A 48,207-nucleotide genomic window follows, 5' to 3' on the forward strand; every position below is an offset into this window, starting at 1 on the left:
TAATAATACAATAAAAATTTGATTAAATTATATTGCAAAATTATGATAATATCAAGACATTTTTGCAAAATAAAAAATTTTTTACATGCTCTTGGAAATTTCTTCACAAGTTTTCATGGCTTCGATTACGGAGCTGCGGAAGCCTTTTTCTTCCAAAACACGGACAGCTTCAATAGTTGTTCCTGCCGGGGAACATACCATATCTTTTAACTCACCTGGATGCTTTCCGGTTTCCAGAACCATTTTCGCACTTCCAAGAACTGCCTGGGCAGCGAACTGGTAAGCCTGAGCTCTTGGCATACCACCGGAAACGGCTGCATCAGCCATAGCTTCGATAAACATAAATACATAAGCCGGGGAGCTTCCGCTAACAGAAACGACGGTGTCCATCAGGCGCTCTGGAATGATCTCAACGCGTCCGAAACTCTCCAGAAGTGTGAGGACATAAGCAATCTCTTCTTTTGTCATATATTCATTCGGGCATGCGGCAGTCATACCTGCTCCCACAAGCGCCGGAGTATTTGGCATTGTACGGACAATTTTTACATTTTTACCAAACTGTTCCTTTAACCACGCCAAAGTTTTGCCTGGTGCGATTGTGATAATGATCTGATCTTCACGAACATCATCTTTGATTTCGGCAATTACCTCTGCATAGAACTGCGGTTTTACAGATAAAATGACAATATCAGAACTATTGATAACTTCATGGTTGTCAGCAGTTACCTGAATTTTGAACTGCTCTTTTACACGCTCGCGTCCAGCTTCCATGACATCTGCTCCGATAATATCATTTGCAGGGATGATTTGATTCTTTATAATACCGCCCATAATAGCAGACGCCATATTTCCAGTGCCGATAAAACCTAATTTCATAGTGATTCCTTCTTTCTTATTATTTGCCTTGCCCATGTTCGTTCATTTCCGGGTGGAAAATGTGTAGTTTAGCCGTATTGCTAAGATTCGTTTGGTAATCATTTTCCAGGCATCTTAGGAAAATAATAGCATTCTGGAAAAATGAAGTCAATCCGAAGTTAAAGGAATCGCTCTTGCGAGTTTGGGCAGGGATGACATTGTGAGACTCGCTCTTGTAGGAAGTGACAGAGTTGGATATAATGTACAAGAAATAATTTTTGCATTTGCATTTTTGAAATTAAGTGAAAATATATAGAAATTTGGTTAGGAAGTGACTGAATATGAAAAAAGAACTGGATTATTTTACAATAGAAGGGTGCTACGGAGGCAATCAGGACTGGTTCACGAATCTGGTTATGCATATGGGTGGCTGTGCTGCAGCGACCGCATGCGACAGCTGCATTTATTTCGGACTTCGGAATGAAAAGATGAAGCCGCTTTATCCATTCGATATAGAATGCCTTACAAAAGAAGATTATAAGGCATTCAGCCAGATCATGAAACCTTACCTCAAACCACGTGCTGGCGGTGTACGGAAGCTTAGCTGGTTCGTGGAAGGTCTTGGACGATATATTCAAGATGTAAATGAAGCGAAACACACGGATATTTACATCAGGATGGAAGAATTCTGTGGTGATCATACATGGCAGGAAGCAGCTATATTTATTAAAGAACAACTAGATCAGGACATTCCTGTACCGTACCTGCTTTTGCGCCATCAGAACGAAGCCTACAAAGACTATATCTGGCATTGGTTCCTGCTCACCGGATACGAAGAAAAAGATGGAAAAATGTACATCAAAACAGCAACTTATGGGGAAAGCGATACCTTCGAACTTGAAGACTTCTGGAACACCGGCTGCGAAGAAAAAGGAGGCCTCATACGCCTTACACCACACTACAATTAATTAGGCAACGTGTTTGCCCATCCAGCTTTCAGATATAGAATAAAAAGTAACAATAGAATATATCAGTACCAGGAAATATTGACGATACACCTAACCTACGCTACAATATTACTCAGGATTTTCGAAAATTATCGGGAACAGAATGACTGCAAATTTAGATTTGCTTTTCGGGTAATTTCCAACAATCTGAGAAAAATTAAAATAAAAATATAGAAGAAAGAGGTATACAACATGGCAAACCCAATCGTAACATTTGAAATGGAAAACGGTGACATTATGAAAGCAGAATTATATCCGGAAATTGCTCCGAACACAGTGAACAACTTTATTTCACTGGTTCAGAACGGATTCTATGACGGACTCATCTTCCACAGAGTGATTCGAGGATTCATGATCCAGGGTGGATGCCCGGATGGAACAGGCATGGGCGGTCCGGGATACACAATCAAAGGCGAGTTCTCACAGAATGGTTTTGCAAATGATTTAAGACACACAGAGGGTGTTCTTTCTATGGCAAGAGCAATGCATCCGGATTCAGCAGGTTCCCAGTTCTTCATTATGCACAAGAATTCCCCGCATCTGGACGGAGCTTACGCTGCATTTGGTAAGATTACAGAAGGAATGGATATTGTAAATAAAATTGCTGAGACAGCAACCGATTACAGTGACAGACCACTGGAAGAGCAGAAGATGAAAAAAGTTACGGTAGACACAATGGGAGTAGAATACCCGGCTCCGGAGAGAGTTTAAGATAAAAAGTAAACAGTTAAATTAGAGGAGGCACAAAGAGCCCATGGATATGATACAGACAGACAAGCTGGTATTTGAATATGACAAACGGGATGAAGATGGCAATATTATCGGCAAGTCCCGGGCAATCGATGAGGTGGATATCGATGTGAAAGAAGGGCAGTTTATTGCAATTCTTGGTCATAACGGTTCAGGAAAGTCCACATTTGCAAAACATATAAATGCGCTTCTTGTGCCAACTGATGGAACGATGTGGGTAGACGGACGTGACACAAAAGATCCGAACGAGCTGTGGAATGTAAGACAGAGTGCGGGCATGGTTTTTCAGAATCCAGACAATCAGATTATCGGAACGGTCGTGGAGGAAGATGTTGGATTTGGACCGGAGAATCTGGGCGTACCAACCGACGAAATCTGGAAACGTGTAGAAGACAGTTTGAAATCTGTTGGAATGATTTCTTACCGGCATCATTCACCCAATAAGCTTTCCGGTGGACAGAAGCAGCGTGTAGCAATTGCCGGGGTCATCGCTATGGAGCCGAAATGCATCGTTCTTGATGAGCCGACAGCTATGCTGGACCCGATGGGGAGAAAAGAAGTTTTAAAAACAGTGCAGAAGTTAAGAGAGCAGAAGAAAGTTACGGTTATACTGATCACACATTATATGGAAGAAGTGGTCGATGCAGACAAGATTTATGTTATGGATCACGGGCATGTAGTGATGGAAGGAACACCGAAAGAAATCTTCTCTCAGGTCGATACATTGAAGTACTACAGATTAGATGTTCCGCAGGTGACGATTCTTGCGGACGAGCTTAAGAAACGAGGACTTGACATTCCGGATGGAATTTTGACGAAGGAAGAACTGGTGGAGGCATTATGTCAATTAAAATAGAACATTTGAATTATGTATACAGTGAAGGTACAGCCTACGAAAAACATGCGTTAAAAGACATTTGCCTGGAGATTCCACATGGAGAATTTGTGGGGATCATCGGACATACAGGTTCCGGAAAGTCTACGCTGATCCAGCATCTGAATGGACTGATCAAAGGAACAAGCGGAGCCATCTATTATAATGGAGAGAACATTTACCAGGATGGGTACGATATGCGGGCACTCAGAAGCCAGGTGGGACTTGTGTTTCAATATCCGGAGCATCAGTTATTTGAAATAGATGTGCTGACGGATGTGTGTTTTGGACCGAAGAATCAGGGATTGTCACAGCAAGAGTGTGAGGCACGGGCGCTGGAGGCATTGAAGCTTGTAGGATTAAAAGAAAAATATTATAAATCATCACCATTTGAACTCTCAGGAGGGCAGAAGCGAAGAGTTGCAATTGCCGGGGTACTGGCAATGCGTCCGAAGGTGCTTGTACTGGACGAGCCGACTGCGGGATTAGATCCGAAGGGGCGCGACGAGATTCTGGATCAGATTGCATATCTGCACAAGGAATCGGATCTGACGGTTATTCTGGTTTCCCATAGTATGGAGGATATCGCCAGATATGCGGATCGGTTGATTGTGATGAACAGTGGTGAAGTGATGTATAACGATACCCCGAAAAATGTGTTCGCACATTATCAGGAACTGGAGAAGGTCGGACTTGCAGCACCGCAGGTGACATACATTATGCATGATCTGAAGATGAAAGGATTCCCGGTAGGTGTGACTGCTACAACTGTAGAAGAGGCAGCAGATGAGATTATGCATGCATTAGGAAGACAATAGCAAAAAAAGATAAAAGGCTTGTAAATAGATATTGGAGATATAAAAAATGATTCGAGACATTACAATAGGACAATATTATCCGGCAAAAAGTATATTGCACAGACTGGATCCAAGAGTGAAGGTTGTATCCACACTTTTATTCTTGATTTCATTATTCCTGTTTCGGAGTATTCCAGGATACATCATTGCGACCGCATTTCTTGTGATGGTAGTACGTTTGTCAAAAGTACCGTTTGGTTATATTGTGAAAGGTCTGAAGCCTATTATCATGATTTTGATGTTGACGGTATTATTTCAGTTGTTCCTGACAAGAGGCGGTGACACATTAGTTCACTGGTGGATCTTTACAATCACAGAAGAAGGACTGGTAAATGCGGTGTATATGGCGATCCGATTAATTTATCTGATTATTGGATCATCATTAATGACATTTACAACGACGCCGAATGAGCTGACAGATGCTATTGAGAAGCTGCTTGGACCGTTGAACAAAATTCATATTCCGGTTCACGAGATCGCTATGACAATGTCTATAGCACTTCGCTTTATCCCGATTCTTCTGGAGGAGACGGACAAGATTATGAAGGCACAGATTGCCAGAGGTGCAGATTTTGAAAGTGGAAATATGCTTCAAAGAGCAAAAGCTATGATTCCAATCCTTGTACCGCTTTTTGTATCTGCGTTCCGCCATGCAAATGACCTTGCCATGGCGATGGAGGCAAGATGCTACCACGGAGGAGAAGGACGTACGAAGATGAAACCGCTTCGTTATGTGAGCCGTGACCGTGTGGCCTATGCAATTGTGATTCTTTATGTGGCAGCAGTATTCGTGATTGGAAGATATGTACCGTTTCATATCTGGATTTTTTAACAGGAGGTTTTGAAGAGTGAGAAGAATTCGGATAGTAGTTGCCTATGACGGTACCAATTACTGTGGCTGGCAGATTCAGCCGAACGGTATTACAATAGAAGAAATCCTAAATAGACAGATCAGTAAACTGACCGGAGAAGATATCCGGATCATAGGTGCAAGCCGGACAGATTCCGGAGTACATGCACTTGGAAATGTAGCCGTTTTTGATACAGAATCCCGGATTCCGGGAGACCGGTTCGCATATGCACTGAATCAGAAGATGCCGGAAGATATTGTGATCGTAAGATCTGACGAAGTGCAGATAGATTGGCATCCGAGATATCAGAACGAGATATCCAAAACATATGAATATCACATTTATAACGCGAAGGTGAGAAATCCGCTGAAAAACCGGTACAGCACCTTCGTTTCTTTCGATTTAGATGTGGAAAAGATGAGACAAGGTGCGAAATACATTTTAGGGGAGCATGATTTTGCAAGCTTCTGCAATGTACGGACTAATGCGAAAGATACTGTGCGTACAGTGCATGAAATAACAATTAAAGAGATTCCGATGGATAAGTTCCAGGCTTCGAATTGGGGACAGGAAAATTCAAATTTAGAAAATGAAAAAGAAATCGTTATTCGTGTAACGGGAAACGGCTTCCTATATAATATGGTTCGTATCATTGCCGGAACGTTGATTCGTGTGGGGCGTGGATTCTATGAACCAGAGAAAATCAGAGATATTCTGGAGGCGAAGGAACATACTTCCGAGGGAATAACAGCACCGCCGAATGGACTGGTGCTTGTATCAATAGATTATCCACTGTAAACGCTTTCAACAGAAGAATATAAGAAAAATGTAAGAAAAAAATAAGAAATTTGTATTTTTTCTTTGAATTATTAAGAACTCTGTGATAAACTATCTAGGATATATAATTCTATGGAGGGATTGGACAATGGACAATTACATGTATCTGGTTCCGGTTGCGGCTGTAGTAGCTTTGTTATTTGCTGCATACCTTGCAAATAAAGTAAGCAAAATGGACGCTGGAACTGACAGAATGAAAGAGATTGCAGATGCAATCGCTGAAGGTGCTCGTGCATTCTTAGGTGCAGAGTACAAGATTCTTGTTATCTTCGTTGCAGTACTTTTCGTACTGATCGGAGTAGGAATTCAAAACTGGATTGAAGCTATTTGTTTCGTAGTTGGAGCGCTGTTCTCAACAATCGCAGGATACTGCGGAATGACAGTTGCTACAAAAGCTAACGTTAGAACAGCTAACGCTGCAAAAGAGCACGGAATGAACAAAGCTCTTTCAATTGCATTCTCAGGCGGAGCAGTTATGGGAATGTGTGTAGCAGGACTTGGTGCACTTGGTGTCAGCCTTGTTTACATTTTTACTAAGAACACAGACGTATTATTTGGATTCAGTCTTGGTGCTTCATCTATCGCGCTTTTCGCACGTGTAGGTGGAGGAATCTATACAAAGGCAGCTGACGTTGGAGCTGACCTTGTAGGTAAAGTTGAGGCTGGTATTCCAGAGGATGACCCGCGTAACCCGGCAGTTATCGCTGACAACGTTGGAGATAACGTAGGTGACGTAGCAGGAATGGGTGCTGACTTGTTCGAGTCATATGTTGGATCATTAGTATCCGCTCTGACACTTGGTGTTGGTGTGGCAGCTACAGAAGGAGTATTATTCCCACTGGCTATTTCCGGATGCGGACTGATCGCTTCTATCATTGCTACATTCTTTGTAAAAGGTGATGAGAACTCTAACCCGCAGAAAGCTCTTACAAGAGGAAGCTATGTATCTGCAGCATTAGTTATCATCGTATCTCTGGCACTTAGCTGGACATTATTTGGAAACATGAACGCAGCAATCGCAGTGATCGCTGGTCTGATTGTCGGCGTTATCATTGGTAATATTACAGAGTACTACACATCTGCAGATTACAAACCGGTTCAGGGAATCGGAGAGCAGTCTGAGACAGGTGCAGCTACAACAATCATCAGTGGACTTGCAGTTGGTATGAAATCAACAGCTATCCCGCTTCTTCTGATCTGTGTAGCTATCTTTATTTCATATCAGACATTTGGACTTTACGGAATTGCTCTTGCAGCCGTAGGTATGCTTTCAACAACAGGTATCACTGTTGCAGTTGATGCTTATGGACCGATCGCTGACAATGCCGGTGGTATTGCAGAGATGTCTGGTCTTGAGGAGTCAGTTCGTGACATCACAGACAAACTTGACTCTGTTGGTAACACAACAGCAGCTATGGGTAAAGGATTCGCTATCGGATCTGCAGCTCTTACAGCACTTGCACTGTTCGTATCATACGCACAGGCAGTTAAACTTGATTCCATCAGTATCCTTGATTACAAAGTAATCATCGGTATCTTCATCGGTGGTATGCTTACATTCCTGTTCTCCGCATTTACAATGGAGTCAGTATCTAAAGCAGCTTACAAGATGATCGAGGAAGTTAGACGTCAGTTCCGTGAGAAACCGGGCATCATGAAAGGTGAGGAGAAACCGGACTACAAGTCATGTGTAGGAATTTCTACAACAGCAGCTCTTCACGAGATGCTTCTTCCAGGAGTTATGGCAGTAGCAGCTCCATTGGTTGTAGGTATCGTTCTTGGCGTTGAGGCTCTTGGCGGACTTCTTGCAGGAGCTCTTGTAACAGGAGTTCTTATGGCAATCTTCATGTCCAACGCAGGTGGAGCATGGGATAACGCTAAGAAGTACATCGAGACAGGACATCACGGTGGAAAAGGAAGCGAGGCTCACAAAGCAGCCGTTGTTGGTGATACAGTAGGAGATCCGTTCAAGGATACTTCAGGACCGTCAATCAACATCCTGATCAAACTTATGACAGTAGTATCTCTCGTATTCGCACCATTATTCTTATCAATTGGTGGATTACTGTAATACATATTATGAGATTAAAAACGAGACATTGAAAAATGTCTCGTTTTTTTACGCAATTAACAATATCGGTCTCTCTTTTTATGAAGTTGGTTCTCTAATGGAACGATGCTGACATATTCTGCGTTGTTCTCTTCGATGCATGTTCTGGCAGCTTCGATATCATCAGGATGTATCAGAAGTGCCATTCCACAGGCGGCTTTTCCGTCCGTCGCCCGAGGGGCCGGTGCGATACGATTTGGGATATCGTGATCGCACAGAAGCTCGTGGAGCATCATCCCCTGGGTGTGATTATCAAAGAGTATGTAATAGCGGATATGTTCGTTTTTATCTTCCATTATTTGCTTAACATCTCCACAAATGCACCGATTCTTGTGCGGAGCTGTTCAGCATCTGTATCGGTGTAATCTGTTTCCAGAGAGAGAACCGGAATGTTCTTTTCTTTTAATGCTTCAGCAACTGCGCGTTTCTCTGTATCATACAGGCAGCAGAACATGAGGCTGCAGTCGATGACTCCATCTACCTGGTATTCATCTACCATGCGGAGAATGTCATCGATACGTCCGGTGTTCGGTGTGAAGCAAGCACAGTTTGTCTTCATGTAACGTCTGGACAGATTCATGAACTGTTCGTCCAGTGTCTCGCCAGATTCATCAACAAGGTTTTCGAAGTATCTTGTTCCGGTACACATCTCTTCACAGACAACAGCAGCGCCGCTTGTCTCAATGATATTGTGTAATTTCCAGTTTGGAACTGCAAGAGGTGTTCCTGTGATCAGGATACGTTTTGTTCCTTCCGGAACGACAGATACACCATCTTTGATGCGCTGCTCCAGTTCGTCAGCCAGGCGGTTACACATCTGAGCACAACGTACCGGATCATCAAAGAAGGAAATCTGAGTCATAAGCAGAGCATCACGTCCGGAGATTGGCAGACATTTTGACTTTCTGCAATCATAAACTCTCTGCATTGCTTTTCGTTTTTCGTTACAGATTTTGATTGCCTCAGCAAGCTTTTCCGGTGTTACTTTGTTACCAGTGAAATCTTCTACAATTTTTGCAAAATCAGCAATTTCATCTTTCCATTTTACAATATCTTTTTCGCGTTTCATCTGAGGAACGTCCATAATATGCATCGGAACGTCTTTTCCAAGAATCTCATAAGCTTTCTTTTTGCCATCACATGTAGTTTCCCCGATATACATGTCTGCAATACGGAAGAATGGGCAGGTACGTCCAAGTCTTGCACCAACAGAAGCTTTTACAAGCGGGCACATATTTTTCGGCAGGACTTTTTCGCCGTCCGGAACCCAGAACTGGGAACCACCACAGAGTCCGGTCACAATACCATTAGCAGCGATGACAACTTCATCTGGTACATATACGCAAAATGTTCCGAATACTTTGCGTCCTTTTTTCTGCTCCTCAATTAATTCAGCCGGGCGGATACCATGTACCTCAGCAATGACCATATCCCAGAAATCCATTGCTTTCGGTCGGTTCTCCTGTGTCATAAATACATCCCCAACTGCTGTTGGAAGAACCTGACAGAGATTGTCGTGATTATTGATATCCATTCCAAGGTCTTCCCACATTTTTACATAATCAGCCATGTTATTATTCCTCCTCTTTGACATTGACTCTTTGATTGTTAGAATCAAACATACATTACGATTAATCCTATGTAATTATTGTAAGAAATAACGAATGAGTTAGTCAATGCATACGTAAGATTGTGCAAAATAACTATAAATAATGAACTTTTATAGAAAAAATAAATAGGTTAGCTTTGGCTTACATAGCCTTGAAACACAACATTTTTTGTGTTAATATAAAAAACGGAACATATTTTTGTATTTAATATCGAAGAGAGGTAATAAACGTGACAAAAGTAGACATTATATCTGGATTCCTTGGAGCCGGAAAGACTACATTTATTAAAGAACTGATTGAAAAAGTTTTCGCAGGCGAGAAGCTTGTGCTGATTGAAAATGAATTTGGTGAGATTGGTATTGACGGTGGATTTCTTCAGGATGCAGGAATCGAGATTACTGAAATGAACTCAGGCTGCATCTGTTGTACACTGGTCGGAGATTTTAGTGTAGCACTTAAAAAAGTACTGGATGAGTATCACCCGGATCACGTAATTATTGAGCCATCAGGAGTCGGCAAACTTTCTGATGTTGCAGCAGCGATTGAAAATGTAAAAGAAGATGCAGACATTGAAATAGAAGGAAGAATTACAGTTGTAGATGGAAAGAAAGCGAAAATGTACCTGGACAACTTTGGAGAGTTTTTCGAGAACCAGGTAGAGCATGCATCGACAATCGTAATCAGCAGAACTCAGAATATGACAGACGAGAAGATAGAGGCTTGTGTACATCTTTTAAGAGAGAAGAATGACAAGGCTACAATCATTTCCACACCGTGGGATCAGCTGAGCGGAGACGCAATTCGTCACGCTCTCGAGCACGGTGCAGAGATCGAAGGATTATTCGAGCATCATCACGATCATGACGAGGAGTGCACATGCGGTCATCACCATGAGCATCATCACGATCATGACGAGGAGTGTACATGCGGCCATCACCATGAGCATCATCACGACCATGATGAGGAGTGTACATGCGGCCATCACCATGAGCATCATCACGATCATGACGAGGAGTGTGGATGCGGTCATCACCATGAGCATCATCATGACCATGATGAGGAGTGTAGTTGTGGATGCGGCCACCACCATCATCACCATGCGGATGAAGTGTTCACAAGCTGGGGCAAGGAAACTGCGCACAAGTACACAGAGGAAGAGCTGGATTACTTATTGAAAGCATTGTCTGAGACAGATGCTTATGGAACAATCCTTCGTTCCAAAGGAATTATCCAGATGACAGACGGTAACTGGAAGCAGTTTGATCTTGTTCCGCAGGAGTATGAGGTCAGAGATGGAAATGCTGATTATGCAGGACGTATGGTTGTAATTGGAACAGATCTCAAAGAAGATGAACTGGCTAAATTATTCCATGTACAATAGTAAAGATATAAAGGAGCAGCAAAAACAATGATGGAACCAACACCAGTATATATATGTACCGGATTTCTGGATAGTGGAAAGACGTTGCTTGTCAAAGATACTTTGATGGAGCAGGAATGGATCGAACCGGGACTTACACTTCTGATTCTTTGCGAAGAAGGTGAGGAAGAATATTCCAAGGAATATCTGGAAGAAAATGATATGGTGCTTTTAAAGATAGATAAATTTGAGCAGTTAAATGCAGCATTTTTTACAAACTGCGAGAAGAACTATCATCCGGCGCAGGTTGTCATTGAATACAATGGAATGTGGAAGCTGGAAGATTTGTTACAGCTTAAGTACCCACGCAAATGGCAGATTCAGGGAATTTATTCTACTGTTAATGGAACGACACTGGATATGTACCTGAAAAACATGAGAAATATGTTGATGGAGCAGCTTACCGAGTCAGAGCTTATCATTATCAACCGTTGCCCGGAAGGTGTGGATCGTTCCGGATTCAGACGTGCACTTAAGGTACAGAATCCAATGGCACAGTTGATATTTGAAGGAATGGACGGCAAGATCATTCAGCCGACAGCTGAAGACCTGCCATTTGATATTAAGGAAAATCCAATTAAAGTTGAAGATGAAGACTTTGGAATCTGGTATGTAGATGCATATGATCATCCAGACCAGTATATGGATAAAGAGATTGAGTTTGTCGCACAGGCATTTCGTCCGAAAGGAATGAAGAATGATATGTTCGTTCCTGTCAGAAAAATTATGACCTGCTGTGCAGATGATGTCCGTCTGTATGGATATCCGTGTAAGATTCCAAAAGTTACAAATATCCAGATGCAGAAATGGTATCGTGTTCGTGTAAGATATTCCTTTGAGCCGACAGAGCCATTTGCACCAGAGCAGCCGGTACTGTATCTGATGCACATTGAACCGGCCGAGGCACCGGAACAGGATTATGTATATCTTGGATAAATGTATTACACAATCTGCTTGACAAAGCATGTCAAATCAGTTAGCATAACAGCAGGTAAAGAAAATATAACCAATATGCAAAGGCAATGAAGGGAAGAAGTAGTGGTGGATACACCCGTACAGAGAGCAGCCGGCAGGTGAGAGGCGCACGAAGGAAGAGACTACGAATACATCCCAAAGCTGCACACCGAAATCCAGAACCATGCAGAATGAGGAGACGTACAATCAAAAAGAACGTAAGAGAAATGTATTCTGAGGCAGGGACGAGTAGGCTGTGACGAGAAGCACCCGTTAACGTGCTTAAGCTGTGAATGCGGCTTAATGAGGCTGGCAGGCGTAAGCTGTCAGTAAAATAAGGTGGTACCACGATATATGTCGTCCTTGTCCGGTAGCGGACAAGGACGTTTTTATATAATAGGAAATTGCATTTCCTATTATATAAAAAAAGCCTCCGGCAGGATGCGCACTCGCGCGAATAAGAACCAACATATCGTCCTTATAAAAATATGAATGAGATAAAGGAGAGAAAATCATGGGAATTTATGAAGAGTTACAGGCGAGAGGTCTGATCGCTCAGGTAACAGATGAAGAAAGAATCAGAGATTTAGTAAACAATGGAAAAGCAACATTTTATATTGGATTTGATCCGACGGCGGACAGTCTTCACGTAGGACATTTTATGGCACTGTGTCTGATGAAGCGTCTGCAGGAAGCAGGCAATAAACCAATTGCTCTGATCGGTGGGGGAACAGGATACATCGGAGATCCATCTGGAAGAACAGATATGAGAAGTATGATGACTCCAGAGCAGATCCAGCATAACTGTGATTGCTTTAAAAAGCAGATGAGCCGTTTCATCGATTTCTCAGATGGAAAAGCACTTATGGTTAATAATGCAGACTGGCTTCTTGGGCTGAACTATATAGAAGTCCTTCGCGAAATTGGTCCGCATTTTTCTGTAAACCGTATGCTGACAGCAGAGTGTTACAAGCAGAGAATGGAAAAAGGACTTAGCTTCCTCGAGTTCAACTACATGATCATGCAGGCGTATGATTTCTATGAGTTGTTCCAAAAATACGGCTGTAATCTGGAATTTGGCGGAGATGATCAGTGGAGCAATATGCTTGCAGGTACAGAGTTGATTCGGCGTAAACTTGGAAAAGATGCTTCTGCTATGACAATTACACTGCTTCTGAACTCCGAAGGAAAGAAGATGGGCAAAACACAGAGCGGTGCGGTATGGCTTGATCCAAACAAGACTTCCCCATTTGAGTTTTACCAGTATTGGAGAAATGTAGGAGATGCTGACGTTCTCAAATGTATCCGTATGCTGACATTCCTTCCGTTAGAAGAGATTGACGCAATGGATAAATGGGAAGGAGCAGAGCTTAACAAAGCGAAAGAAATCCTTGCATTTGAGCTGACAAGTCTTGTTCATGGTGAAGAAGAGGCTAAAAAAGCACAGGAGGCTGCGAAGGCATTATTTAGTACAGGTGCTGCAGCAGATATGCCTAAGACAGAACTTACAGAGGCTGATCTTACAGATGGCAACATTGATATTATGACACTGCTTGTAAAATGCGGTCTGACAGCTTCCAAATCTGAAGCACGCCGTGCAGTACAGCAAGGTGGAGTGTCTGTAGATGGAGAGAAAATCACAGATATTGCCCACACATTTGCCGGAGAAGATTTTGGCGGAGAAGGAATCGTTCTGAAAAAAGGAAAGAAAAATTTCCGCAAGGTCATTGTAAAATAAAATATAATTATATAAAATGATGTTGGGGATTTTTGCCCCAACATTATAAAGGTAAATATTATCATAAGTAGAGGGTGGAACCTATGAAGTGTCCAAGATGTGACAAACCGATTAACGATGGAGAATCTTACTGCCCACATTGTGGGTACAAACTGGAAAAAAAGAAATCAAGGACATGGATCATGATAGGCGGCGTTGTGCTGGCTGGAGTCGTGCTTGGCTCTGTTGTCGCACAGACCGGTTACCATGCGTTCGAAAAACAGGTCAGTGAGACGCAAGGTGAGCTGACTGCAGATTCGAAAGATGCACTGCCGGATCAGAAGACAATAGAGGCAAATAAGAAGAAAAACGAGACAGAACGAAAGCAGGAAGAACAGCAGGAACAGGAAGATGAAAAAGAAGATGAGATTACAATTTCTGTAGACGAAGCAACTCCTGTGGATCTTGATTCTTATGTACAGATTCAGCCTGTATCTTCCAAGGCGAGTTCAGAACTTGATGATAACACAGCCGAGAAAGCAATTGACGGTCAGGAAGTGACGTCGTGGCAGGAAGATGTAGCAGGATACGGACATGGTGAAAATCTTACACTTAAATTTGAAAAAACATATACGGTAAAGTATCTTGCACTGAAACTTGGAAGCTGGAAAGATGATGCTGCGTATGAGCAGAATAACAGACCGAAAGAACTTGATATTCAGACCGACCATTTAATTCGGAAAGTTACATTTTCAGATGAAAAAAAAGAATACTGGGTCACATTTTCAGATACATGTAAAACCTCTGAACTTAAGCTGATTATTGAGCAGGTATACAGAGGTCTCAAGACGAGCTGGAATGACACTTGTATTGCAGAAGTGCAGGTTTATGGAACTGAAGAATAAAAGGAGTGAATGAAATATGGCATTTCATGAAGTACCAATTGAAAGTCTTGAATTTAACCCATTTAAGAAGATAAGTAAACAGTGGATGCTGATTACAGCAGGAGATGAGAAGAAGTCAAACACGATGACAGCAAGCTGGGGAGGTCTTGGTATTATGTGGGGAAAGAATGTTGCAACTGCATACATCCGCCCCAACCGTTATACAAAAGAATTTGTAGATCAGACGGATCACTTTACGTTATCATTTCTCCCGGAGGAGGAGCGCAAAGCGCTGAACTACTGTGGAACAGTCAGTGGACGTGATGTGGAGGATAAGTGGGCAGCAGCCGGACTTCATCCTTATCCGGTCGACGGAACAACAGGAGTGGAAGAAGCAGAGATGATTTTTGTATGTAAGAAGTTATATCATCAGGAAATGAAACCAGAGTGCTTTGATGCACCGGAAAACGATGAGAGATGGTATCCGGAGAAAGATTACCACATAATGTACATGGCAGAAATCGAGAAAGTACTGGTGAAATAATGAAAGTTTCAACAAAAGGAAGATATGCACTTCGGATCATGATCGATCTTGCAGAGCATAACACAGGTGGATATATTCGCTTAAAAGATATTTCAAAGCGACAGGGGATTACACTGAAATATATGGAGCAGATCATGCCGATCCTCACGAAATCAGGATATGTAAAGAGCTTTCGTGGAAATAACGGTGGTTATATGCTGGCAAAAAAACCAGAAGAATATACAGCTGGAGAGATTTTACGGGCAGCAGAAGGCAGTCTGGCTCCGGTAAGCTGCATTGAAGATGAGCCAAATGCATGCGGACATTATGAACAGTGTAGGACAGTGAAGTTTTGGGAAGGTCTTTGGGATGTGATCATAGAGTACACGGATCGATTTACTCTTGCAGATCTGATGAAAAATGAAGACATTGAAAACCCAATATGCAAAGAAGGTTAAAACGTAAGACAGGAGTGTAAGATATGACACTGACACAGTTAAGATACGTGATTACAATTGCAGATACCGGGTCTATGAATGAGGCAGCAAAAGCACTTTTTATCTCGCAGCCAAGTTTGTCGCAGGCAGTCAAAGAGCTGGAGACAGAGATTGGAGTAGAGTTATTTAAGCGAAGCAACCGAGGGGTGTCGGTTACCCAGGAAGGAATCGAATTTCTGGGATATGCAAGACAAGTTGTAGAACAATATGAACTGATTGAGTCTCATTATATCGAACGTAAAAATGTAAAGAAAAAATTCGGAGTGTCTATGCAGCATTATACATTTGCAGTTAATGCATTTGTGGAAATGGTCAGACAGTTTGGCATGGATGAGTACGAGTTTGCGGTCCGTGAGACGAAAACATATGAAGTCATTGAAGATGTAAAGGAATTTCGCAGCGAGATAGGAATTATTTATATCAATGATTTTAATCAGAAGGTATTGACGAAGATGATTAAGGAGTCTGATCTGGAATTTCATCCAATTTTGGACTGTGGTGTCTATGTTTATCTTTGGAAAGGGCATCCTCTTGCAAATAAGGAAGAGATTTCCATAGAAGAACTGGAAGAATACCCGTGTCTTGCATTTGAGCAGGGGAATTATAATTCGTTCTATTTTGCAGAGGAAGTGTTAAGTACTTACGAATACAAGCGCCTGATCCGGGCGAATGACCGGGCGACCCTTTTAAATCTCATGGTAGGGTTGAATGCATACACACTTTGCTGTGGCATTATATGTGAGGGACTCAACGGTGAAGATTACTGTGCAGTGAAGCTGAAATCCAATGAGCATATGACGATTGGTTATCTGAAGCGAAAGGGTGTGGCGCTTAGTCCTTTGGGACAGAAATATCTGGAAGAAATCCGAAAATACAAAGCTATGGGCATGGACATCCGTGGCGTGGAAGATATAAAAGCGGATCAAAAGCAGAGCTAGAAGTGAAGATGAAAATATGAGAAAGATACAGGAAGCTGACTATAGGAATTACTTATAGCCAGCTTTCTCTTTTACATATTAGACAGGTAGGAATTGTCATGCTATTATATACCTATCAAACAGATAGGAAATGTGTTTGATAGAAACAATGAAAATAGCAGAGCAATCTGCAAAAAACACACCCAAAAAACAAGTGAGATTGTTGGTAAGGTGAATAGAGATTTAGTAGAAGAAAAGGAGATAGGGATTATGAGTGAAAAAATTACAAGAGAGAACAGAAAATTTAAATTTGAGACATTGCAGTTACATGTAGGACAGGAGCAGCCGGACCCGGTTACAGATGCAAGAGCAGTTCCGATTTACCAGACATCATCTTATGTATTCCGCAACAGCGATCATGCAGCAGCAAGATTTGGTCTGGCAGATGCTGGTAACATTTACGGACGTCTGACAAACCCAACGGAAGATGTATTCGAAAAGAGAATCGCAGCACTGGAAGGTGGCGTTGCAGCACTTGCAGTTGCTTCCGGAGCTGCCGCAATTTCATACACAATCGAGAACCTGGCACAGAACGGTGATCACATCGTAGCAGCTAAAAATATTTATGGTGGATCCTTCAACTTATTAGAGCACACACTTCCACAGTATGGAATCACAACAACATTTGTTGACATTTTTAATGAGGAAGAGGTTGAGGCAGCATTCCAGGAAAATACAAAAGCATTATTCATTGAGACACTTGGAAATCCGAACTCAGATGTAGTAGATGTAGAAAAATATGCAAAAATTGCACATGCACATAAAGTACCGTTGGTAGTAGACAACACATTTGCAACACCTTATCTTGTAAGACCAATCGAGTACGGTGCTGACATCGTTGTACATTCCGCAACAAAATTCATCGGTGGACACGGAACAACAATCGGTGGAGTCATTGTAGACGGAGGAAAATTTGATTGGGAAGCATCGGGAAAATTCCCTTCACTGACAGAACCAAACCCAAGTTATCATGGAATCAGCTTCACAAAAGCAGTTGGAGCCGCAGCATTTGTTACAAAGATCCGTGCAATCCTGCTTCGTGATACAGGTGCAACAATTTCACCATTCCATTCATTCCTGTTCTTACAGGGACTTGAGACACTTTCACTTCGTGTAGAGCGTCATGTACAGAATGCACTGAAAGTTGTAGAATACTTGAACAACCATCCACAGGTAGAGCATGTAAATCACCCATCTGTATCCACAGATCCAGAGCAGCAGGAACTTTACAAGAAATACTTCCCGAACGGTGGAGGATCTATCTTCACATTCGAAATCAAAGGAGATGCACAGAAAGCAAAAGACTTTATCGATAATTTGGAGCTCTTCTCACTCCTTGCAAATGTAGCCGATGTTAAATCACTTGTAATCCATCCGGCAACAACAACACATAGCCAGTGCACGGAAGAAGAACTGTTAGACCAGGGAATCAAACCAAACACTATCAGACTTTCTATCGGTACTGAAAATATTGACGACATTATCCAAGACCTTGATGAAGCATTCAAGGCAGTAAAATAACCCTATCTCACATGAATTGGGAACGTAGCTAATCAATGATTGACTACGTCCCCAATTCAATTTTACGCAGGGCAGAACTTATTAAAATTTCAAGTACATCGTACTATATGGTGGAATTTCTAATTTTCCGTCCATTTGAATTTCTGTATCACTAATCAGGTCATGGACCGTTCCATTCAATTCCTGATGCCATGCGGTATAGGGTGAGTCAGATGCATTGACAGTGACCAGTATACGTTCTTTTTCTGAGCAACGCTCGAATATGAGTTGATGATTCTGAATCACTACATTTCGGTAAGAGCCATTGCAGAGTGCATCACTGTTTTGACGGATCTGGATTAAATTTTTAATGAATTTTGTGAGTTCATTTGGTTTTGGTGTATCAAAACATGGGCGAAGTGCATAATCATTGTCTGGTGCTTTCTCGCCTTTTTCGCCCCATTCACTTCCGTAATAAAGGCATGGTATGCCTGGCATACCAAGAAGCAGACCGTATGCCAGCGGAATATGTGCCGGGTTGGTCAGGATGCTGGCGAGTCTTGTTACATCGTGGTTATCAGCAAAAGTCATAAGATGCTTTCCGCGGTAAATGCACCAATCCTCTGGTCCAAACTGGCGGTTCAGGGAATGTGCGATTTCAAAAAGATTCATGCAATTGAAGCTGGAATAAAGTCCTTTATAACATTCGTAATTCGTGCAACTGTGAAGCATTTCATCATTGACAATCTGGTTATAATCTCCGAAAAGAACTTCTCCAATCAAGGCAAAATCGGGCTTTAATTCCTGAGTGAACTGTCGCAGACGTTTCATAAATTCGCGGTCCAGGCAGTATGCAACATCAAGCCTGAGTCCATCGATGTCAAAAGTATCAATCCAGAAGCGGACACAGTCCAAAAGATAATCGACCACTGTCGGATTTTGGAGATTTAATTTGACCAGTTCAAAATGTCCTTCCCATCCTTCATACCAGAACCCATCGTTATAACAACTGTTACCATCAAAACTAATGTGGAACCAATCCTTATATGGAGAGTCCCATTTCTTTTCCTGGACATCACGAAAGGCCCAAAAGCCACGGCCGACATGATTAAACACACCGTCCAGTACAATCTTGATATCGTGATCATGCAAATCCTTGCAGACATCTGAAAAATCTTCGTTCGTGCCAAGCCGGCAGTCGATTTTTCGAAAATCTCTTGTGTCATATCCATGATTGTCGGAATCAAAGATTGGATTTAATAAAATGGAATCTACACCGAGGTCTTTTAGATAATCGGACCACTCCATGATCTTGCGGATGCGGGGAATCGTTACACCATCATTGTGCACCGGAGCAACACAGAACCCAATCGGATAAATTTGATAAAATACACTGTTATAAGTCCACATAACTATGCCTTCTTTCTTTATGTAATATTATTTCTTTTTTATAGTAATTTGGAACCAGATAAATAGAATCAAGCCCTTTAAAATAGAAGTGATGGAAATGCTCCACCAGATTCCGCTAAGTGCCAGTGGCGTTGCAGTCAGTGCAAGTGCCATCGGGATTCGAAGCAGATTCAAAGTAATTCCGGTAATGGAAGGCGGCAGTGTCCTGCCATAACCACAAAATGCACCGGAGGTTGTAATCTCCAGGCTGCTAAATAATTGAGAAAAACCAAGGATCATCAAGTAGCTGATTCCCATCGGAATAACATCAGGTTCTGTGATGAAAATCTTAAAAATCGGAGTCGGAAAGCATACCAAAAGTATGGTGCAGAAAAGACCCCACGGAAGTACGATTTTCAGAGCGGACCGATATCCGGCATGGATTCTGTCTTCTTTTCCGGCACCGTGATTCTGAGCAATAAAGGAATTGACGGCAGAGGCAAAACCATCTGAAGTCATCCAGGAAATCGATTCAATCTGCGCGCCGACTTTTTGTACGGCAACTGCAGCATCACCATATCCGGCAACCAGTCTTGCTATGGTCATGGAAATGCCAGTAAATACAAGACTCTGCAGACAGGAAGGAAGCCCGAGCTGGAAAATTTCTGAAGCTTTCTTAGAATCTGGAGCTTGCAGTAAATGAATATGGTGAAACAGAATCTGGTCTTGGCTTGCAAAAAATAAAAAAAGTAGTGTAACAACCATTTGTGCAATGATCGTCGCAATGGCTGCTCCCGTAACTTTTAATGCAGGAAATGGACCAATCCCGAAAATCAGAAGCGGATCCAGAATGATGTTGATAACAAGTCCTACGCTGGTAGAAAGAAAGGCGGGATGACTATTTCCGATAGCAGTAAACAGTCCGGTAAATATCTGATTTAAGAATGAAAATATTACAAGCCCACATGTAATCATCAGGTAGCTGACAGCATCATTTATAACCGATGTGCTTGTCAAGTGAAAGAAAGCAATCAAAGGTTTGGAAAAAATCGTACATACCAGCCCATACAAAACGCCGAGAAGAAGTGTCATCTGAAATGTAGTGGCGGCATAACGCCCTGCAAAGTCTGTGCGTCCGGCACCAACTGCATGACCAACGTGAACCTGACCTCCCATTCTTGCTAAAGTAACAAGTCCGTTAGAAAGCCACATATACATGCCGGCAGCGCCGACAGAAGCGACAGCGGAACTTCCAAGGCGTCCGATCCAGATCATGTCGATCATATTATAAGCCATCTGGATCAGCGAAGTTGCCATGATAGGAAGAGCTAGTTTGGTAAGTGAAGATAAAATAGGACCATTTATCAGGTCAATTTTCTTTTGCATATCAATAATTCCCCCCCCCAACATCATTTTATCAATCATAAGTTATGATTTGAGTCAAAACCTCCCAACTATGATACCATGAATGCGAAAAGAAAGATATAGAAGTAATAGAAAGAAATATCAGAAAATAAAGAAAAAGATAGAATCAGAGACTGAAAATATGAGAAAAGAGGTGCAAAAAAAGTTCGGAAAAAGTTCGGAAAAAGTATTGAAAATGGTTGACACACACGGGTCAGTATAATATAATATGACAGTATGGCAAAAGAAGAAACAGCATGAGGCCAAAGCCCCGGAATCATGTTGATTTCGATAGAGAAGCAAAAAAAATAAACGTTAAAGAATTACAGGAGGGAATTCCATGAAGACTTATATGGCTAATCCAGATAAGATTGAAAGAAAATGGTATGTAGTTGACGCTACAGGATATACATTAGGACGCCTTGCATCAGAAGTTGCTAAGGTTTTAAGAGGTAAGAACAAACCTCAGTTCACACCACACGTTGACACAGGTGATTATGTAATCGTTGTTAACGCTGAGAAGATTAAGGTAACAGGTAAGAAGATGAACCAGAAGATTTATTACAATCACTCTGAGTATGTAGGAGGAATGAAAGAGACTACATTAGCAGAGATGATGGCTAAGAAACCAGAGAAGGTTATCGAACTCGCAGTTAAAGGAATGCTTCCAAAAGGACCTTTAGGAAGATCTATGATTAAGAAGCTTCATGTATATGCTGGACCGGATCATGAGCAGCAGGCTCAGAAGCCAGTTGAGCTTACATTTTAAGGAAAGGTTGAAAGGAGGACATTACAGTGGCTAAAGCAAAATTCTACGGAACAGGAAGAAGAAAAAAATCAGTTGCAAGAGTTTACCTTGTACCAGGAACAGGTAATATTACAATCAATAAAAGAGATATCGATGAGTATCTCGGACTTGAGACATTAAAAGTTGTTGTTCGTCAGCCATTAGTTGCTACAGAGACAGCAGACAAATTTGATGTAATCGTTAACGTAAAAGGTGGCGGATACACAGGACAGGCTGGAGCAATCCGTCATGGTATCGCCAGAGCACTTCTTGAGGCAGATTCTGAGTACAGACCAGTTCTTAAGAAAGCTGGATACCTTACACGTGACCCACGTATGAAAGAGCGTAAGAAATACGGTCTCAAATCCGCTCGTCGCGCACCACAGTTCAGCAAGCGTTAATTTCGGTTCACAAAGAGATAATCGTTTGGGACGAGAAAATGCATACAAAACCTCAGAAACCTTGGCTTAACAGTGATAAGGAACTAATTTACTTATCAACTGTTAGCTGACGGTTTCCGGGGTGCATACGGACAAATCCCGTCTGATTTCTAACAGGAAGTCAGACGGGATTTTCGCTTTATATTACGAATTATGGAGGACATACCATGAAAACCTTAATATCTTGTGCCTACAATATGGATAATTGCTGTGTGGAAGTGAAATTCAGCGACGGCAGTATGATTGCGATTGACACTATCGCCGTTGAGAACGAGATTGCTGACAATATGTATCAGCGGTCAGAGCTGGATTATTTGATCTACAACGCTCCTTTGGAGTATGCAGACCTTATCTTGAACGGCGATCCCGAAACCTATTTGAAAACTGTAACAGAATACAAGCCTTGGGATAGCTGACAACACGCTGCCCGCAGGAGAAAATCCTGCGGGCGTTTTTCTGTTTATATTATTTCCCTCCGTTGGATCTCAATTTAGGAAAGAAGATGACAATCTTGAAGCCCTTTCCCCACTGGGAAGCTGCTTCCAGATGAAGATTTAGATCGTCGGCCATCTTCTTAACCAGGTAAAGTCCCATACCGGTAGCCTTCTTTCTGCTGTCAGTAGAATCCCCGGTAAAGCCCTTTTGAAAAATGTACGGCAGATTATATTTTTTTACGCCAATGCCGTTATCTTCAACAGAAAGGATATCTGCGGTCTCCGAATGTATCACGGAAATTGTAAGCATGGGACTATCGCTGCTATATTTGATGGCATTGCTAACGATTTGTCCCAACATAAACTGAAGTCCTCTACGGTCTGTATAGACTGTTTCAGATTGCAGTTTGTTGAGAATGACAAACTGCTTCTCTTCAAGAAGTGGGGCATAGTCCTCCAGAACTTCACCCAAGCAGTCATTCAAATTGACATCCTCAAATCGGTAATCCTTTGTACTGCTCTTCAACCGGGCATAGTACAGCATCTGCGTGACATCCTCCTGAAGCTGACTGCGGACATAATCCAGCTTTGCTTGCAGGGAAGGAGAGATTTCATCGTTCCGGTTATCCAAGAGCATGGTCAGCAACGATAGGGGCGTTTTCGCTTCATGTGCCCAGCCCTCCACATATTCTTCATAGTCCTGTAGGGCATCTGCCATACTGTTACTCTCAGTTTTGTGTTCCTGTAAAACTGATGCCAGAAGCCGGATAGATTCTCCTTCTTCCCGGCTGATGGCACTGAGCAGCCGTTCCTCGTTGCAGATGGTAGGATCACTGAGGAAATCCCGGAACAGTTCTCGGCGGGTAGTCTCCCGCTTGTTTAGTACAAACAGAATCGCTGAAAACAAAAGGAGGCTTGTCAGAACTACTAACCCAATCAAGGGTTGAAATGCCTGAATGTCAGAAATCCAAAGAATGATAGCACAAAAGCAATCCACGCCCAACAGCAACAATAGCCAGGGGTAGTATCGCTCTGTTATGCGCCAAAGCTGCTTCATGGAGCCACCCCCGTTTCCAGACGATAGCCCATCCCACGAACTGCAACGATTCGCTGCTTCATTTCAAGGGCGGACATCGTTTTTTTCAGCCGGGTTAGGTTAACCTGCAAGGCATTTTCATCTATGTATTCCGTGGTTCCCCATAGTGCCATGCAAAGCTGCTCCGTCGTGACCAGAGCATCGCCGCCGGACAAAAGAGCGACCAACAGTTTTCCCTGATTTTTTGGAAGCACCACAGAGGTATTATGAATATAAAGCGTGTAGGTCTGCTGGTCTAACAGGAAATCTGGTCCCTCTATGAGATTGGTACGGCCTTCATACCTTTTGAGAATATTGGATACCCTGGCAAGAAGTCGATCTTTTCTGCACGGCTTCGTCAAATATTCATCGGCACCCAACTGGAACGCTTGCAGTTCATCCTTTACCTGATCTCTGGAAGTCAGCACCAGGACGGGGATAGCAGTTTTATTCTTTAGCTCCTGGCAGATTTGAAAGCCACTGATCTCCGGCAAGTTCAGGTCTAAGATCACAAGGTCAGGGCGGAGGGCTGCCAGGAGCCGAGCGGCATCTTCAAACTCGGTAATTGCCTCCACAAGATAGCCGTCCTTTTGGAGCATATCGCAGAGTTCTTCCCGCATATAGACTTCATCTTCCACAACAGCAATTCTTTTCATGACAGCACCTCCTTCCAAATTATTCTTCTCTCTGCGGCTGCATCAGTGTCAGCAAATACCGATCACTGGAGCGCTTGACCACTCTCATATAAATATATTCTATCACGCAAAGTAGTAAAATCATAGCAGCAGATACAAGCAGCATTTCAGACACTGTCCCACGGGTTCGGGACGAGAGTATCCCTGTAAATAACGCCCTGACTCCAAACAGACTGCTGACAGCCGCAACCAATACAGGAAGTCCCATAAACCAGGTAATTTGCTTTCCAGCAGACTGGCAAAGGGTTTCGTAAGTAGCTCCCAGGCGGATCAGGGTCTGGTATCTGCGCCCGGTTTTCTGCTGACTCATCAGGAACTGAACACCCACGATGGTGTTGGCAACTACCAGGAAAACAATCGCAAGATAGAGGGTAATATAACTGGATGCTATGGTGTAGAAAAGCTGACGACCTATATTCTGAAGATAGCTTTCATATTCAATGCCAGTTTCGTCCAGCTTCTCGTTCAAATCCAAATATGCAGTCATAAGGCTATTTCCATCCAGAGCCTGCTCACTGAGCACCGCATTGACATAGGTATCATACATTCCCTGGCTATAATATAGGAATGCTTCATCCGGAAGAATCAATGCAAAGGACAAGGTTATAGAACGGTCCGTGACCAAATTCACAGACTGAACCTCTCCTGTAAGATGAATCGGACTACCATCCAGTTCCACCTTGGGCTGTCCGGCCAATACTTGGTTCAGCATTGCGGTACGACTTACCGTAGTAAACTCTGTATCAATATAGACAGCGGCCTCCTTTTCGCCTAATTGGAGAGCCGGTTTGCCGGACAATTCCAACAAACGATTATAGTCCGATAAACAAATCAAATATGGGTATGTGGCATAACCAAGATTGTTCAGAAGGACATCCCGGTCTTCCGACTGGGGCAGGCTCCGAAGAGAGTCCATAACAGCGTCCATGCTGTAGGCATTATCATAATCTTCTGTGGTGCGAATACGCCCAACCCTCATTTCAAAAAGCTCTGAAAATTGATTTTCCAAACCGTTTTCTTTCAGGGCTGCCTTTATATTCGGAAGAACCTGCGATGAATCTTCTGCAGTATGATCTTCAAAAGTATAGTCGATTACATGGCCAGAAGACAGGCTATTCGTTCCTGCAATTCCTACGCCCGCACCAAAACAACACAGCGCCGCCAGAATCAGCAGGGAGCTGATGGCCATGGAGGTTGACTGATGAATAACATTCTCCTGAATCTGCCGGAAGGTAAATACATGAAGCTGCTTATTTCCTTTTCCTTTCTTAACAATCAAAGCAATCAGCGCACGCATCCCATAGAAAAGCAGCATCGTACCAACTATGCCCAACAGCAAAGTCAGTCCCATCATACTTACCTTTGTCCATGCAATTCCCTGAATCGCCATGTAGTAAGCCACTGCCAACATCACACTTCCGCATATAGCAGCCAGTCCATAGATAACAGATGGCATTTGCTTTTTGGGGCGGTTCGTTGGCTGGGATAGCAAAGTACCGATCTCCTGGCGGCTGATTCGTCCACTCAAAATCAGAAGTGCCGTCAGCTTAATTGCCAGAAATCCTGCCAGCGTCCATTCAATTGCAGACCAGGATAAAGAAAACTGATGACCGATGATCCCCATGCCTACCAGCTTGGCGGTGACAAGACTGACAATTTCTGAAAGCACCACAGCCACAGGTAAGCCTATGAGCATGGCAAGAATACTGGTCAGGAAATCTTCCGCCAGAAGCATACCAAACAGTTTACTTCTACGCATCCCCAACATTAGATAAACACCAAGCTCATGCCGTCTGCGCTCGAACTGATACTTGCAGGCAAAATAGATCAAAAAGAACAGAATACCGAGGGTCATTCCATAAAACGCAGGAATCAGAAGCAGGAGTTTGTCAACTGCGTCACTCTCCATTTTCTGCAAAAAGAGCATCACATCTTGAGTGGAGATGGAAAGAATCATGTAAAAGGCAACAATAGAAATCACCAGGGAGCTGAAAAACAGACCGTTTTCCTTTCGGCTGCGGCGGCTGTTCCGAAGAATGAGATTAGAGAACATTTGCGCTGCCCCCTCCCAGTTGCGCCATCACCTTCAGGATGCGCCCGTAGAACTCCTGCTGGCTTTCGTCTCCACGCCGAAGCTCATGAAAGATCACGCCATCCTGGATGAACAGGATGCGCTTACAGAAGCTGGCGGCATTGGAATCATGGGTTACCATCAGGATCGTAGCTTGTTCGTCACGATTCAGGCCGGACAGCTTCTCCATAAGACTTCTTGCGTTCTTAGAATCCAGCGCACCCGTCGGTTCATCGGCAAGGATCATTTGGGGATGTAAGATCAGAGCCCTTGCTGCCGCAACACGCTGACGCTGGCCGCCGGACATCTTGGACGGAAACTTATCCAGAACATCAGTGATTTCCAGATAGTCAGCCAACTGCTTCAGCCGCTGGCTGCTTTCTGCTTCGGATACCCCATGCAAGGAAGTCGGGAGCAGGATGTTTTCCCTGCCAGTCAGGTTGTCCAGCAATTCAAAGTTCTGGAATAGATAACCAACTTTTTTGCCACGGTACTCTGCAAGAGCCTTTCCCCTGAGGGATTGCAGAGTATCGCCCTCCACCTGAATGCTTCCACCGGTGGGCTGAATCACAGTTGCAATACAGTTGAGAAGCGTGGATTTACCGGAACCACTGCTTCCCATAATGCCGAGAAACTCTCCCGGCATCACCTGGAGGGTGATCCCATTCAGTGCATTTGTTTGACTTGGCACATTGCCATAGATTTTTGTTAAATTTTCAATATTCAAAATGGGTTTCATGTGAATACCTCCTATCATTTGTAATAAAATGATAGCATGGGAACACAGCAAATACCACTTACAGTTGTTGTAAGGATTCAGGATATAAGTGGCGGCTCAAGGGGGACGAGCATATATTTTTTAAGAGCATCAGGCGACAATGATAAAATATACCGGATCGCCTCATTGGCAAACCAGTTCGTTTTAATTGTATCCCAATCAGCAAGCCGAATGATTTCTGCTGTGCCGTTCTCAAAATCAACTGACATTTCGCCCCATTCGCCGTCGCAGTCTGCCTGGTATTCGTAGATTGCGGCGGTGATTTTCTTTTTGCGCTTGGTTTTGAATTTCTGTTTCAGCCGGACTGCATGGATAGCACCCTCGGCAACCAAAAACTCCGTCAGCTTGTCCACTGCTTTCCGGTAGGCTCGCTCTGCACCGCTGGCTGTGCTGCCCTCAAACATAACCGCCAGTTCTTCAAAGGTGGGGCGGTTCTTCCATGAGCCGACACGCCCACAGGTCATACAGATCGCCAGCCGCTTTTCAAGCAAGGTTTGCTCCCGGTAATTCAGTTTCTCAAATGCCCGCTGCACCTTTTCAGCCTGTATGCCGTTCCAGAGGATGTCGGTATAGTTCCATGTATCATCAAGGGCAACATCTTCACCTGTTTCCTCGCCATCCTCGTCCGTTACATAGAATGGCTGCTGATTGCGGATGCCACGGACTACTTTCAGGTATCCTTCCGCAAGGGCAAGGTCGCAGTTGTATTTCTTTGCAAATTCACTGACCGCATCCTTGGTGTTATGGTACAGCCACGCCATTGACCGCACCATTTTGTAATTGGTCAGAGAGGATACCGACCATTTTTCTTCGCCCATGCGGAAACGGAGCATAGCATCCCGAATGAACGGAAAAATGTATGTTGCATACTCCGCACCTTTGGCAGGAGCATAGTCCATCAGCTTTTGGAGCATTTGCTCCCGGCAGGACAGTTTTATATCCAGAAAACGGTCTGTGTCGTATCGATTGCCGCCATCCACACCGAGAAAGGTTTTGATGCGCTTGTTAAGTTGCAGCTCGTAGTGGTGGAGAAAGAATGAGAAATATTTCAAGTCTTTTTCCCGTAGGGCAGACAGGATATATTCGTTCGGATTGTCTACTGTAGGCGGTTCCGGTTCCAGCTGGAAGATGCGCTCTGCAACATAGGGTGGGATGCCATCATCGGATGGATTGACAGCGTGTTTCGGTATGTATCCGGTCATATTCCATGAAAAATCATTCAGCATAGCGCACCTCCTTCCAGTTTAGTAATACTCATAAATATCCCGTGATCAACTAATGGGTTATTTATTACTTTATTTTCTTTAACATACGGTGATAAATAGGTGCATTTGGTGCAGGAGTTGTGATTGGGAGCAGAAGTCCCTCTTTGATAAATTGTTCCACACGCAAAGCAATCCACCCATCACCGATCCCTAATTGATTCTTTCCAAGAACCTGTCCAACAAGCACGCTTTCCCTAAACTCGTCGTCCAGTGTATCCAATTCTCGAAGAATAAATGTATCATACAGAGTTTCTGATACGCTGACCAGTTTGCCGTTTATAACAGCACGAAGAGGAGAATTTTCCTGTTGGAGTTCTCTCCAGCGGTTAGCCAAACTACGAAGGTAATTTGTTGGCAACTTCTTCCCAAGAGATGCCATCCGTCCCAAGTGATAAGGTTCAACTTCTCCCCAACCGTTATACTGGACAATGCATCCATCTGGTCTTGTTTCCCACATTGGAAGCTCCACAATGGTAATATCCAATTTTTCAAAGCCGATTGGTCGTAGTTGTTCCAGAAGCCAATACAATCCGCACACATCATCTGGGTCTCGTCCGACCCAAACACGAATCGGCTCTCCGTTTTGTGCTTTTTCCAGTAGTGTAGCATAGTTCTTTCGGGATGTATTGAGAAGTTCAGTTACGATTTCAGATGCCATATCGGGCAGTATGCTTAGTAGCAAAGATAATGCCGACTCACGCTCCAAACAAATTCCTGCTTCGGAGATGTTGCCCACAGACAATGCCAGCGGAAGATTAACTATGTCCTTACGATTTCCTTCCAACGGTATAGCATTCTCCCAACCAGAACGCTCCCGTTCTTCTGCTTGATGCTGGAACTTTTCTATTTCTTCTTTTGAAACTGTCCCATCAGAGATAATTACACTGGTTGCTCCGCCTAAAAAACCCTTATGTCCAATCGCAACCGCCATAGTCCCTGCGGCACTGTCGCTAAATACTACTTCTAACATAACGTTGCTCACCTCTTAGCTAAATTCAAATTCTTTTTATTGCTTCTTTCTTCAACGCAGCCTGTCCCATTTCTTTTTCATAATCACCCTTGGCGTAAGCGACATTGCCCAGCGCCCGAAGCATCTTATCTTTCGCCAGTTTTTTCATAACCTCTGCAAGATCAGCGTCCAGAGCGCCACGCTTCACATAGCGGTTTATGGTATTCAGTCGCTTCTCATAAATCTGTTTCAGCGGATGATCGTCCGCAAGTTCCCGCTGTTCTCTGCCTTTCAGGTTACCGATCTGCCGGCAGGTGCGGTGCAGCTTGTCCCCCGGAGCGTAGCCGCCGCAGTATTTGGTGTGCCTTGCATTGGTGGTCAGAAACCATTTGCCGCAGATTTTGCATTTTTTCGGTGCATGGCCAACACACAGGCCCTCAAAGAGATCAGACCGGAACATCCCCACAAAGGATACATAGTGCATCCGCTTGACCAGCTTCGCAACTTTTTCGCCGGGACGGATGACCGATATATACTGAACGGAATTATTCAAAGTAGACATCCAGGCATTGCCCTCCGTGATAGAGAACTCCGGCGGAAAATAGTCGCCGAACATTTTTGCAAAACCCTCTGCGGTGCGGTCAGCTTCGTTGCCGTCTGATTTTTCTGCAAAATCAAGCATGGTCGTTTGGTATTCCCCAAGGGAGTATGCCAGATGCCCGAAAACTGCGGTATAGCGTTGGAGCATCATCGCATCGGCAAAGTTCTGGATTTCTTCAAATTGCAAAGAATTGGTTGCGGCTTTTATGGCAAACTCCACATATTTCAGCGCATTGTCCACAGTAAAGACTTTTTCAATCCGTTCTCTGTGCTTTGAGATATTCATATAGGAGAACGGCGGTGTTTGACTGAGAATATCAAGCATCGTCAGAGCAGCTTCCGTTGCAATAGGACAGAGTGCAGAAGCATCCTGTCCGGCGTTTAATATTCCAAGCAGCAGATTGATTTTCTCGCATTGCTCGTTCATCTTTGCGATGGTATCCGCAGGGACATTCAGCGCATCACAGGCAAGAGCGCCGACAGGAAGTGTTTTTCCCTCATATATGACCGTATCCTGCCAAAAATCCAATGTCATCAGTTCTTGGTTCATGCTTGCCCCTCCTGTCCTGTTTTTTCATTTTCTTAATTCTATCATGCTAATGTAAAGAAATCTACATCTATCCATAAGTTGTCCTGTTTTTTGAAACGGGGTTGTCCTCCGATTAGCCTGTTTTTTGAAAAATCCGGCATAACAATAGTAGACGGAGCGAAGCACCTGCCAATCACGGCGGGTGTTTCGTGCTTTCTGAATACTATGAACGGAGGTTTTCTATGACAATCTATGAAACCATCAAGGTGGCAATCAGCGTAAAGCAAGCCGCCGAACACTACGGGCTGAAAGTCAACCGAAACGGCATGGCTTGCTGCCCGTTCCACAATGACAGGCATCCGAGCATGAAGCTGAATGAGGATTATTTCTTCTGCTTTGGCTGCGGAGTCAAGGGGGATGTGATCGACTTCGTGGCAAGGTCGTTCGATCTGAGCAGCTATGAAGCAGCGCAAAAGCTGGCTGCGGACTTTGGACTTGACCCAAAACCGCCCACTGCCGCAGCTATGGTCAAGCCGAAGCGTCCCTATATCCGTCAGTTACGGGAGGATGAAATGCTGTGTTTCCGGGTGCTGACGGATTATCTGCATCTGCTGGAAGATTGGAAAGTACGATACGCACCCAAGACACCGGAAGATGCTCTGGATGACCGTTTTGTGGAAGCCTGCCAGATGCACTGCTATATCGAATATATGGCAGATGTGCTGACGGTGGGTGATCTGGAAGAACGGGTGGCATTGGTGGACAAGCTGATGCAGGACGACAAAATTGCTTTTCTGCAAGAGTATACCGCACGAAAGAAAAAGGAGGTGGCGCACCGTGGCGAAGAACCGGAAAACGCCTAATATGAATTTGCCTGTCTGGTTTGACGGGCAGAACATCAACGAAGCTCTGTTTTGTGAAGAATTTCTGCATGAGCGCAGAATCATCTTCGCAAACGGAGCTTTTTTCACGCCCGATGGTCGAGTGACGGATGACCTTCCTCTGCGTGGGGAGATTTACGACAAGCTGAAATTTTGTGCCGTGAACAACATCCCACGGAAGATCACCAACATTCTGGAAGTGCTGAAACTGGAAGCGCAGGTGTCTGACTTCCCTCCGGAGCAGGATCGCATCCATGTTGCCAACGGTACGCTGCTCTTGAACGGCACTTTCACCGAAGGCAGACCGGCTATCGTGCGAAGCCGTCTGCCTGTCGGCTATAATCCCGATGCTCCTGCACCGGTGATCTGGCTGAACTTTCTGGATGGACTACTCTATGCAGAGGACATCCCCACCTTGCAGGAGTTCATTGGCTACTGCCTGATTCCATCCAACAAAGGTCAGCGCATGATGGTGATTAAGGGCAACGGCGGTGAGGGCAAATCCCAAATCGGTGCGGTGCTGTCCACCATCTTCGGCACGAATATGAAAGACGGCAGCATCGGGAAGATTTCTGAAAACCGTTTTGCCCGTGCCGATCTGGAACACATCCTGCTGTGCGTGGATGATGATATGCGGATGGAAGCTCTGCGTCAGACCAACTATGTAAAATCCATCGTGACTGCACAGGGCAAAATGGACTTGGAACGCAAGGGCAAGCAGAGTTATCAGGGCTGGATGTTTGCCCGGTTGCTGGCATTCAGCAATGGTGATCTGCAAGCCCTGTATGACCGCAGCGACGGCTTTTACCGCAGACAGCTTGTACTGACTACCAAGGAAAAGCCCGTGGGCAGAGCCGACGATCCCGACCTTGCTGAGAAGATGAAAGCCGAAGCTGAGGGCATCTTCCTGTGGGCGTTCGAAGGATTGCAGCGGCTCGTTGCCAACAACTTTAAGTTTTCGGAGAGTGACCGCATCCGTGAAAATCGGGAAGCGGTCAAGCGTGACAATAATAATATCTTTGATTTCATGGAATCGGAGGGATACATCCGGTGCAAAGCGGATGCGTCCATCAGCTCCAAGGATTTCTATGAAATCTACCGGATGTGGTGCGAAGAAAATTCCCTTGCACCGCTGAAAGCCCGCAGCTTCAGCGACGCCATGATTGCCAATGCCGGGAGATTCAATCTGGAACATTGCAACAACATCACCAACTCTGCCGGACGGCGGGTGTGGGGATTTATGGGTGTGGAAGCTGTGGCAAGGCCTCATATAAATGGGTTTTACGATGTTTCGTCATGTACGTACGTACCGGAGGAATGGCGGGATTGATTTTGCCAGTCATGCTCTGTACGTATGTACGCAGCATTTACCCCTGTTTTCTCCCATTATAGGAAACAACGGCTTTCAGAGACAACCTGTTTTCGGGTATTGAAAATCAATGGCAATGGAAACAGCAAAGTTTTTGACCGCAGGACGAAGCTATTTCACGAAATCGTGCTTCTCTGAACCGTGTACCCTGTTCACGGAACAATAGATGTTTTCATTTTTCCAGACCAAATCACACGAAACAGTAAAGCGGGATATGGTCATATATGGACAGGACATCACAAGCAAAATTCTGAACGGATTTCAGAGATTGCAGATTTTTCACTGTTCGGTGTATCTGCTCCGTTTTGGGGTGCAGAGATTGTACCGAACCACAAACAGAATTATGGAGGATTTTTCAATATGAATGTACGCAATGAAATCAAGGCACAGATCATCCGTGCTGGGATGACCATGCAGGAAGTTGTTGACCTGCTCTCGGACGAGTACGGATGGAGCGACAGCGTTTCCAACCTGTCCGCAAAATTACAGCGGGAAAGCATCCGATACAAGGAAGTATTGGAGCTTGCCGATGTGCTGGGATGCGACATTGTATGGCAGCAAAGACGGGAGAAGTGATGCCCCCGGCAACAGCCCCTCGCATCTCCCGTCCCCATAGGCACACCGCAGTGCTGCCTATGGATGGCAGTGAAAGACGCTGCCAACGTCTGCAAGAAACGTTCCGCAGAACAGCTTCATGCAGACGGGCTGACCATGGGAAAAGTTGCAGACATTTTGCCTTGGTCAGCAGAGGTCACCGCAGTGACCGCACACCCCCTCGGGAGAGCCCACGGCACTTTGCAGCCAGAATGGATGAAAGTGTTATAGTGGGTTATTACACTTCCGCAGAAGTGCATCCCCGCAGCCCCGCCCGTCTGCTACTCTCGAAAGAAAGGAAAAAACCTATGGCAAGAAACGATGGAATTGACCGTACCTTTGCCCGTAACCAGGACTTGCCCACCCTCGACGATGTGGCGAAAGTTCAGGAGCATAACGAGCGAGAAAAAGACAGCTACTCCAATCAAGATATTGATACCACCCAGACCCACCGCAATGTCCACTTCAAGAAACCTACCGACAGCTATGCCGCCATGTTCGATCAGATGATTGCAGATGGTGTTATCTCCACCCGTGGTCTGAAAGCCGATGCGGTGAAATATGGGGAGCTGCTGTTTGATGTAAACTCTGCCTACTTCCACAACCACGGCGGCTATGAATATGCCAAACAGTTCTATGCCGATGCCTACAAAGCCGCCGTGGAGATTGTGGGCGGTGAGCAGTATATCCTCTCCGCTGTAATGCATGCCGACGAGCGCAACCGGGCAATGTCGGAAGCTCTGGGTGAGGATGTGTACCACTATCACCTTCATGTGGTTTATATCCCGGTGGTGGAGAAACAAATCCTGTGGTCGAAGCGATGCAAGGATGAATCCCTCCGGGGAACGGTAAAGGAAACGATCACACAGGTCAGCCGCAGTAAGAAGTGGGAATCCAAACCCGTTCTTGATGAAAACGGAAATCCGATGTTGAACGCAAAAGGGAAAAAGATTTTGAAGTCGTCCTACAGTGTGCTGCAGGATGACTTTTTTAATTTCATGCGAGCCGCCGGATATACCGATGTGGAGCGTGGAGAGCGTGGCAGTACCGAGGAACATCTGACGGTGACACAGTTCAAGGTACAGGCCGAACAGCAGCGTTTGGAAGCTGTGACCGGACAGGTGACACAGGCCGAGCAGAGCTTAGCGGATGCCAAAGCTGCCACGGAGAAGCAGAAAAAGAAACTGGAAGCTCTGAAAAAGGAAACTCAGGCTGCTAAGTCTGTTGCTATGACTGCACATGAGATTGAGTCGATGGGCAAGAAAAATCCCATTACGGGAAATGTTACCATGACGGCGGATGAGTGCCGCACGCTAAAGGATTATGCGGTCAGCAGCTTTGCGGAAAAGTCTGAGAAGCTGAAATACAAGCAGAAATTCGAGCAGGCAGATAAAAACGCAAAGATATGGAAAGACCGTTTTGAAAAACTGAACAAAGACTATGAGGAGCTGAAACAGAAAGCCCAGCCTTTCCTGGATGCGATTGAGATTGCATCTGAAAAGGTCTGGGCTTTTATCAATGCCATCCTCGCCAGGGGAAAGGAACTGTATGAACACAAACACCCTGCCCGCAATCGTGGACAGGACATGGAAATTTAAGAAAGGAACTATTTGCCTATGAAGAAAACCGTAGAGGAAATTAACAAGATGATTATGGAAGATGCCCCGATGGAAGAAATCAACGATGCCATCGGCTATATTGATATTTGCTCCTGCTTCGATCCGATTTTTGAGCCGCCTATTGATTTTCTGGAAGAATGCCGCAAGCGTTGGGAAGCGGCACAGTCCTCTTTCTGCAAAACCATTGAGTGCAAGATCGGAAACACATGGTATGTGATTGAAACGGAGTGTGACGGAAATGAGCCACTTACCGACAAGGTAAAACGGCTCATTTTTTCTGACAAGGGGGTGATTTGTTAATGACTGCGACACAAAAGCATGATATAATTCCAATATGCACAACGGTACTGTCGGCTGACCAACCACCGAAGGAGGATATTATGTTGGATCAGCAGAAAATTACCATTCTCTATTGCCGTCTGAGCAACGAGGATGCCCAGGAAGGCGAGAGTAACAGTATCGCAAATCAGAGAGAGTATTTAACCCGATATGCCCGTGACCACGGGTATACAAACCTGAAAATTCTGGTGGATGACGGTTATACGGGGACGAACTTCAATCGTCCCGGTGTGCAGGAAGGCTTTGAGCTTGTCAAGCAGGGGCTTGTGGGCTGCTGGCTGGTCAAAGACCTCAGCCGCTTTGGTCGTGACTATCTGACTGTTGGACAATATACGGATATTATCTTTCCGAGTTATGATGTCCGCTTTATCGCTATAAATGATGGCGTAGACAGCAACCGGGGAGACAGCGAGGGCTTCGCCGCAATCCGTAATCTGTTCAACGAGTGGTATCCCCGTGATACCAGCAAGAAAGTCCGTGTCAGTTTGCGGCAGAGAGGAACCAGTGGGAAGCACATGGGCAAACCGCCCTACGGATACCGCTGTGACCCGGAGGACAAGGATCACTGGATTCTGGATGAAGAAGCGGCTCCGGTAGTCAAGCTCATCTTCGACCTTTGCATTGACGGCAAAGGCCCGGAGCAGATTGCAAGGATTCTGGAAGAAAAGTAGATTCTGACTGCAAAGGCACTCTATGCCAAGCGAAAGAAAAAGCCGATGCCGGAAAGACCGTACCACTGGGGCAACCAGTCCATTGTAGGGATTTTGGAACGGCAGGAGTACACAGGCTGTACCTGCAACTTCAAGACTTATTCCAAGTCCTACAAGCTGAAAAAGCGGATTCCCAATGAGCCGGAGAATATGTTTTATCTGCCGGACACACAGGAAGCGATTGTATCTCAGGCACAGTTTGACAGGGTGCAGGAACTGAGGAAAAACAAACGCCGCCCTGCAAAAGCGGAACGGCAGGGATTGTTCTCCGGGCTTCTGTTTTGTGCCGATTGCGGCGGCAAGCTCCACTTTGCCACAAGCAAAAACTTTGAGGGCAAGCAGGATCACTACGTCTGCAACAACTACAAGAGCAACCGTGGTACTTGTACTGCCCACTATATCCGGGAAGATGTGCTTCGTGAAATCGTTCTGGAACGCATCCGGGCAGTCAATGAGTATATCCGAAGCGATGTGGACGGTTTTCAGGAGGAATGGCTGCAATGCCGCAGGACTGACCAAGAGCGCAGCATCCGGGATGACAAAAAGAAGCTGGAACAGGCAAAGAAACGCCTTGCCGATCTGGATGTCATCATCGCCCGGCTGTACGAGGACTATGTTCTTGGAAATCTCAATCAGGACAGATACAGAAAGATGTCTGCGGACTATGAAGCGGAGCAGGAACGGTTAAAGCTCGAAATTGAAGTTATCGAAGAATGGGTGGAACAGCGGGAAGAAATGAACGACGGTCTGGATGCCTTTATCGCCCTGACACAGAAATATGTGGATGTGGAGGAGCTGACACAGACCATCGTGAACGAGTATATCAAGAAAATCATCGTCTATGCCCCGGACAAATCCAGCGGCAAGCGCAAGCAGAAAGTGAAGATTTTCTTCAACTTCGTGGACGATGTAGATATTCCCGTTATTTCCGAGCCTATCATCACGCAAACAACCTATGAACACAGAAAAACGGCGTGACCTTCGGGTCACACCGTTCTCTGCGACAAAATAGTTACTTGTCACTATTAAGCCTTGTGTTTCTGGGGTTTTTCTTTACCCTCGAATCTTTATGGGATGTCCAGAAACGTGGTGGAAATTTGTGGATATGTAGCAAGTATGCAGCACGTATGCAGCAAAAATCACAGTAACTATGTGGTCAGATTTAAAGTGAATAGATAAAGATAAGAAAAGCAGGAAAGGGGAAAGTAATAGCAAGACTTTCTATGGAGCAGTTTACAAAGGATAAGAAAAGAACTGCGGTGGTACTGTTGTCTTTGGCAGCCAGTTTGTCTGTGTACCTTTGTATTGTGACCATGCTGGACAGTCAGGCAGCAAGAACCATAGTGTCAAATTATATGGATACGGATATGGTCATTCAAAATGATACGGCATGCAAAGAAAAATCAGAAGACAGCATTCCATATGGTAAGGAAAAGGACGAGTATCAGAATCATCCTGAGAATTTTGGATCCTCTCTGATTGGAATTGATGAACAGGAATTTGATTATTTAAATAACAGTCTTGAGCATCCGATCAATAAAGGGGACTTCCGTTCGGGAAAAGCATGCATTGTTTATCGAAATGGTTTGGATCTCGCAGATGCTGATATCATAGGAAAAAATGTGACATGTGCTTTGTATGAAGATCAACAAACGACAAAAACCTTTACCATAGAAGGAATTACGGACGAGAATTATTATACGGCACTCCTTGGATACCCACCGACGATTATAGCCTGTGATCAGGTGGTGAAAACATTTGCCAATCATCCAATTACACTTAAGACCAGCATAAAATATCACAAAGAATATGATAGAGATACAGAACAAGAAATCCTGGCGTTATTAGAAGAAAATGACAATGCAAAAGACTTTTCCTGGGAACCCAAAATTGAAGATGCAGATGAGATTGAAAAAGCACAGGGCAATATGCCGCAACTGGGAATCAGTTTGCTGGTTTGTACTATGGTTCCAGTGCTTACTTGGATTGTTTTGGAAAAGAATGGAACTGTTGTTGAGAGAATTAAGGGAGTTGAGTGATATTGAAGCAACGCACCATAATGGTGACACCATAATTTAAGGTGGTGCTTGATGTTGTTTTGGATTTAGGTGATACTATAATCACATCTGCAGATGATAAAATCAAAATGAAAGGAGCAGATTTGATATGGTCGAATTTGGCGAACAACTAAGAAGAGCAAGAGAAGGTAAGGGAATGACTCAACAATCTCTTGCAGAGCAATTATACGTAACAAGGCAGTCTGTTTCCAGATGGGAATGTGGTGACAGATATCCTGATTTGCTTACAACAAAGAAAATATCTCAGATTCTGGATGTAAGTCTTGATGATCTACTGGCTGGAAAAGATATGGTAAAATTGGTAGAAAGAAATCCTGTAATAGAAAAAAAGAGTGCAAATTATATAATGATTGCTCTCTATGCGTTTATTGTATTCTCATTCTTAATTACAATAATTGATATGATAATTAGGTTTCCGTTGCAATCACAGGCAGTTGGTTACAGTGATATTCAGCTTATTGTGATTAATATATTGGGAATAATCATTCAGATTGTATTTTTTACTTATGGATTATATCAAGCTGTAAAGGGCACATTATCTCCAAAAAGGATGGGGGTTGTTATTGTAGCGTATTTTGGTGCAATGTGTATAACAGGATCTGAAAATATTATTAGATATGCAACATGGCAACTTGTTTGTGTTGGAATTGCTTTAATAATTCCAAGCATCATAGGTGCTATTGCATCCTTTTGCTATTTTATACGTTGTAAGAATGATAAGATATGGTCGCGTTTGATTTCGGTGGCAGCAATCTGGGGAATTATCCGAATTGTAATCAATAATTATCAGATGATTAGGTATGCAGAACAGTATTTGTCAATGAACACCACAGTAAGATTAGTATTACAAATGGCCATCTATGGATTGATTCTATATCAAACATTTATGTTGACCAAGAAGCGAAAGAATGCTATAGAGATTAGCAATACAGAAAATATAGAAAATATAGAAAAGCAAAAAAATTTGATTGACTAAAAACCGTAGTCACAATATAATATATGTAGGAGAGAAGCCTGCGTAAGCGAAGTAAAAGTAGACGGGACAGCCTACTTCCTGATTGGGGGCAAATAATAGCCATTGAAGATTGACCGGTGTATTCCGATCCGCTGTCCATATTAAGAGATTAGGCGTCTGTGAAATATCAGACGCTTTTCTTTTACATGAGAATAAGGAGGAGAGAGGTGTTACATAGCAACGATTTATTAACAATCGAAACTATGCCATCTTGGTCTGATATAAGCCTGGCTCTGTATAAAGAGTTTTCAGAACAATACTTGATTCCAACGATATTTCGATACTATCTAGAAAATGGAGAGATTATAGATGTTCGTTTTGAGGAATGGGCAATCTATCATATTCTTGGAATACAGCATATTACTTAACTGATGAGGAACAGCACAAAAACATAATTAAGGATTATGATATGTTGTTTGAATATAGAGAATAGCAAAAAACGGAGGAAAAAATCATGAAAAAACGTACCCTTACCGTACTAGTTGTTGCGTTAGTATGCACTTTCTTGACGGCGTGTAGTAAAGAAATAGACACTATGACGGAATCTGTAAACGAAAAGGAAAGTAGTGTAATAGAGAACCCTACAGTTTTAGAGGATACAACAGAAATTGTTTTTCCAGAACAGTTTGAAGCGTTGTCTGGGTATGATGAAGAAGCACTAGTTGACTATCTTAAAGAAAACAGTGACGGAAATTATCAAAAAATCGAATGTATTGATGGACAAGTTAATATGGTTGCGACTCAGGAAGAAATTGAGTATTGGAAAGGATATGTTGAAAAACATATAGATGATCAAAAGGCAGTATTAACAGGTATCAATCAGAAGTACGATGTATGTTGTAATGATTCATATAACACTATTAATATGTACTATGATCAAGAGCTTTCATTTAAAAAAGCTTTTTCATGCGTGGGAAAAACATCTATATATTGTGCCATGTATCAGATATTAGATGGTAATCCTGATTATTCAATTTATCTAAATATTTATAATGTCGATACAGGAAAATTAGTAGTTGGCGGAAATCTAATGAATGAAGAAGTTTCATATACAGATGAGGACTGGGAAAAAACTTTCTAGAGAAAAGGGGAGTAAACATGGGGAAAAAAACTTATCATACTCGATGCGGAACGATTCACTATTGGGCAAGCGTGTCAAACCCGGATACAATTACGCTTGTTCTTCTACCGGGATTGACGGCAGACCATAGATTGTTTGATAAGCAGATTCAGTATTTTGAGAACAGGTATAATGTTATCGTCTGGGATGCACCGGCACACGCTTCCTCATGGCCGTTTCGGTTTGATTTTGATTTGTTCGACAAGGCAAAATGGCTGGATGATATCTTAAACCAAGAAGGACTTACAAAGCCTGTTATTGTCGGGCAGTCTATGGGTGGATATGTGGGACAGGCTTATGCGCAGCTTTACCCAGACAAAATGACAGGCTTTGTCTCCATTGACTCTGCACCGCTGCAACGAAGCTATGTGACGGCAGTTGAGATCTGGCTTTTGAAACGGATGGAACCGGTATATGCTCATTATCCGTGGAAATGGCTCCTGAAATCAGGGTCGGAAGGCGTTGCCAAGACTGACTATGGTAGAAGCCTCATGCGTGAAATGATGCTGACTTATGACGGAAACCAGAAACGCTATGCACAAATTGCTGGACATGGCTATCGTATTTTGGCAGCGGCCATGGAAAAGAATCTGCCGTATGAAATCAAGTGTCCCGCATTATTGATGTGCGGCACACAAGATTACGCTGGTTCGTGTATACGGTACAACAAAGCATGGCATCGCAATACGAAAATTCCTTTGACGTGGATCGAAGGAGCAGGACACAATTCCAATACAGACAAACCCGAACAGGTGAATCGTTTGATAGAGGAATTTGTTGCTGATATTTTATAACAGACAACTTCCAGTTGACGAATTGAGAAAATCAGGATTTGAGGAGGAGATTGTTGTATGGATATAATAATTCCACTACTTATAGTATCGGTTCTTATCGGAATTCCAACATGGTTAATTGTTCAAACTGTGAACAAAGCTGATAAAAGCACGATTATTTACTCACCGGAAGAAGTGACGAGAAGACTTCGCAAAGGATTCTATTTGTCATTTTGGGGGATGGATTTGTTATTTGGAGCGATTCCTTCGTTTGTTCTTATACTTTGCGACCTCCCTACGGTTTTTCAATTTATTGTTCCGGCTGTAGCATTTGTCGTTGGATTTATCATGTTTTTTATCGGAAGAATTCAGGTCGGGCTAATGACCAGACACATTAATTTTTGCAACAGAGAGCGAACAGAATTTGAGGAATGGGTTTTGCAAGCTATGCTGGGCATCGAGGAAGTGGCCATGAGAAGAAATGGAATAAATGTCATAACAAAAGTAATTCCTGGTGTTACAGATGACATGCTTTCAGCCATGAACAGTACAGGTATCATCAGTGGTTATATGGAAGTCGGAAGAGTTTACACTGGAAAAAATATATTAAAAAATCACTGGCCAATAATTAGTATTATAGTGGCAATTCTAATCTCTATTGTAATTACTATAACAAGATAATTTTATAGGCAGAAAAAATTAGGAGAAGTGAGGAATATGCAGAAAAGAGACTTAATCCAAGCGAATGCTTCATTAGAAAATCTACGACAGAACTTGGACATGAAGGATTTTGCAAAAGAAATATTACTTGAGGAGAATTATAATAAATTTATAAGATCATACAAATTTACATTTTGGTTTCAATTAATCGGTGTATTAGCTGGATTTATAGTGCCATCAGTTGTTCTTCTTGTTATTTTTAAAGAATTTATTTACTGTGCTTTTGGTGCAACTATAGGAATTTTTTGGATGTGTGTATGGATGCTGCTAAGTATGGTAATTCCCCCGACAAGGATATATCGAAAATTTGCAAAGTGGTATAGGAAAAGCGATGTGTCTATACGCGACTTGGATGAGATATTTTATTGAAGGGGACAGAAAAATAGATGGAGATGAAAAAGGAATCTAATATATTGACTGAGGAAAAACCCAAATACATAATATCGCTAAAGAAGAGATATAGAATTCTTTATATCGTTATGTTTGCCTTATTTTTGGTGTGTACGATGTATTTTGGAGTGATATCACTTTGTGCAGGTACAGATACGATGATTTTTGGTATTGGAATCACAGTTATTTTCTTTATATTTTTATTCTGTTTTTTGTATGGTTTAACAAGAAAATGTGAAAGATACAAAGGCAAAGTTGTGTATTCATATTTCTTAACAAAGAGAGAATATAAATTGTCAGACATTGCATTCTCCAATGAAAAAACTGAAGAGTTTTATAAAGATTATGGAGATGGAAATGTAAGCAGCAGTTGGGATAAGGTCACGATTTTCTATAATAAACAAGGTGAAAAGCTCTTTAAATTTGGCTTAGCTTATGATAACGTTCAGCTATTAGTAAGAGATGTCAAAAATACACAGAGAAGTATTTCGAATCAGAAAAAGAAGAAGTAGACAATTTACAAGAAAAGGAAACAAGATCCATACAGACAGAGGTAGGCTGGTAGATACTTCATGGGAAATGCAAACAGAATTTTCCACTCCTGATTTAAAAGACGGATTCCAGATAGATGTATATGTGGATCCGAATCTAATTGAAGTTTTTGTAAATGACGGAGAATATATAATATCCAATTGTGTTTACAATCTAGGTACTGATATTCATCAACAGGGGAATGTGAAATATGAAATGTACACGTTGGAAGGAACAGATGTATCGGAGGTGTAAAAATGTATGATGTAATTGCTTTAGGAGAATTATTGGTCGATTTTACGAATAATGGAACAAGTGATCAGGGAAATATGCTTTTTGAAGCCAATCCCGGAGGCGCGCCATGCAATGTGCTTGCTATGTTGGCAAAGCTGGGAAAAAAAACAGCCTTTATAGGAAAGGTTGGAAACGATATGTTTGGTGCGATGCTAAAGGAAACGATCGAACGAGTGGGAATTTCATCAAAGGAACTAAAAGTAGATAAAAATGTGAACACAACGCTTGCATTTGTACATACATTTCCAGACGGAGACAGAGCATTTTCCTTTTATCGGAATCCAGGTGCAGATATGGTGCTTACAGAAGACGAGGTAGATGACACGTTTGTTCAGTCTACAAAGATTTTTCATTTTGGTACTTTGTCCATGACACATGAAAATGTTCGGAATGCAACAAAAAAAGCTGTTAAAGCTGCAAAGAAGAATGGATCTCTGATTTCTTTTGATCCGAACTTGAGGGAGCCTCTTTGGGAATCCTTGGAAGAGGCAAAAAAGCAGATGGAATATGGATTTGAGCAATGTGACATTCTAAAGATATCCGATAATGAGATCCAGTTTATTACAGGAATAGAGGATTATGACCAAGGAGTCTTATATTTACAGAATAAATATGAGATACCATTGATTCTTCTTACTATGGGGAAAAAGGGGAGTAGAGCTTACTATAAAGACTTTAGGATAGAAGAAAAAGGATTTCAGGTATCAACGATAGAAACAACAGGAGCGGGAGATACTTTTTGCGGGTGTTCCTTGGCATATATTTTGGAACACGATATTAACAACTTGACAGAGGATCATTTGAGAGAAATGCTTATCTTTGCGAATGCAGGTGCGGCTCTAGTTACAACAAAAAAAGGTGCAATTTGTTCTATGCCTGAACGGAGAGAAATTGTAGATCTAATTGATGTTAGTAGAAATGCAATTCATCAGTTTTGATACGGAGGATGTGGAAGAAAATAATCTCACTGCAGAAAAGGCACAGTAGCTGTGTCTGAAATATGCTCGATTTTTCCGCTGTTTTCGGTTATGCAAACGTTAATTGTTTGGAACAACAGAATGCATATCAAACCCCAGGAACTTTGTGTTTCTGGGGTTTTTTAATAAAAGACAGGATAAAACAACTGTAGTTTTATCCTGTCTTTGAATGGAATTATTTGTTTGTGCTGTCTGCATCAATTACAGACTGAATCTGTTTCATCAAAGTATCATAGTTATCTTGATTATCAATTCCGCCGAGCATCGGATCACCTACAATATTACCATTTCTATCGACCAGTATTGTTGTAGGAAATGCCATGATATCGGACGCATATTTCCCTGCATCTGAAGAAGAGTCAATGGAAAGATTGCGATATTTAGCACCCTGGTTTTCGAGAATAGTCTTTGCTTCTTTTATAGCAGTTTTGTTTCCGTCGAAGGTTTCTGTGTTGATACCTACAACTTCTCCCCCCATTGATTTGATTGCGTCGTTTAATTCGTTAAGTTTAGATAATTCGGCAACACAAGGTTTGCAACCGGTGAACCAGAAATTGATGACAGTTACTGCATTTTTGGAAAACAGGCTTTCATCAACAGAATTTCCATCATAATCCTGACCAGAGAAATTCTTGAAAGGAGATGCGTCTTTGGAACTGTTTTTCTGATCGGTGTCATCAGCCCCTGTATTTTTCTTTTCAATCTCAGCGATCTGTTCCTCGATTTTTCGGATAGTTTCAATATCAGCGGTAAGTGTTTTCAGCTCGTCATCTGTAAAAGACTCCTTGTTTGATTCAACAGTGTCAGCCAGATAATCCGCATAATTTCCATTTGGATCCGCAGCACTTTTACTCATCATGCCAAATGCTTTGTTCCATACATCTTCATGATCTGCGAAGATCTGATTTTCCTGCTGATATAAATCATTCAGTTTAGAGTTGGAATCGTCTGCAGATTCTGAGCCGGATTCAGTCTTGGTATTCTGAGATTTTTCTGTGCCTGCAGTTTCTTTCCCGCTACATGCTGTAAATAATAATGCTATGCAAAGTGTTAAAATAGAGAGAAATGTTCTTTTTGTTTTCATAAATAATTGCTCCTTAAAATAATAGTAATAAAATTAATAGTTACCGGTTGTTTATGGTTGATTGCTGCTGTTCTTTTTTGGGGCATGTTTTTCCCAGAAACTGATATTGGATCGCATCTTTTGGACAAGCCTTGATACAAGCCCCGCATCGTATACATTCTGGATGATTTGGAGTCTTGCACACATCAATATCCATTTTACATGCCTTTGAACATTTGTTGCATCCAACACATTTGCTGCTTTCAACTTTAATATTAAGAAAGCTGATCTTATTAAATAATGAATAGATTGCTCCAAGAGGACAGATCCATTTACAGAACGGCCTGTAAAACAAAATACTCAACACAACAACTGTAATTAAAATAAGGCATTTAAAAGAAAAAAGTGTTCCAAGTGCAGACCTTATAGCAGTATTTCCAAGTGACAGTGGTATGGCTCCTTCCAAAACACCTTGTGGACAAATGTATTTACAGAAGAACGGATCACCCATCCCTACAGAGTTCGTTACAAACATTGGCAGAAGGATAACGAAAACAATGAGGATTATATATTTCAGGTATCTTAGCGGTTTCAGCCGGGCTGTGGAAAATTTTTTCCCAGGGATTTTATGAAGTAAATCCTGAAACCAGCCAAACGGGCATAAAAAACCACAGATAAATCTTCCGAGTGTCACACCGAGCAGAATGAAAAAACCGGTTATGTAGTATGAAAATTTAAATCTGGAGGATCCGATAACCGCCTGAAAGGCTCCAATGGGGCAGGCTCCTGTCGCAGCAGGACAGGAATAGCAGTTTAATCCCGGCACACATACAGTTTTGATATTGCCTTGATATATTTTACCCTTAAATAAATTGGGAATATGAATATTGGTAAGTAATGTGGCAACTGCCTGTATCCATCCGCGTATTTTGGCAACTCTTTTTGATAGTAATTTCGTTTTCTTATCCAATTCCGACACACTCCAGACATAATTTTATTGCTTTGCCGAGCACGACATCTCCTTCACCTCTGAACGCACCATAGCAAATCATAGAGATACCCGTGATGAGCATTACAAATTGAGATATTTTTCTGCACTTCAAGATTTTGTTACTCCTTTCGTTTGTTGTATTTGTTGACCAGCTGACTTCGGTATTATACAATAGTTGGTGTGAAATTTTCGTTAAGAAGCAGGTGGAATGATTTTGAGATTATTAATAGTTGAAGATGAAAAACAAATATGTGATGCAATTGCGAAAAGTCTGTATGATGCCGGGTATGAGGTGGATACTTGTTATGATGGGGAAGAAGCGCTGGAATGCATTCTGACAGAAAATTATGATTTGGTTGTTCTGGATCTGAATCTGCCCGGTATGGATGGGATGGAGATCCTAAAGGAACTCAGACGAAGCAATGAGGAGACAAAGGTTCTTATATTATCAGCAAGAGGGCAGATCGCAGATAAGGTCGAAGGGCTGGATGCAGGTGCGAATGATTATATGGAAAAGCCGTTCCATCTACAGGAGCTTGAGGCTCGTATCAGAAGTCTGACAAGAAGGAAATTTGTACAAAAGGATGTATGCCTGGAAAGTGGCGATATTAAGTTTGACACGATAAAGCGTGAGGCATATGCAAAGGAAATAAAGATTTCCCTGACAAGAAAAGAAAAAGGTATTTTGGAATATCTGCTTCTTAATCTGGGCAGGCCGGTAAGCCAGGAGGAATTGATGGAGCATGTCTGGGATGCCTCTGTGGATAGCTTTAGTGGAGCTATCCGAGTACATATGTCTTCACTAAGAAGAAAGCTTAAAGCAGTGCTTGGACATGATGTAATCATGAACAAGGTGGGAGAAGGGTATAAAATACGAGAGGAGTCCGATCGATGAAAAAGATGTCACTGCAGTGGAGACTTACCTGTATCACTACATTGTGTATTGCAATCATATGTGGGTGTCTGACGATGTTTGTCTATAAAAATGGTGTGTATTATATAGATTCTTTGCAGAAGGCTGTTAATGCGCAGGGCGATGATAGTGCAGACAATAGTGGAAATGATTCAGAAGAAATATATATTAGCATACCAGAGGATAAGTGGGATGAGTTCGCAAATGATTTTTCTGTTCAAGTGTACAATAATAAAGAAGACTACAGAAAAAACAGTTTGATAATTTCAGCTTTATTGGCGATTCTTGGCGGGGTAGCTACATATTTTATAAGTGGACACGCACTCAAACCACTCCGTGAGTTTTCTGATAAAATAGAAGAGGTGCAGATACAAAATCTAGCAGACTCGCGAATTGAAGAAAGCAAGATTAAAGAACTGAATCAGCTTAGTGTTTCATATAACAAGATGCTTGAACGCCTTCAGGATGCATTTGAGGTACAGAGACAATTTACTGCAAATGCAGCACATGAGCTTCGCACCCCATTATCTTTAATGCAGGTACAGCTTGATCTATATCATTCCACCCAGCATCCAGGCAGTGATGCAGACACCTTACAGATGATAAAGATGGTGACGGAACAAAATGACAGGCTAAGCAAGATGGTAAAGACACTTCTCGATATGAGTGAGCTTCAGACGGTAGGCCGGGATGAACAAATTATCATGGATGACCTTGTTGATGAGGTGTTGGAGGATTTGGAACCTCTTGCACAGGAAAAGAATATAAAACTTATTGGGAAATGTAAGGATATAACGATGGTTGGAAGTGATATTCTTATTTACAGGCTAGTATATAATCTTGTTGAAAATGCTATAAAATATAATCATTCAGGTGGACAGGTTACAGTAACTGCATATAAGGAGCAAAAACACATTTACCTATCAGTAGCGGATACAGGAAGTGGAATCCCGAAAGAGCTCAGGGAGCGTGTATTTGAACCATTCTTTCGCGTGGATAAGTCCAGAAGCCGAAAGCTTGGCGGTGTAGGACTGGGACTTGCACTGGTCCGTGAGATTGTGAGAGTGCATGATGGCAGTATTACAGTTAAGTCCAATCCGTCGGGAGGTACAATCCTTGAGGTGATTTTCAATCAGTAACTCAAACTTCCCACACCAATAAGGTGTGCTGAACCTTGATAACTCTATATTT

The 48,207-nt window shown here is 42.9% G+C and carries 53 protein-coding genes; 38 read left to right on the forward strand and 15 right to left on the reverse strand.

Features of this window, described 5'->3' with window-relative positions:
- Positions 1 to 81: 81 nt before the first annotated feature.
- A complete protein-coding gene (gene proC / locus LI164_RS05140) occupies positions 82 to 876 on the reverse strand; it encodes a pyrroline-5-carboxylate reductase (RefSeq protein ID WP_117658025.1) in 795 nt (264 codons plus the stop codon).
- Positions 877 to 1,196: 320 nt separating this feature from the next.
- On the opposite strand from proC, the gene LI164_RS05145 reads away from it, so the two are divergent.
- The 7 genes from LI164_RS05145 (at position 1,197) to LI164_RS05175 (ending at position 8,102) form a co-directional block, all read left to right on the forward strand.
- Positions 1,197 to 1,823 carry a hypothetical protein gene (locus LI164_RS05145; protein WP_227086848.1) on the forward strand — a complete coding sequence of 209 codons (627 nt, stop codon included), beginning with the start codon at positions 1,197 to 1,199 and terminating at the stop codon, positions 1,821 to 1,823.
- A gap of 231 nt (positions 1,824 to 2,054) precedes the next feature.
- Positions 2,055 to 2,573 (forward strand): peptidylprolyl isomerase, encoded by a 519-nt coding sequence (locus LI164_RS05150; RefSeq protein WP_005335991.1) that lies wholly within the window; start codon positions 2,055 to 2,057, stop codon positions 2,571 to 2,573.
- 43 nt (positions 2,574 to 2,616) lie between these two features.
- A complete protein-coding gene (locus LI164_RS05155; protein WP_227086849.1) occupies positions 2,617 to 3,468 on the forward strand; it encodes an energy-coupling factor transporter ATPase in 852 nt (283 codons plus the stop codon).
- Positions 3,453 to 4,304, forward strand: a complete 852-nt coding sequence (locus LI164_RS05160; protein WP_029730881.1) for an energy-coupling factor transporter ATPase — start codon at positions 3,453 to 3,455, stop codon at positions 4,302 to 4,304. Before LI164_RS05155 ends, LI164_RS05160 begins: the two co-directional genes overlap by 16 nt.
- Positions 4,305 to 4,350: 46 nt before the next feature.
- The gene (locus LI164_RS05165) at positions 4,351 to 5,175 is read left to right on the forward strand and encodes an energy-coupling factor transporter transmembrane protein EcfT (RefSeq protein WP_029730882.1); all 825 of its coding nucleotides are present in this window, start codon (positions 4,351 to 4,353) and stop codon (positions 5,173 to 5,175) included.
- A gap of 16 nt (positions 5,176 to 5,191) precedes the next feature.
- On the forward strand, positions 5,192 to 5,992 hold the full coding sequence (gene truA, locus LI164_RS05170; protein ID WP_005335986.1) for a tRNA pseudouridine(38-40) synthase TruA: 801 nt from the start codon (positions 5,192 to 5,194) through the stop codon (positions 5,990 to 5,992).
- Positions 5,993 to 6,119: 127 nt separating this feature from the next.
- Positions 6,120 to 8,102 carry a sodium-translocating pyrophosphatase gene (locus tag LI164_RS05175; protein ID WP_005341143.1) on the forward strand — a complete coding sequence of 661 codons (1,983 nt, stop codon included), beginning with the start codon at positions 6,120 to 6,122 and terminating at the stop codon, positions 8,100 to 8,102.
- Positions 8,103 to 8,158: 56 nt separating this feature from the next.
- On the opposite strand, the gene LI164_RS05180 is transcribed toward LI164_RS05175, so the two are convergent.
- Together LI164_RS05180 and LI164_RS05185 are read right to left on the reverse strand one after the other, a co-directional pair.
- Positions 8,159 to 8,437, reverse strand: coding sequence for a DUF3343 domain-containing protein (locus tag LI164_RS05180; protein WP_005335984.1), 279 nt, complete (start codon positions 8,435 to 8,437; stop codon positions 8,159 to 8,161).
- Positions 8,437 to 9,711, reverse strand: a complete 1,275-nt coding sequence (locus LI164_RS05185; RefSeq protein WP_227086850.1) for a double-cubane-cluster-containing anaerobic reductase — start codon at positions 9,709 to 9,711, stop codon at positions 8,437 to 8,439. The genes LI164_RS05180 and LI164_RS05185 overlap by 1 nt, the downstream gene beginning before the upstream one ends.
- Positions 9,712 to 9,980: 269 nt before the next feature.
- Between LI164_RS05185 and LI164_RS05190 the strand changes: the two genes are divergently transcribed.
- From LI164_RS05190 to LI164_RS05225, 8 genes are all read left to right on the forward strand, one after another.
- Positions 9,981 to 11,132 carry a CobW family GTP-binding protein gene (locus tag LI164_RS05190; RefSeq protein ID WP_227086851.1) on the forward strand — a complete coding sequence of 384 codons (1,152 nt, stop codon included), beginning with the start codon at positions 9,981 to 9,983 and terminating at the stop codon, positions 11,130 to 11,132.
- A gap of 27 nt (positions 11,133 to 11,159) precedes the next feature.
- Entirely contained in the window at positions 11,160 to 12,107 is a 948-nt protein-coding gene (locus LI164_RS05195; RefSeq protein ID WP_005335979.1) for a GTP-binding protein, read from the forward strand.
- Positions 12,108 to 12,639: 532 nt separating this feature from the next.
- Positions 12,640 to 13,863 carry a tyrosine--tRNA ligase gene (tyrS, locus tag LI164_RS05200; RefSeq protein ID WP_005335975.1) on the forward strand — a complete coding sequence of 408 codons (1,224 nt, stop codon included), beginning with the start codon at positions 12,640 to 12,642 and terminating at the stop codon, positions 13,861 to 13,863.
- Between the two features lie 83 nt (positions 13,864 to 13,946).
- Positions 13,947 to 14,747, forward strand: coding sequence for a zinc ribbon domain-containing protein (locus LI164_RS05205; RefSeq protein ID WP_005335970.1), 801 nt, complete (start codon positions 13,947 to 13,949; stop codon positions 14,745 to 14,747).
- A gap of 16 nt (positions 14,748 to 14,763) precedes the next feature.
- On the forward strand, positions 14,764 to 15,270 hold the full coding sequence (locus LI164_RS05210) for a flavin reductase family protein (protein ID WP_005335968.1): 507 nt from the start codon (positions 14,764 to 14,766) through the stop codon (positions 15,268 to 15,270).
- On the forward strand, positions 15,270 to 15,707 hold the full coding sequence (locus LI164_RS05215; RefSeq protein ID WP_005335966.1) for an Rrf2 family transcriptional regulator: 438 nt from the start codon (positions 15,270 to 15,272) through the stop codon (positions 15,705 to 15,707). Before LI164_RS05210 ends, LI164_RS05215 begins: the two co-directional genes overlap by 1 nt.
- A 23-nt stretch (positions 15,708 to 15,730) precedes the next feature.
- Positions 15,731 to 16,684, forward strand: a complete 954-nt coding sequence (locus LI164_RS05220) for a LysR family transcriptional regulator (RefSeq protein ID WP_117614173.1) — start codon at positions 15,731 to 15,733, stop codon at positions 16,682 to 16,684.
- 249 nt (positions 16,685 to 16,933) lie between these two features.
- Positions 16,934 to 18,244, forward strand: coding sequence for an O-acetylhomoserine aminocarboxypropyltransferase/cysteine synthase family protein (locus tag LI164_RS05225; RefSeq protein ID WP_040015740.1), 1,311 nt, complete (start codon positions 16,934 to 16,936; stop codon positions 18,242 to 18,244).
- An 81-nt stretch (positions 18,245 to 18,325) separates the two neighbouring features.
- Here LI164_RS05225 and LI164_RS05230 read toward each other — a convergent pair whose 3' ends face one another.
- Both LI164_RS05230 and LI164_RS05235 read right to left on the reverse strand, forming a co-directional pair.
- Entirely contained in the window at positions 18,326 to 19,633 is a 1,308-nt protein-coding gene (locus tag LI164_RS05230) for an alpha-amylase family glycosyl hydrolase (RefSeq protein WP_227086852.1), read from the reverse strand.
- A gap of 27 nt (positions 19,634 to 19,660) precedes the next feature.
- Complete coding sequence (locus LI164_RS05235; RefSeq protein ID WP_227086853.1) at positions 19,661 to 20,998, reverse strand: MATE family efflux transporter; 1,338 nt, start codon at positions 20,996 to 20,998, stop codon at positions 19,661 to 19,663.
- 358 nt (positions 20,999 to 21,356) lie between these two features.
- Here LI164_RS05235 and rplM point away from each other — a divergent pair, with 358 nt between their 5' ends.
- From rplM to LI164_RS05250, 3 genes are all read left to right on the forward strand, one after another.
- Positions 21,357 to 21,785, forward strand: coding sequence for a 50S ribosomal protein L13 (rplM, locus tag LI164_RS05240; protein WP_005335954.1), 429 nt, complete (start codon positions 21,357 to 21,359; stop codon positions 21,783 to 21,785).
- A 26-nt stretch (positions 21,786 to 21,811) separates the two neighbouring features.
- Positions 21,812 to 22,204 (forward strand): 30S ribosomal protein S9, encoded by a 393-nt coding sequence (rpsI, locus tag LI164_RS05245; protein WP_005341161.1) that lies wholly within the window; start codon positions 21,812 to 21,814, stop codon positions 22,202 to 22,204.
- 206 nt (positions 22,205 to 22,410) lie between these two features.
- Positions 22,411 to 22,659 (forward strand): DUF6061 family protein, encoded by a 249-nt coding sequence (locus LI164_RS05250; protein WP_110442440.1) that lies wholly within the window; start codon positions 22,411 to 22,413, stop codon positions 22,657 to 22,659.
- Positions 22,660 to 22,708: 49 nt separating this feature from the next.
- On the opposite strand, the gene LI164_RS05255 is transcribed toward LI164_RS05250, so the two are convergent.
- The 7 genes from LI164_RS05255 to LI164_RS05285 form a co-directional block, all read right to left on the reverse strand.
- Complete coding sequence (locus tag LI164_RS05255; RefSeq protein WP_033121502.1) at positions 22,709 to 23,734, reverse strand: HAMP domain-containing sensor histidine kinase; 1,026 nt, start codon at positions 23,732 to 23,734, stop codon at positions 22,709 to 22,711.
- Positions 23,731 to 24,408, reverse strand: coding sequence for a response regulator transcription factor (locus LI164_RS05260; RefSeq protein ID WP_227069887.1), 678 nt, complete (start codon positions 24,406 to 24,408; stop codon positions 23,731 to 23,733). Before LI164_RS05260 ends, LI164_RS05255 begins: the two co-directional genes overlap by 4 nt.
- Positions 24,409 to 24,427: 19 nt before the next feature.
- Positions 24,428 to 26,500 (reverse strand): FtsX-like permease family protein, encoded by a 2,073-nt coding sequence (locus tag LI164_RS05265; RefSeq protein ID WP_227069889.1) that lies wholly within the window; start codon positions 26,498 to 26,500, stop codon positions 24,428 to 24,430.
- Positions 26,490 to 27,257 carry an ABC transporter ATP-binding protein gene (locus LI164_RS05270; protein WP_110442442.1) on the reverse strand — a complete coding sequence of 256 codons (768 nt, stop codon included), beginning with the start codon at positions 27,255 to 27,257 and terminating at the stop codon, positions 26,490 to 26,492. The genes LI164_RS05265 and LI164_RS05270 overlap by 11 nt, the downstream gene beginning before the upstream one ends.
- Positions 27,258 to 27,334: 77 nt before the next feature.
- On the reverse strand, positions 27,335 to 28,522 hold the full coding sequence (locus LI164_RS05275) for a hypothetical protein (protein WP_227069890.1): 1,188 nt from the start codon (positions 28,520 to 28,522) through the stop codon (positions 27,335 to 27,337).
- Between the two features lie 64 nt (positions 28,523 to 28,586).
- Positions 28,587 to 29,531, reverse strand: a complete 945-nt coding sequence (locus LI164_RS05280) for a DUF3658 domain-containing protein (protein ID WP_110442444.1) — start codon at positions 29,529 to 29,531, stop codon at positions 28,587 to 28,589.
- Between the two features lie 25 nt (positions 29,532 to 29,556).
- Positions 29,557 to 30,660, reverse strand: a complete 1,104-nt coding sequence (locus LI164_RS05285; protein ID WP_227069892.1) for a DUF6076 domain-containing protein — start codon at positions 30,658 to 30,660, stop codon at positions 29,557 to 29,559.
- 221 nt (positions 30,661 to 30,881) lie between these two features.
- Here LI164_RS05285 and LI164_RS05290 point away from each other — a divergent pair, with 221 nt between their 5' ends.
- From LI164_RS05290 to LI164_RS05370, 18 genes are all read left to right on the forward strand, one after another.
- Positions 30,882 to 31,502 (forward strand): CHC2 zinc finger domain-containing protein, encoded by a 621-nt coding sequence (locus LI164_RS05290; RefSeq protein ID WP_110442446.1) that lies wholly within the window; start codon positions 30,882 to 30,884, stop codon positions 31,500 to 31,502.
- Position 31,503: 1 nt separating this feature from the next.
- A complete protein-coding gene (locus LI164_RS05295; protein ID WP_117760465.1) occupies positions 31,504 to 32,850 on the forward strand; it encodes a phage/plasmid primase, P4 family in 1,347 nt (448 codons plus the stop codon).
- A 399-nt stretch (positions 32,851 to 33,249) separates the two neighbouring features.
- Positions 33,250 to 33,465 (forward strand): phosphoribosylglycinamide formyltransferase, encoded by a 216-nt coding sequence (locus tag LI164_RS05300; protein WP_109258817.1) that lies wholly within the window; start codon positions 33,250 to 33,252, stop codon positions 33,463 to 33,465.
- 63 nt (positions 33,466 to 33,528) lie between these two features.
- Complete coding sequence (locus tag LI164_RS05305; RefSeq protein ID WP_109258816.1) at positions 33,529 to 33,714, forward strand: hypothetical protein; 186 nt, start codon at positions 33,529 to 33,531, stop codon at positions 33,712 to 33,714.
- 77 nt (positions 33,715 to 33,791) lie between these two features.
- Positions 33,792 to 35,081 carry a plasmid recombination protein gene (locus LI164_RS05310; RefSeq protein WP_118285023.1) on the forward strand — a complete coding sequence of 430 codons (1,290 nt, stop codon included), beginning with the start codon at positions 33,792 to 33,794 and terminating at the stop codon, positions 35,079 to 35,081.
- Positions 35,082 to 35,099: 18 nt separating this feature from the next.
- Positions 35,100 to 35,402 carry a hypothetical protein gene (locus tag LI164_RS05315; RefSeq protein WP_117504225.1) on the forward strand — a complete coding sequence of 101 codons (303 nt, stop codon included), beginning with the start codon at positions 35,100 to 35,102 and terminating at the stop codon, positions 35,400 to 35,402.
- An 80-nt stretch (positions 35,403 to 35,482) separates the two neighbouring features.
- Positions 35,483 to 36,112, forward strand: coding sequence for a recombinase family protein (locus tag LI164_RS16100; protein ID WP_331464330.1), 630 nt, complete (start codon positions 35,483 to 35,485; stop codon positions 36,110 to 36,112).
- A 3-nt stretch (positions 36,113 to 36,115) separates the two neighbouring features.
- Positions 36,116 to 37,129, forward strand: a complete 1,014-nt coding sequence (locus tag LI164_RS16105; protein WP_331464333.1) for a DUF4368 domain-containing protein — start codon at positions 36,116 to 36,118, stop codon at positions 37,127 to 37,129.
- A 245-nt stretch (positions 37,130 to 37,374) separates the two neighbouring features.
- Entirely contained in the window at positions 37,375 to 38,190 is an 816-nt protein-coding gene (locus LI164_RS05325; protein ID WP_005335768.1) for a hypothetical protein, read from the forward strand.
- Positions 38,191 to 38,317: 127 nt separating this feature from the next.
- Positions 38,318 to 39,205 (forward strand): helix-turn-helix domain-containing protein, encoded by an 888-nt coding sequence (locus tag LI164_RS05330; protein ID WP_117606976.1) that lies wholly within the window; start codon positions 38,318 to 38,320, stop codon positions 39,203 to 39,205.
- 206 nt (positions 39,206 to 39,411) lie between these two features.
- A complete protein-coding gene (locus LI164_RS05335; RefSeq protein ID WP_040015728.1) occupies positions 39,412 to 39,612 on the forward strand; it encodes a hypothetical protein in 201 nt (66 codons plus the stop codon).
- 86 nt (positions 39,613 to 39,698) lie between these two features.
- Positions 39,699 to 40,325 (forward strand): hypothetical protein, encoded by a 627-nt coding sequence (locus tag LI164_RS05340; protein WP_005335765.1) that lies wholly within the window; start codon positions 39,699 to 39,701, stop codon positions 40,323 to 40,325.
- Between the two features lie 17 nt (positions 40,326 to 40,342).
- Entirely contained in the window at positions 40,343 to 41,158 is an 816-nt protein-coding gene (locus LI164_RS05345; protein WP_005335764.1) for an alpha/beta fold hydrolase, read from the forward strand.
- 57 nt (positions 41,159 to 41,215) lie between these two features.
- The gene (locus LI164_RS05350; protein ID WP_005335763.1) at positions 41,216 to 41,818 is read left to right on the forward strand and encodes a hypothetical protein; all 603 of its coding nucleotides are present in this window, start codon (positions 41,216 to 41,218) and stop codon (positions 41,816 to 41,818) included.
- A gap of 36 nt (positions 41,819 to 41,854) precedes the next feature.
- Complete coding sequence (locus LI164_RS05355; RefSeq protein ID WP_005335762.1) at positions 41,855 to 42,226, forward strand: hypothetical protein; 372 nt, start codon at positions 41,855 to 41,857, stop codon at positions 42,224 to 42,226.
- A gap of 17 nt (positions 42,227 to 42,243) precedes the next feature.
- Positions 42,244 to 42,759, forward strand: a complete 516-nt coding sequence (locus LI164_RS05360; protein WP_005335760.1) for a hypothetical protein — start codon at positions 42,244 to 42,246, stop codon at positions 42,757 to 42,759.
- Positions 42,710 to 43,033 (forward strand): GH32 C-terminal domain-containing protein, encoded by a 324-nt coding sequence (locus LI164_RS05365; RefSeq protein WP_227086854.1) that lies wholly within the window; start codon positions 42,710 to 42,712, stop codon positions 43,031 to 43,033. The genes LI164_RS05360 and LI164_RS05365 overlap by 50 nt, the downstream gene beginning before the upstream one ends.
- 2 nt (positions 43,034 to 43,035) lie before the next feature.
- A complete protein-coding gene (locus LI164_RS05370; protein WP_118427425.1) occupies positions 43,036 to 44,010 on the forward strand; it encodes a PfkB family carbohydrate kinase in 975 nt (324 codons plus the stop codon).
- 214 nt (positions 44,011 to 44,224) lie between these two features.
- Here the strand turns inward: LI164_RS05370 and LI164_RS05375 are convergent, their stop codons facing one another.
- From LI164_RS05375 to LI164_RS05385, 3 genes are read right to left on the reverse strand one after another with little or no spacing between them, the layout of a single operon-like run.
- The gene (locus tag LI164_RS05375) at positions 44,225 to 45,133 is read right to left on the reverse strand and encodes a TlpA disulfide reductase family protein (protein ID WP_227086855.1); all 909 of its coding nucleotides are present in this window, start codon (positions 45,131 to 45,133) and stop codon (positions 44,225 to 44,227) included.
- 40 nt (positions 45,134 to 45,173) lie between these two features.
- Positions 45,174 to 46,082, reverse strand: a complete 909-nt coding sequence (locus LI164_RS05380) for a 4Fe-4S binding protein (RefSeq protein WP_227086856.1) — start codon at positions 46,080 to 46,082, stop codon at positions 45,174 to 45,176.
- Positions 46,075 to 46,185 carry a CD1871A family CXXC motif-containing protein gene (locus tag LI164_RS05385; protein ID WP_173785556.1) on the reverse strand — a complete coding sequence of 37 codons (111 nt, stop codon included), beginning with the start codon at positions 46,183 to 46,185 and terminating at the stop codon, positions 46,075 to 46,077. Before LI164_RS05385 ends, LI164_RS05380 begins: the two co-directional genes overlap by 8 nt.
- Positions 46,186 to 46,311: 126 nt before the next feature.
- Here LI164_RS05385 and LI164_RS05390 point away from each other — a divergent pair, with 126 nt between their 5' ends.
- Positions 46,312 to 46,998: a response regulator transcription factor gene (locus LI164_RS05390; protein WP_227086857.1), complete on the forward strand. Its 687-nt coding sequence runs from the start codon at positions 46,312 to 46,314 to the stop codon at positions 46,996 to 46,998.
- Positions 46,995 to 48,155: a cell wall metabolism sensor histidine kinase WalK gene (locus LI164_RS05395; RefSeq protein WP_227086858.1), complete on the forward strand. Its 1,161-nt coding sequence runs from the start codon at positions 46,995 to 46,997 to the stop codon at positions 48,153 to 48,155. The genes LI164_RS05390 and LI164_RS05395 overlap by 4 nt, the downstream gene beginning before the upstream one ends.
- The last annotated feature ends 52 nt before the right edge of the window (positions 48,156 to 48,207 follow it).

Origin of the sequence: Dorea sp. 210702-DFI.3.125, from assembly GCF_020560945.1 — a bacterium.
GTDB classification, from domain to species: domain Bacteria; phylum Bacillota; class Clostridia; order Lachnospirales; family Lachnospiraceae; genus Dorea; species Dorea formicigenerans.

Bases quoted from the DNA above. Each gene is read 5' to 3' on its own strand.
- LI164_RS05310 (WP_118285023.1), top strand. From the start codon at position 33,792: ATGGCAAGAAACGATGGAATTGACCGTACCTTTGCCCGTAACCAGGAC.
- LI164_RS05225 (WP_040015740.1), top strand. From the start codon at position 16,934: ATGAGTGAAAAAATTACAAGAGAGAACAGAAAATTTAAATTTGAGACA.
- LI164_RS05185 (WP_227086850.1), bottom strand. From the start codon at position 9,711: ATGGCTGATTATGTAAAAATGTGGGAAGACCTTGGAATGGATATCAAT.
- LI164_RS05260 (WP_227069887.1), bottom strand. From the start codon at position 24,408: ATGAAAAGAATTGCTGTTGTGGAAGATGAAGTCTATATGCGGGAAGAA.
- LI164_RS05300 (WP_109258817.1), top strand. From the start codon at position 33,250: ATGAATGTACGCAATGAAATCAAGGCACAGATCATCCGTGCTGGGATG.
- LI164_RS05375 (WP_227086855.1), bottom strand. From the start codon at position 45,133: ATGAAAACAAAAAGAACATTTCTCTCTATTTTAACACTTTGCATAGCA.
- LI164_RS05290 (WP_110442446.1), top strand. From the start codon at position 30,882: ATGACAATCTATGAAACCATCAAGGTGGCAATCAGCGTAAAGCAAGCC.
- LI164_RS05250 (WP_110442440.1), top strand. From the start codon at position 22,411: ATGAAAACCTTAATATCTTGTGCCTACAATATGGATAATTGCTGTGTG.
- LI164_RS05160 (WP_029730881.1), top strand. From the start codon at position 3,453: ATGTCAATTAAAATAGAACATTTGAATTATGTATACAGTGAAGGTACA.
- LI164_RS05145 (WP_227086848.1), top strand. From the start codon at position 1,197: ATGAAAAAAGAACTGGATTATTTTACAATAGAAGGGTGCTACGGAGGC.
- LI164_RS05330 (WP_117606976.1), top strand. From the start codon at position 38,318: ATGGTCGAATTTGGCGAACAACTAAGAAGAGCAAGAGAAGGTAAGGGA.
- LI164_RS05155 (WP_227086849.1), top strand. From the start codon at position 2,617: ATGGATATGATACAGACAGACAAGCTGGTATTTGAATATGACAAACGG.
- LI164_RS05305 (WP_109258816.1), top strand. From the start codon at position 33,529: ATGGCAGTGAAAGACGCTGCCAACGTCTGCAAGAAACGTTCCGCAGAA.
- LI164_RS05270 (WP_110442442.1), bottom strand. From the start codon at position 27,257: ATGAAACCCATTTTGAATATTGAAAATTTAACAAAAATCTATGGCAAT.
- LI164_RS05210 (WP_005335968.1), top strand. From the start codon at position 14,764: ATGGCATTTCATGAAGTACCAATTGAAAGTCTTGAATTTAACCCATTT.
- rplM (WP_005335954.1), top strand. From the start codon at position 21,357: ATGAAGACTTATATGGCTAATCCAGATAAGATTGAAAGAAAATGGTAT.
- LI164_RS05395 (WP_227086858.1), top strand. From the start codon at position 46,995: ATGAAAAAGATGTCACTGCAGTGGAGACTTACCTGTATCACTACATTG.
- LI164_RS05325 (WP_005335768.1), top strand. From the start codon at position 37,375: ATGGAGCAGTTTACAAAGGATAAGAAAAGAACTGCGGTGGTACTGTTG.
- LI164_RS05275 (WP_227069890.1), bottom strand. From the start codon at position 28,522: ATGCTGAATGATTTTTCATGGAATATGACCGGATACATACCGAAACAC.
- tyrS (WP_005335975.1), top strand. From the start codon at position 12,640: ATGGGAATTTATGAAGAGTTACAGGCGAGAGGTCTGATCGCTCAGGTA.
- LI164_RS05295 (WP_117760465.1), top strand. From the start codon at position 31,504: ATGAATTTGCCTGTCTGGTTTGACGGGCAGAACATCAACGAAGCTCTG.
- LI164_RS05385 (WP_173785556.1), bottom strand. From the start codon at position 46,185: ATGCTCATCACGGGTATCTCTATGATTTGCTATGGTGCGTTCAGAGGT.
- LI164_RS05360 (WP_005335760.1), top strand. From the start codon at position 42,244: ATGGAGATGAAAAAGGAATCTAATATATTGACTGAGGAAAAACCCAAA.
- LI164_RS05215 (WP_005335966.1), top strand. From the start codon at position 15,270: ATGAAAGTTTCAACAAAAGGAAGATATGCACTTCGGATCATGATCGAT.
- LI164_RS05195 (WP_005335979.1), top strand. From the start codon at position 11,160: ATGATGGAACCAACACCAGTATATATATGTACCGGATTTCTGGATAGT.
- LI164_RS05280 (WP_110442444.1), bottom strand. From the start codon at position 29,531: ATGTTAGAAGTAGTATTTAGCGACAGTGCCGCAGGGACTATGGCGGTT.
- proC (WP_117658025.1), bottom strand. From the start codon at position 876: ATGAAATTAGGTTTTATCGGCACTGGAAATATGGCGTCTGCTATTATG.
- LI164_RS05265 (WP_227069889.1), bottom strand. From the start codon at position 26,500: ATGTTCTCTAATCTCATTCTTCGGAACAGCCGCCGCAGCCGAAAGGAA.
- LI164_RS05340 (WP_005335765.1), top strand. From the start codon at position 39,699: ATGAAAAAACGTACCCTTACCGTACTAGTTGTTGCGTTAGTATGCACT.
- LI164_RS05165 (WP_029730882.1), top strand. From the start codon at position 4,351: ATGATTCGAGACATTACAATAGGACAATATTATCCGGCAAAAAGTATA.
- LI164_RS05180 (WP_005335984.1), bottom strand. From the start codon at position 8,437: ATGGAAGATAAAAACGAACATATCCGCTATTACATACTCTTTGATAAT.
- LI164_RS05175 (WP_005341143.1), top strand. From the start codon at position 6,120: ATGGACAATTACATGTATCTGGTTCCGGTTGCGGCTGTAGTAGCTTTG.
- LI164_RS05315 (WP_117504225.1), top strand. From the start codon at position 35,100: ATGAAGAAAACCGTAGAGGAAATTAACAAGATGATTATGGAAGATGCC.
- LI164_RS05255 (WP_033121502.1), bottom strand. From the start codon at position 23,734: ATGAAGCAGCTTTGGCGCATAACAGAGCGATACTACCCCTGGCTATTG.
- LI164_RS05390 (WP_227086857.1), top strand. From the start codon at position 46,312: ATGATTTTGAGATTATTAATAGTTGAAGATGAAAAACAAATATGTGAT.
- LI164_RS05150 (WP_005335991.1), top strand. From the start codon at position 2,055: ATGGCAAACCCAATCGTAACATTTGAAATGGAAAACGGTGACATTATG.
- LI164_RS05285 (WP_227069892.1), bottom strand. From the start codon at position 30,660: ATGAACCAAGAACTGATGACATTGGATTTTTGGCAGGATACGGTCATA.
- LI164_RS05230 (WP_227086852.1), bottom strand. From the start codon at position 19,633: ATGTGGACTTATAACAGTGTATTTTATCAAATTTATCCGATTGGGTTC.
- LI164_RS05365 (WP_227086854.1), top strand. From the start codon at position 42,710: ATGTCAAAAATACACAGAGAAGTATTTCGAATCAGAAAAAGAAGAAGT.
- LI164_RS05220 (WP_117614173.1), top strand. From the start codon at position 15,731: ATGACACTGACACAGTTAAGATACGTGATTACAATTGCAGATACCGGG.
- LI164_RS05205 (WP_005335970.1), top strand. From the start codon at position 13,947: ATGAAGTGTCCAAGATGTGACAAACCGATTAACGATGGAGAATCTTAC.
- LI164_RS05355 (WP_005335762.1), top strand. From the start codon at position 41,855: ATGCAGAAAAGAGACTTAATCCAAGCGAATGCTTCATTAGAAAATCTA.
- LI164_RS05370 (WP_118427425.1), top strand. From the start codon at position 43,036: ATGTATGATGTAATTGCTTTAGGAGAATTATTGGTCGATTTTACGAAT.
- LI164_RS05235 (WP_227086853.1), bottom strand. From the start codon at position 20,998: ATGCAAAAGAAAATTGACCTGATAAATGGTCCTATTTTATCTTCACTT.
- LI164_RS05350 (WP_005335763.1), top strand. From the start codon at position 41,216: ATGGATATAATAATTCCACTACTTATAGTATCGGTTCTTATCGGAATT.
- LI164_RS16100 (WP_331464330.1), top strand. From the start codon at position 35,483: ATGTTGGATCAGCAGAAAATTACCATTCTCTATTGCCGTCTGAGCAAC.
- LI164_RS05345 (WP_005335764.1), top strand. From the start codon at position 40,343: ATGGGGAAAAAAACTTATCATACTCGATGCGGAACGATTCACTATTGG.